49 protein-coding genes and 1 tRNA gene (2 of these 50 cut by a window edge) are annotated in these 56,131 nt (G+C 73.7%); 30 read left to right on the forward strand and 20 right to left on the reverse strand.

Annotated features, from left to right (window positions below; all coding sequences use genetic code 11):
- Positions 1-229, forward strand: the 3' portion of a protein-coding gene (locus ACIRSU_RS27155; protein WP_403797150.1) for a magnesium and cobalt transport protein CorA. The gene continues 764 nt to the left of window position 1, outside the view; only the last 229 of its 993 coding nucleotides appear in the window; its start codon lies beyond the left edge, outside the window; it ends in the stop codon at positions 227-229.
- Positions 230-266: 37 nt separating this feature from the next.
- On the opposite strand, the gene ACIRSU_RS27160 is transcribed toward ACIRSU_RS27155, so the two are convergent.
- On the reverse strand, positions 267-1,052 hold the full coding sequence (locus ACIRSU_RS27160; protein ID WP_403797153.1) for a ferritin-like domain-containing protein: 786 nt from the start codon (positions 1,050-1,052) through the stop codon (positions 267-269).
- Positions 1,053-1,287: 235 nt separating this feature from the next.
- Positions 1,288-2,337 (reverse strand): LLM class F420-dependent oxidoreductase, encoded by a 1,050-nt coding sequence (locus ACIRSU_RS27165; RefSeq protein WP_403797156.1) that lies wholly within the window; start codon positions 2,335-2,337, stop codon positions 1,288-1,290.
- Between the two features lie 140 nt (positions 2,338-2,477).
- Between ACIRSU_RS27165 and ACIRSU_RS27170 the strand changes: the two genes are divergently transcribed.
- Positions 2,478-3,455 (forward strand): aldo/keto reductase, encoded by a 978-nt coding sequence (locus ACIRSU_RS27170; protein ID WP_403797159.1) that lies wholly within the window; start codon positions 2,478-2,480, stop codon positions 3,453-3,455.
- Positions 3,452-5,758 (forward strand): helix-hairpin-helix domain-containing protein, encoded by a 2,307-nt coding sequence (locus ACIRSU_RS27175; RefSeq protein WP_403797162.1) that lies wholly within the window; start codon positions 3,452-3,454, stop codon positions 5,756-5,758. The genes ACIRSU_RS27170 and ACIRSU_RS27175 overlap by 4 nt, the downstream gene beginning before the upstream one ends.
- Positions 5,759-5,834: 76 nt before the next feature.
- Here ACIRSU_RS27175 and ACIRSU_RS27180 read toward each other — a convergent pair whose 3' ends face one another.
- Positions 5,835-6,524: a hypothetical protein gene (locus ACIRSU_RS27180; protein ID WP_403797165.1), complete on the reverse strand. Its 690-nt coding sequence runs from the start codon at positions 6,522-6,524 to the stop codon at positions 5,835-5,837.
- A 47-nt stretch (positions 6,525-6,571) separates the two neighbouring features.
- On the opposite strand from ACIRSU_RS27180, the gene ACIRSU_RS27185 reads away from it, so the two are divergent.
- On the forward strand, positions 6,572-6,760 hold the full coding sequence (locus ACIRSU_RS27185) for a DUF5703 family protein (RefSeq protein ID WP_403797167.1): 189 nt from the start codon (positions 6,572-6,574) through the stop codon (positions 6,758-6,760).
- A 68-nt stretch (positions 6,761-6,828) separates the two neighbouring features.
- Here ACIRSU_RS27185 and ACIRSU_RS27190 read toward each other — a convergent pair whose 3' ends face one another.
- The 3 genes from ACIRSU_RS27190 to ACIRSU_RS27200 all read right to left on the reverse strand — a co-directional run bounded on the left by ACIRSU_RS27190 (position 6,829) and on the right by ACIRSU_RS27200 (position 9,524).
- Positions 6,829-7,674, reverse strand: a complete 846-nt coding sequence (locus tag ACIRSU_RS27190) for a chaplin (RefSeq protein ID WP_403797169.1) — start codon at positions 7,672-7,674, stop codon at positions 6,829-6,831.
- Positions 7,675-7,804: 130 nt separating this feature from the next.
- Positions 7,805-8,041 carry a chaplin ChpH gene (gene chpH / locus ACIRSU_RS27195; RefSeq protein WP_403797172.1) on the reverse strand — a complete coding sequence of 79 codons (237 nt, stop codon included), beginning with the start codon at positions 8,039-8,041 and terminating at the stop codon, positions 7,805-7,807.
- Positions 8,042-8,198: 157 nt separating this feature from the next.
- On the reverse strand, positions 8,199-9,524 hold the full coding sequence (locus ACIRSU_RS27200; RefSeq protein ID WP_403797174.1) for a M20/M25/M40 family metallo-hydrolase: 1,326 nt from the start codon (positions 9,522-9,524) through the stop codon (positions 8,199-8,201).
- A 207-nt stretch (positions 9,525-9,731) separates the two neighbouring features.
- Between ACIRSU_RS27200 and ACIRSU_RS27205 the strand changes: the two genes are divergently transcribed.
- Positions 9,732-9,819: transfer RNA gene (locus ACIRSU_RS27205), tRNA-Leu, on the forward strand.
- Positions 9,820-9,873: 54 nt separating this feature from the next.
- Positions 9,874-10,821 carry a pseudouridine synthase gene (locus ACIRSU_RS27210; RefSeq protein WP_403797177.1) on the forward strand — a complete coding sequence of 316 codons (948 nt, stop codon included), beginning with the start codon at positions 9,874-9,876 and terminating at the stop codon, positions 10,819-10,821.
- On the opposite strand, the gene ACIRSU_RS27215 is transcribed toward ACIRSU_RS27210, so the two are convergent.
- Positions 10,818-11,438 (reverse strand): MBL fold metallo-hydrolase, encoded by a 621-nt coding sequence (locus ACIRSU_RS27215; RefSeq protein ID WP_403797180.1) that lies wholly within the window; start codon positions 11,436-11,438, stop codon positions 10,818-10,820. The two genes, ACIRSU_RS27210 and ACIRSU_RS27215, sit on opposite strands and share 4 nt — an antisense overlap.
- Positions 11,438-12,523, reverse strand: a complete 1,086-nt coding sequence (locus ACIRSU_RS27220; protein WP_403797183.1) for an S-(hydroxymethyl)mycothiol dehydrogenase — start codon at positions 12,521-12,523, stop codon at positions 11,438-11,440. The genes ACIRSU_RS27215 and ACIRSU_RS27220 overlap by 1 nt, the downstream gene beginning before the upstream one ends.
- Positions 12,524-12,670: 147 nt before the next feature.
- On the opposite strand from ACIRSU_RS27220, the gene phsA reads away from it, so the two are divergent.
- Entirely contained in the window at positions 12,671-14,578 is a 1,908-nt protein-coding gene (gene phsA / locus ACIRSU_RS27225) for an O-aminophenol oxidase PhsA (RefSeq protein ID WP_403797186.1), read from the forward strand.
- A 95-nt stretch (positions 14,579-14,673) separates the two neighbouring features.
- Here phsA and ACIRSU_RS27230 read toward each other — a convergent pair whose 3' ends face one another.
- Together ACIRSU_RS27230 and ACIRSU_RS27235 are read right to left on the reverse strand one after the other, a co-directional pair.
- A complete protein-coding gene (locus ACIRSU_RS27230) occupies positions 14,674-16,155 on the reverse strand; it encodes an amino acid permease (RefSeq protein WP_403797189.1) in 1,482 nt (493 codons plus the stop codon).
- 205 nt (positions 16,156-16,360) lie between these two features.
- The gene (locus tag ACIRSU_RS27235) at positions 16,361-17,065 is read right to left on the reverse strand and encodes a FadR/GntR family transcriptional regulator (RefSeq protein WP_403797192.1); all 705 of its coding nucleotides are present in this window, start codon (positions 17,063-17,065) and stop codon (positions 16,361-16,363) included.
- Between the two features lie 155 nt (positions 17,066-17,220).
- On the opposite strand from ACIRSU_RS27235, the gene ACIRSU_RS27240 reads away from it, so the two are divergent.
- Entirely contained in the window at positions 17,221-17,739 is a 519-nt protein-coding gene (locus ACIRSU_RS27240) for a gluconokinase (RefSeq protein WP_403797194.1), read from the forward strand.
- Between the two features lie 46 nt (positions 17,740-17,785).
- Positions 17,786-19,198, forward strand: coding sequence for a GntP family permease (locus tag ACIRSU_RS27245; RefSeq protein WP_403797197.1), 1,413 nt, complete (start codon positions 17,786-17,788; stop codon positions 19,196-19,198).
- Between the two features lie 133 nt (positions 19,199-19,331).
- On the opposite strand, the gene ACIRSU_RS27250 is transcribed toward ACIRSU_RS27245, so the two are convergent.
- On the reverse strand, positions 19,332-20,999 hold the full coding sequence (locus tag ACIRSU_RS27250) for an FAD-binding dehydrogenase (protein ID WP_403797199.1): 1,668 nt from the start codon (positions 20,997-20,999) through the stop codon (positions 19,332-19,334).
- A gap of 119 nt (positions 21,000-21,118) precedes the next feature.
- Here ACIRSU_RS27250 and ACIRSU_RS27255 point away from each other — a divergent pair, with 119 nt between their 5' ends.
- From ACIRSU_RS27255 to ACIRSU_RS27290, 8 genes are all read left to right on the forward strand, one after another.
- A complete protein-coding gene (locus tag ACIRSU_RS27255; protein WP_403797202.1) occupies positions 21,119-21,784 on the forward strand; it encodes a TetR/AcrR family transcriptional regulator in 666 nt (221 codons plus the stop codon).
- On the forward strand, positions 21,781-22,545 hold the full coding sequence (locus ACIRSU_RS27260) for a glucose 1-dehydrogenase (RefSeq protein WP_403797204.1): 765 nt from the start codon (positions 21,781-21,783) through the stop codon (positions 22,543-22,545). The genes ACIRSU_RS27255 and ACIRSU_RS27260 overlap by 4 nt, the downstream gene beginning before the upstream one ends.
- Before the next feature lie 31 nt (positions 22,546-22,576).
- Entirely contained in the window at positions 22,577-23,092 is a 516-nt protein-coding gene (locus tag ACIRSU_RS27265) for an NUDIX hydrolase (RefSeq protein ID WP_403797206.1), read from the forward strand.
- A 9-nt stretch (positions 23,093-23,101) separates the two neighbouring features.
- On the forward strand, positions 23,102-23,497 hold the full coding sequence (locus ACIRSU_RS27270) for a YidH family protein (RefSeq protein ID WP_403797209.1): 396 nt from the start codon (positions 23,102-23,104) through the stop codon (positions 23,495-23,497).
- Positions 23,494-23,820, forward strand: coding sequence for a DUF202 domain-containing protein (locus ACIRSU_RS27275; RefSeq protein ID WP_403797210.1), 327 nt, complete (start codon positions 23,494-23,496; stop codon positions 23,818-23,820). Before ACIRSU_RS27270 ends, ACIRSU_RS27275 begins: the two co-directional genes overlap by 4 nt.
- Before the next feature lie 197 nt (positions 23,821-24,017).
- Entirely contained in the window at positions 24,018-24,938 is a 921-nt protein-coding gene (locus ACIRSU_RS27280; protein WP_403797213.1) for an MBL fold metallo-hydrolase, read from the forward strand.
- A gap of 163 nt (positions 24,939-25,101) precedes the next feature.
- Complete coding sequence (locus tag ACIRSU_RS27285) at positions 25,102-26,136, forward strand: phosphotransferase family protein (RefSeq protein ID WP_403797216.1); 1,035 nt, start codon at positions 25,102-25,104, stop codon at positions 26,134-26,136.
- Between the two features lie 7 nt (positions 26,137-26,143).
- Positions 26,144-27,361, forward strand: a complete 1,218-nt coding sequence (locus ACIRSU_RS27290) for an acyl-CoA dehydrogenase family protein (RefSeq protein ID WP_403797218.1) — start codon at positions 26,144-26,146, stop codon at positions 27,359-27,361.
- A gap of 29 nt (positions 27,362-27,390) precedes the next feature.
- On the opposite strand, the gene ACIRSU_RS27295 is transcribed toward ACIRSU_RS27290, so the two are convergent.
- From ACIRSU_RS27295 to ACIRSU_RS27310, 4 genes are all read right to left on the reverse strand, one after another.
- The gene (locus tag ACIRSU_RS27295) at positions 27,391-27,990 is read right to left on the reverse strand and encodes a hypothetical protein (protein WP_403797221.1); all 600 of its coding nucleotides are present in this window, start codon (positions 27,988-27,990) and stop codon (positions 27,391-27,393) included.
- A 132-nt stretch (positions 27,991-28,122) separates the two neighbouring features.
- Positions 28,123-28,716 carry a TetR/AcrR family transcriptional regulator gene (locus ACIRSU_RS27300; RefSeq protein ID WP_403797223.1) on the reverse strand — a complete coding sequence of 198 codons (594 nt, stop codon included), beginning with the start codon at positions 28,714-28,716 and terminating at the stop codon, positions 28,123-28,125.
- A 39-nt stretch (positions 28,717-28,755) separates the two neighbouring features.
- On the reverse strand, positions 28,756-30,447 hold the full coding sequence (locus ACIRSU_RS27305; RefSeq protein ID WP_403797226.1) for an AMP-binding protein: 1,692 nt from the start codon (positions 30,445-30,447) through the stop codon (positions 28,756-28,758).
- Positions 30,444-31,211: an SDR family oxidoreductase gene (locus tag ACIRSU_RS27310; RefSeq protein WP_403797229.1), complete on the reverse strand. Its 768-nt coding sequence runs from the start codon at positions 31,209-31,211 to the stop codon at positions 30,444-30,446. The genes ACIRSU_RS27305 and ACIRSU_RS27310 overlap by 4 nt, the downstream gene beginning before the upstream one ends.
- Before the next feature lie 168 nt (positions 31,212-31,379).
- Between ACIRSU_RS27310 and ACIRSU_RS27315 the strand changes: the two genes are divergently transcribed.
- The 5 genes from ACIRSU_RS27315 to ACIRSU_RS27335 all read left to right on the forward strand — a co-directional run bounded on the left by ACIRSU_RS27315 (position 31,380) and on the right by ACIRSU_RS27335 (position 37,453).
- On the forward strand, positions 31,380-32,660 hold the full coding sequence (locus ACIRSU_RS27315; RefSeq protein ID WP_403797232.1) for an exo-beta-N-acetylmuramidase NamZ domain-containing protein: 1,281 nt from the start codon (positions 31,380-31,382) through the stop codon (positions 32,658-32,660).
- A gap of 125 nt (positions 32,661-32,785) precedes the next feature.
- Entirely contained in the window at positions 32,786-34,165 is a 1,380-nt protein-coding gene (locus tag ACIRSU_RS27320; RefSeq protein WP_403797234.1) for an erythromycin esterase family protein, read from the forward strand.
- Between the two features lie 79 nt (positions 34,166-34,244).
- Positions 34,245-35,435: a serine-threonine protein kinase gene (locus ACIRSU_RS27325; RefSeq protein WP_403797236.1), complete on the forward strand. Its 1,191-nt coding sequence runs from the start codon at positions 34,245-34,247 to the stop codon at positions 35,433-35,435.
- A gap of 167 nt (positions 35,436-35,602) precedes the next feature.
- Positions 35,603-36,214: a hypothetical protein gene (locus tag ACIRSU_RS27330; RefSeq protein WP_403797239.1), complete on the forward strand. Its 612-nt coding sequence runs from the start codon at positions 35,603-35,605 to the stop codon at positions 36,212-36,214.
- A gap of 165 nt (positions 36,215-36,379) precedes the next feature.
- Positions 36,380-37,453 (forward strand): RNA ligase (ATP), encoded by a 1,074-nt coding sequence (locus ACIRSU_RS27335; RefSeq protein ID WP_403797242.1) that lies wholly within the window; start codon positions 36,380-36,382, stop codon positions 37,451-37,453.
- A 63-nt stretch (positions 37,454-37,516) separates the two neighbouring features.
- Here the strand turns inward: ACIRSU_RS27335 and soxR are convergent, their stop codons facing one another.
- Positions 37,517-37,999 carry a redox-sensitive transcriptional activator SoxR gene (gene soxR, locus ACIRSU_RS27340; RefSeq protein WP_403797245.1) on the reverse strand — a complete coding sequence of 161 codons (483 nt, stop codon included), beginning with the start codon at positions 37,997-37,999 and terminating at the stop codon, positions 37,517-37,519.
- A gap of 105 nt (positions 38,000-38,104) precedes the next feature.
- Between soxR and ACIRSU_RS27345 the strand changes: the two genes are divergently transcribed.
- Positions 38,105-38,566: a MaoC family dehydratase gene (locus ACIRSU_RS27345; protein WP_403797248.1), complete on the forward strand. Its 462-nt coding sequence runs from the start codon at positions 38,105-38,107 to the stop codon at positions 38,564-38,566.
- Here ACIRSU_RS27345 and ACIRSU_RS27350 read toward each other — a convergent pair.
- Positions 38,557-39,186 (reverse strand): TetR/AcrR family transcriptional regulator, encoded by a 630-nt coding sequence (locus ACIRSU_RS27350; RefSeq protein WP_403797250.1) that lies wholly within the window; start codon positions 39,184-39,186, stop codon positions 38,557-38,559. The genes ACIRSU_RS27345 and ACIRSU_RS27350 overlap by 10 nt on opposite strands.
- 101 nt (positions 39,187-39,287) lie before the next feature.
- Positions 39,288-40,445, reverse strand: a complete 1,158-nt coding sequence (locus ACIRSU_RS27355; protein WP_403797253.1) for an acyl-CoA dehydrogenase family protein — start codon at positions 40,443-40,445, stop codon at positions 39,288-39,290.
- Positions 40,446-40,521: 76 nt separating this feature from the next.
- Here ACIRSU_RS27355 and ACIRSU_RS27360 point away from each other — a divergent pair, with 76 nt between their 5' ends.
- The 4 genes from ACIRSU_RS27360 to ACIRSU_RS27375 all read left to right on the forward strand — a co-directional run bounded on the left by ACIRSU_RS27360 (position 40,522) and on the right by ACIRSU_RS27375 (position 44,485).
- Positions 40,522-41,238, forward strand: a complete 717-nt coding sequence (locus tag ACIRSU_RS27360) for a TetR/AcrR family transcriptional regulator (RefSeq protein ID WP_403797256.1) — start codon at positions 40,522-40,524, stop codon at positions 41,236-41,238.
- Entirely contained in the window at positions 41,166-42,563 is a 1,398-nt protein-coding gene (locus ACIRSU_RS27365) for a HEAT repeat domain-containing protein (RefSeq protein ID WP_403797259.1), read from the forward strand. Before ACIRSU_RS27360 ends, ACIRSU_RS27365 begins: the two co-directional genes overlap by 73 nt.
- Before the next feature lie 18 nt (positions 42,564-42,581).
- Complete coding sequence (locus ACIRSU_RS27370) at positions 42,582-43,295, forward strand: ArsR/SmtB family transcription factor (protein ID WP_403797262.1); 714 nt, start codon at positions 42,582-42,584, stop codon at positions 43,293-43,295.
- Positions 43,296-43,573: 278 nt separating this feature from the next.
- A complete protein-coding gene (locus ACIRSU_RS27375) occupies positions 43,574-44,485 on the forward strand; it encodes a DMT family transporter (RefSeq protein ID WP_403797264.1) in 912 nt (303 codons plus the stop codon).
- Positions 44,486-44,495: 10 nt separating this feature from the next.
- Here ACIRSU_RS27375 and ACIRSU_RS27380 read toward each other — a convergent pair whose 3' ends face one another.
- Both ACIRSU_RS27380 and ACIRSU_RS27385 read right to left on the reverse strand, forming a co-directional pair.
- Positions 44,496-45,575: a Zn-dependent alcohol dehydrogenase gene (locus ACIRSU_RS27380; protein WP_403797267.1), complete on the reverse strand. Its 1,080-nt coding sequence runs from the start codon at positions 45,573-45,575 to the stop codon at positions 44,496-44,498.
- Positions 45,576-45,619: 44 nt separating this feature from the next.
- Positions 45,620-47,011 carry an aldehyde dehydrogenase family protein gene (locus tag ACIRSU_RS27385; protein WP_403797270.1) on the reverse strand — a complete coding sequence of 464 codons (1,392 nt, stop codon included), beginning with the start codon at positions 47,009-47,011 and terminating at the stop codon, positions 45,620-45,622.
- A 352-nt stretch (positions 47,012-47,363) separates the two neighbouring features.
- On the opposite strand from ACIRSU_RS27385, the gene ACIRSU_RS27390 reads away from it, so the two are divergent.
- The 3 genes in view from ACIRSU_RS27390 to ACIRSU_RS27400 are tightly spaced (at most 58 nt apart) and all read left to right on the forward strand, a layout consistent with a single transcriptional unit that may run on beyond the window.
- Positions 47,364-50,024 carry a S8 family serine peptidase gene (locus ACIRSU_RS27390; RefSeq protein WP_403797273.1) on the forward strand — a complete coding sequence of 887 codons (2,661 nt, stop codon included), beginning with the start codon at positions 47,364-47,366 and terminating at the stop codon, positions 50,022-50,024.
- Positions 50,024-52,906 (forward strand): FG-GAP-like repeat-containing protein, encoded by a 2,883-nt coding sequence (locus ACIRSU_RS27395; protein ID WP_403797276.1) that lies wholly within the window; start codon positions 50,024-50,026, stop codon positions 52,904-52,906. Before ACIRSU_RS27390 ends, ACIRSU_RS27395 begins: the two co-directional genes overlap by 1 nt.
- A 58-nt stretch (positions 52,907-52,964) precedes the next feature.
- A protein-coding gene (locus tag ACIRSU_RS27400; protein ID WP_403797279.1) for an AAA family ATPase crosses the window boundary here: on the forward strand, positions 52,965-56,131 show its 5' portion. It continues 574 nt past the right edge of the window; the window shows 3,167 of its 3,741 coding nt (coding positions 1-3,167); it begins with the start codon at positions 52,965-52,967; its stop codon lies beyond the right edge, outside the window.

Below are 56,131 nucleotides of genomic sequence, written 5' to 3' on the forward strand. Positions count from 1 at the left end.
GTCGGCGCATCTGGCACAGATGGGCGTGCGGCAGAACGACGACATGCGCAAGATCTCGGCCTGGGCGGCGATGGCCGCGGTCCCCACGATGGTCGCCGGGATCTACGGCATGAACTTCGCACACATGCCGGAGCTGCGCTGGGTGTGGTCCTACCCCGCGGTGCTCCTGCTGATGGCGGGGATCGTGGCGGCCCTGTACCGGTTGTTCAAGCGGCGCGGCTGGATGTGAGCCCGCGCCGGCTCCGGGTTTCGCGGACCCGGCGGGCTCAGAAGGCGTGGGCCGGGGTCGCCGGTCCTCCGAGGGCGTCGCGGCGCTCGGGCATCCGGAGGTCCACCATCTTGTGCCAGCCGGCGGCCCGCTCGTACGCGTACAGGGCGTGGATGCCGGCGGCGAGCGTGGCCGCCCTGGCCCTGGGCCAGTTCAGGATGCGGCCCATGTGGCTCATCACGGCGAGGCTGACGTCGCGGTAGACCTGGATCTCGGCGAGCGCGGACTCGCGCAGGGTGCGCTGGATGAGCCGGCCGTGGCCGGCGTAGTTGAGCCGGAGCAGTTCCTCGTGACAGTAGGCGAGGTGGTTGACCTCGTCGTTGTCGATCATGCTCACGGCCTTGCCGAGCTCGGGGTCGTCGCCGAAGTACTTGACCAGCATGTTCATCTGCTCGGCGGCCCGCTGCTCGGTGACCCGGCTGTGGCTGAGGTAGACGATGATGTCCCGCTCGCTCAGCGGCTCGTCACGGCGGAGCTTGTCGTGGGCGAGGCCGATGCCGCGCCGCTCCAGGAGCATCGTGTAGTCGGTGTCGGGCGGCACCGGGACGGGTTCGAGACCGCGCTTCCTGAGCAGCGCGTTGAAGATCCGCCCGTGTTTGTCCTCGTCGGCGCCGTGCCGCGCGATCTTGGGCGCGAGCTCGCGCATCCCGGGCGCGACGAGGGCCGCGATCCGGCCGTTCTCCCAACCGCCCTGGGACTCGCCGCTGGCGGCGATGGAGCAGAAGAGCTGGAAGGACTCGTCGTCGTCGATGATTTCCTGGAACAGGCTCTTGGCCGTGAGCATGGCTGCCACCTCCCGTGCGGTACGAGTCAAGTGCGCCGCGCCGGAGCGGGCAACACGAGGAGGCGGGAACTGGGCCGAAAGACGGACGGCGAGGGGGCGTAACCCGGGGCGCGGGTCGGGCGTTGTGCTGCGTGACGGCCGTGGCGGGGAAGACCCCCGAGCCCCCACCACGGCCGCAGGCTTGTCCGGGCCTTTCCGGGCCTGTCTGAGCCTTTCCGGGCCTGACCGAGGGCCGTTACGCGAGCCCGGCCCGCTCCAGGGCCTCGACGCCCGCCCGCAGCGCCGCGACGCGCTCGTCCAGGGTGAAGCCGGCCGGAGCCAGGGTCAGGGTGGTCACTCCGGCCGCCGCGTACGCCTTCATCCGGTCGGCGATCCGGTCGACGGAGCCGAGCAGCGTGGTCTGGTCGATGAGCTGGCGCGGCACGGCCGCGGCGGCGCCCTGCTTGTCGCCGGACAGGTACTTGTCCTGGATCTCGGCGGCGGCCTTCTCGTAGCCCATGCGCTGGGCGAGCTGGTTGTAGAAGTTCTGCTTGCGGCTGCCCATGCCGCCGACGTAGAGGGCGGTGTACGGGCGGAAGATGTCGGCCAGCGCGTCGATGTCGTCGCCGAGGGCGAGCGGCAGGGTCGGGTGGACGTCGAAGCCGTCCATCGTGAGCCCGGCCTTCTCGCGGCCCGCGCGCAGGTGGCGCAGCGCGGTCTCCTCCAGGTGCTCGGCGGCCGGGAAGATCAGCAGCGCGCCGTCGGCGATCTCGCCGGTCTGCTCCAGGTTCTTGGGGCCGATGGCGGCGATGTAGAGCGGGATGTGCGGGCGGGTCGGGTGGACCGTGAGCTTGATCGGCTTGCCCGGGCCGTCCGGCAGCGGCAGCGTCCAGTGCTCGCCCTCGTAGCTGAGGCGCTCGCGGGTCATGGCCTTGCGGACGATCTCGACGTACTCGCGGGTGCGGGCGAGCGGCTTGTCGAACTTGACGCCGTACCAGCCCTCGGAGACCTGCGGGCCGGAGACGCCGAGGCCGAGCCGGAAGCGGCCGCCGGAGAGCGAGTCGAGGGTGGCGGCGGTCATGGCGGTCATCGCGGGCTGGCGGGCCGGGATCTGCATGATGGCCGAGCCGATGTCGATGCGCTCGGTCTTCGCGGCGACGAAGGAGAGCACGGTTGGCGCGTCGGAGCCGTACGCCTCCGCCGCCCAGCAGACGTCGTAGCCGAGGCGGTCCGCCTCCTGGGCGACGGCGAGGTTGTCGCCGTCCATGCCCGCGCCCCAGTAGCCGAGGTTGATGCCGAGCCGCATGCCACGTACCCCTTACCCATCGGTAACGTCTCTGTGTGCGGGACTCTAGCGCGCGGCCGGGTCGTGCGACAGGAGCCGTCGGGAGCCGGGTTGTCCACAGGGTCTCTCCGCGTGGTGCCGTGGCCAGTAATCTCGCGGCCATGGAGCAGAGGCATCTCGGACGTACCGGCCTGCGCGTGTCCCGGCTCGGGCTCGGCACCCTCACCTGGGGCCGGGACACCGACGAGCATGACGCCGCCGAGCAGTTGAAGACGTTCTGGGACGCGGGCGGCACGCTCGTGGACACCGCTGACGTGTACGGGGGCGGCGAGGCGGAGTACCTGCTCGGGCGGCTCCTCGACGGCCTGGTGCCGCGCCGCGACCTGGTGATCACGACGAAGGCGGGCAACGTGCCCGACCCGGACCGGCGCACCGACGGCTCGCGCGGGCATCTGCTGGCGGCGCTCGACGCCTCGCTGGCCCGGCTCGGCACGGATTACGTGGACCTGTGGCTGCTGCACGCCTTCGACCCGTACACGCCCCTGGAGGAGTCCCTCCAGGCCCTGGACATCGCCGTCAGCACCGGCCGGGCCCGCTACGTCGGCGTCTCCAACTTCTGCGGCTGGCAGCTCGCCAAGGCCGGCACCTGGCAGCTGGGCGGCGAGCGGACCCGGCTGGCCGGGACGCAGATGGAGTACTCGCTGCTCCAGCGCGGCATCGAGCGCGAGGTGCTGCCGGCCGCGCTGGACCTGGGCATAGGCCTGCTGCCCTCGTCGCCGCTCGGGCGCGGCGTCCTCACCGGCAAGTACCGCGCCGGCACCCCGACCGGCTCCCGCGGCGGCTCCGAGGCCCTCGCCCCCTTCGTCGAGCCCTACCTCGACGACACCGCGAGCCGCATCGTCGACGCCGTCACCACGGCCGCCGACGGACTCGCGACCACGCCCCTCCAGGTCGCCCTCGCCTGGGTCCGCGACCGCCCGGGCGTCACCGCCCCGATCATCGGCGCGCGCAACGCGCAGCAGCTCGCGGCGGCGTTGTCAGTAGAGACCCTTAGTCTTCCTGACGAGATCTGCCGAGCCCTCGACGACGTCTCGGCGCCCGTACACCGCTACCCGGATCACGACTGGAGCACCTTGTGACCGAGCCTTCCCCGTCCACCCCCACCCCGCCGACCGAGCCCGACCAGGCGGGGGTGGCCGACGCAGCGGAGGCGGAGGGCAACCGCACGGGTCACCCCGACGTGTCGGCCGAGGCAGCGGCGGACGGCGGAGCGGAGTTGGCGCCGGCCGTGGCGGAGGGCGACCCGGCGGGCGACGAGGACGGCGCTGACCCGTCCGGCGTGGCGGCGGGCGACGAGGACGGCGCTGACCCGTCCGGCGTGGCGGAGGACGAGGGGCCGGCCCCGTCGGACGACGGCGCGTCGAGCGCCGAGCAGGGTGTCGCGGACCCGTCCGGCGCCGCCGAGGGCGAGCCCTCGGCGGAGGCGACGGGCAGCGAAGGCGACGCCGCCGGGCTCAGTGAGGCGCAGGCGGAGCTGGCCGCGCAGCGGGAGTTCCGGGCGCGGATCGAGCAGCGGAAGGCCGAGCGGGGCGGGCCCGTGGAGGCCGGGGCGAAGCTGAGCGGGACGGCGGCGGATCTGCTGGCGGCGGTGCGGGCCGTGGAGAGCGGCGCCAGGCCGGTCGCCGTGCCGCGCGTGGCGGAGCCCGCTCCCGCGGCCCGGCCCGCGCCGGAGGAGCGGACCGTGCGGCCGCCGGTGCCCGCGGCGCCGGTGGTGACCGAGGAGACGGCGGGCGCCGTCCGGCAGGTGCTGGCCCGCGGCGGGGCTCCGGAGGCGCTCGCCGGGCAGGTGGCCAGCGTGCTGGGTGAGGGCGCGGCGCGCGCCCTGGAGGACGACCCGTGGCAGCTTCTGGCGGTGCCCGGCGTGCGCGCCGAGCAGGCCGACGGCTTCGCGCGGGCGCTGCTCGGCCCGGAGTGCGGCCCCGACGACCCGCGCCGGGTCGTGGCGCTCACGGCCTGGCTCCTGGAGCAGGCGGCCCTGAAGGGGCACACGGCCCTGGAGATCGGGGCCGTGCGCGACGGGCTCGCCCGGCTCTCGGTGCCGGAGCCCGACAAGGCCGTCGACCTGGCCGTGTCCGAGGCGGCGGTCCTCGTCTTCCAGGAGGAGGACGAGGCAGAGGGAGAGGAAGAGGAAGAGGGGCAGGAAGGCGAGGAGCAGGGGACCCCGGGCGGGACGCCCGCGCCCGTGCTGCTCGGCCTGGAGCGGTACGCGCTCGCCGAGGAGAGCCTCGCCGACGGGCTCGCCCGGTTGATCCGTACCGTCGCGCCCGCCGAGTGGGACGGCCCCGACCTGGCCCGCGCCGCCGGGGCGAACGGTCTCGTGCTGCACACCGGCGGCGAGGCCGCCCGCGCCGAACCGGCCGGGCTGGCCGCCGCCGCCCGCGAGCGGGGCCTGCGGGTCGCGCTCGCGGCCCACACCGCCCGCGACGGCGCCCTGCCCCTGGCCGCGCTCCTCTCCGGCGCGGCGGGCCCCGGCCGGGACGCGGAGGGCGCCCTCGCCCTGGACCTGCTGGTCGTGCTCGACGCGCCGCAGCTCGACGTCGAGACGGCCGCCGCGCTCGTCGAGGCCCTGCCGGACGGCTGCCGGCTGGTCCTCAGCGGCGACCCGTACGTGCTGGGCGCGGCGGGCCCCGGCCGGGTCTTCGCCGATCTGCTGGCCGCCCGGATCGCCCCGCAGATCGCCTCCCGCACGCCCGACCCGGGCCCGATCGGCGAGCTGGTCTCCGGCATCGCCGTCGGCGAGCTGAACCAGGTGGCCGCCCCCGGCAAGGAGGTCGTGATCGTCCCGGTCCGGGACGCGGCCGAGGCGGTGCACCGCGCGGTGCAGCTCGTCGCGGACTCGATCCCGCGGGCGATCGGCGTGCCCGCCGAGCAGACCCAGGTGATCACGGTCGGGCACGGCGGCTCCGCCGGCACCCGCGCCCTGAACGCGGCGTTGAAGCAGCGGCTCAACCCGGGCCCCGGCCGCTTCGGCGGCTACGACCCCGGCGACCGCGTGGCCCACTCCCCCGCCCCGGGCCGTACGGTCACCGGCACGGTCGTCTCGGCCGACGCCGAGGGCCTGCACCTGGACTGCGGGGGCGCGCGGGTCGTCGTACCGAAGGAGCGGGTGGAGTCCACGCTGCGGCACGGCTGGGCGCTGACCGCGCACCAGGCGGCCGGGGCGCGCTGGCCTGCGGCGGTCGTGGTGCTGCCCGGCGACGCGGCCGGGGGCCTGAGCCGGCCCTGGGTCTACACGGCCTTCGGGCGGGCGGAGCGGCATCTGTCGGTCGTCCACGGCGTCGAGCAGGCGCTGCCGCGCGCGGTGGCCGAGGTGACGGCGCCGGAGCGCACGACCCGGCTGCGGCCGCTCCTCGAAGCGCTGCTCTCGGAGGACGAGGAGTGACGGAGGGGCCCTGCCCGCGCGGGCAGGGCCCCTCCGTCGTTCAAGCGGTCATCCAGGCGGTGCTTCGGGCGATCGTTCAGGCGCCCGCCGGCTCCTCGACCAGCTCGTCGCCTTCCTCTTCGCCTTCCTCTTCGCCTTCCTCTTCGCCTTCCTCTTCGTCCTCCTCCTCGCCGTCCTCCTCGTCGAAGACGGCGCTGATGTCGAAGCGGCAGACGATCCGTTCCGGATCGACGTGGCCGAAGGGGTCGCTCAGCCACTCCCCCGGTTCCTGCAGTTCCTCCGCCGCCTCGACCCAGAGCGTGGAGTCGCCCTCCTCCAGACCGAAGTCCTTGTGGCGGGAGGCGATCTCGTCCGGTTCGTACTCGCCGAAGAGGACGCCGAGCGCCGCGTGGGTCGTGGCCGGCTCGTCCTCCCGGTCGAGGTCGGTGACCCGCCGGGCCTGGGCGATGAGCCGCTGCGGCTCCACCACGGCGTAGTCCCGCCGGATCAGCACGCTGAGCGCGTGCGGCTCCTCGGGTCCCGCGTAGGGCGGCAGGGAGTCGTTGACGTCGGGGATCTCGAAGGGGGTGACCTCGTCGTGCCGGGCGTAGAGGAGTTCGTCGTACGCGTCCGCCGCGGCGGCGAGCTCGTTGAACGCCTCGTAGACGGCCGGGTCGTCCTCCCCGCTGCGGCGTTCGACCGCAGCGAGGTGACGGTCCAGTGCGGCTTTGACCGCCTCGGCGGCGGCGCGTACCTCGGCAGCGGTGGGCTGCGCAGCATCAGACATAGGAGAGACGCTATCCGTACCGGGCCCTTGGCCGCACAATAGATGCGATGCCGGAATACGAATTTGTCGACGTGTACGTGCCGCGCGGCGTCTCCCGCAAGGAGGCCACGCGGCTCCTGACCGACCATGCCGAGTACGGACACTGGGAGTTGGACCGCCTGAGCCTGCATCGCGACGGGAGCCGCAAGGTGCGGCTGAGGCGGCGCATCATCCGTCAGATCCGCGCCACCTGGTGACATGAGGAAGGGGCCCCGCGACGCGGGGCCCCTTCGGTTTTCGTACGGCTACGGGCTGCTGGGCCGTGCTACGCGCCGCGGCGGACCCGGCGGTAGATCACCGAGCCGGCGAGCAGCATGCCCGCGCCGACGGGGACGGCCAGCCCGAGCGGCGTCCCGGCACCGGTGTGCGCGAGCTCACCGCCGGGACGGCCCTGCGTGACCGGGTGCGTACCGGGCGTGTTCGGCCCGTGGGACTGACCGGGAGCGCCGGGGTGGCCCGGGTGCTGGCCGCCCTGGTCGCCGGGTGTGTCCGGGGTGCCGGGGTGGCCCGGGGTGCCGGGAGGAGTCCCCGGGGTGCCGGGCGTGCTCGGCGGCGTGCCCGGCGTTCCGGGCGGAGTCCCCGGCGGAGTCCCGGGCGGCGTCGGCGTGCCGGGCGGCGTCGGCTGGTCGCCGTAGCCGCCGGGGCTGTCGTCGCCGTAGCCCCCGGGGCCACTGCCGTTGCCGCAGTCGTTTCCGTAGGCGGCGTTGCCGAGCCCGACGCCGTTGACGCTGTTCCCGCAGACGTTCACGGGTGCGTCGATCGGCACCTGCACGGTGTTGCCGGACGCGACGCCCGGCGAGTGCGAGGCGTGGCCGTCGGCGGAGGAGCCGGAGCCGCCGCCGTGACCACCGCCCGAACCGCTCTTGTTGGCGCACGAGTTGCCGTACGCCGGGTTGAGCAGCGCGACACCGTTGACGGTGTTGCCGCAGACGTTGACCGGCGCGTGGACCGGGACCTGGACGGTGTTGCCGGAGGCGACGCCCGGCGAGTCGGACGCCGTGCCGCTCGCGCCCGCGCTCGCGTGCGCGTAGCCGCCGCCGAGGGCGATCATGCCGCCCGCCGCGGCGACGGTGATGATGCTCTTGCGGGTGATGCGTGTGACCTGTCGCATTGCTGTAGACCTGCTTCCCTGCCTGCTCCGGGCCTGGTCGGCCCGCGAGAAATGACCACCGGCCCCGGAGTGCATGGCACGCACTCCGGGGCCGGCCTTGGCTCAGCCCCTCAGGGGTCGAGGCACAACGTCAGTCAGCGTTGATGCAGGTGTTGCCGAAGGCGGGGTTCAGCAGCCCGATGATGGAGACCGTGTTGCCGCACACGTTGATCGGAATGTGTACCGGCACCTGGACCACGTTGCCCGAGAGGACACCGGGGGAACCGATGGCCGCACCCTGGGCACCCGCGTCGGCAACGGCCATGCCCGCACCCGCGAGAACGAGACCGCCGGTGGCAGCCGCAGCAGCGACGACCTTCTTGATCATTATTCCTCCTTGTTGGCAAATGCGGCCCCAGCCGCGGACCGCATCACCTGTAACGAGGGGGAACTCATGGGGCTACGAGGGCCCTTGGGCATTCACTCTTTCCGGTCAGCCCTGCACGGGTGGTCGATTTTCCGATGGTCAGCCCGGGTCGGCCCGGTCAGCTCGCGTCGATGAACCGGTCGAGAACCCGGACGCCGAACTTCAGGCCGTCGACCGGCACCCGCTCGTCGACGCCGTGGAACATGCCGGCGAAGTCGAGCTCCGGCGGCAGCTGGAGCGGCGCGAAGCCGAAGCAGCGGATGCCGAGGTCGTCGAAGGACTTGGCGTCGGTGCCGCCGGACAGCATGTACGGCACGGCGCGGGCGATCGGGTCCTCGGCGCGCAGGGCGAGCTGCATCGCGTCGACCAGGTCGCCGTCGAAGCTGGTCTCCAGGGCCTTGTCGCCGTGCACGTCCTCGCGCCTGACGCGCGGGCCGAGGATGCGGTCGAGGTCGGCCAGGAACTCGTCCTCGTAACCGGGCAGGAAGCGCCCGTCGACGTGCGCGGTGGCCTGGCCGGGGATGACGTTCACCTTGTAGCCGGCGCCGAGCATGGTGGGAGCGGCGGAGTTGCGCAGGGTGGCGCCGATCATCTTGGCGATCCCGCCGAGCTTGGCGAGCGTGGCCTCCATGTCCTCGGGGTCGAGCGGCGTGCCGAGCGCGTCCGACAGCTCGTCGAGGAAGCTGCGCACGGTCTTGGTCACCCGCACCGGCCACTGGTGCCGGCCGAGGCGGCCCACGGCCTCGCACAGCTCGGTGATGGCGTTGTCGTTGTTGGTCATCGAGCCGTGGCCCGCCGTGCCCTCGACGGTGAGCCGCATCCAGTGCATGCCCTTCTGGGCGGTCTCGACCAGGTAGAGCCGCAGGTTCTCGTTGACGGTGAAGGAGAATCCGCCGACCTCGCCGATCGCCTCCGTCACGCCGTCGAAGAGGTCGCGGTGCTTGTCGACCAGGTGGCGGGCGCCGTAGGTGCCGCCGGCCTCCTCGTCGGCGAGGAAGGCGAGCACGATGTCGCGCGGCGGCTTGCGGCCGCTGCGCAGCCGGTCGCGGACGACCGCGAGGGTCATCGCGTCCATGTCCTTCATGTCGACGGCGCCGCGGCCCCACACGCACCCGTCGGCGACCTCGCCGGAGAACGGGTGGTGGGTCCAGTCCTCGGCGTTCGCCGGGACGACGTCGGTGTGGCCGTGGATGAGCAGGGCCGGCCGCGACGGGTCCTCCCCCTCGATCCGGGCGACGGTGGAGGCCCGCCCCTTGTGCGACTCGATGATCTTCGGGTCGAGGCCGACCTCGGCGAGCTTCTCGGCGACGTACTCGGCGGCCGCCCGCTCGCCCGGCCCGGAGTGGTCGCCGTAGTTGCTGGTGTCGATACGGATCAGGTCCCGGCACAGGTCGACGACCTCGTCCTCGCCCGTGACGCCCCGGCCGGTGTTCGACTCGCTCACGCTGCTTCCTCCCACTACGTGCCCCATGTGCTGGCTGGTGATCTCCCCATCCTCCCGCGTGCCCCCTCGGGACCCAAGAGCGGCCGTCGGCCGACATGCGCCCGTCACACGGCCGGGGCCCGAAGGGGGTGGTGATCGGCCACCCCAGATGTTTGCTATGGTTTTCCTCGTCGGAAGGGCCCAGCGGCCAAGAAGACAAGATCACCTGTCCGGGTGGCGGAATGGCAGACGCGCTAGCTTGAGGTGCTAGTGCCCTTTATCGGGCGTGGGGGTTCAAGTCCCCCCTCGGACACCAGCGAAGGACCCCACATCATGTGGGGTCCTTCTTGTTAGTACGGCGGTAGGACCGGTGCGACGCAGATCCAAGGCCCCTTCCTCGCCCCTCCCCCAGCGGGACGGGATCGATCCGGTGCGGGTGCGGTTCCCGGATGATCCGGAAGGGGTCTGGGGAACCGTACGGGACCATCTCCTCGACCGGTACGCGGGGGCGATCGGGCCCGGGCGGGTCGAGGAGATGCTGCGGGACGGGCGTTTCGTGGGCACGGACGGCGCCGTCACCGGCGACGAGCCGTACGCCGCGGGGCGGTATCTGTGGTTCCACCGGGACTTTCCGGCCGAGACGCCGGTGCCGTTCGGGATCGACGTCGTGTACCGGGACGAGCGGATCGTGGTGGTCGACAAGCCGCACTTCCTGGCGACGATGCCGCGCGGGCGGCATGTGACGGAGACCGCCATGGCGCGGCTGCGGCGGGACCTCGGGCTGCCGGCGCTCCAGCCTGCGCACCGGCTGGACCGGCTGACGGCGGGCCTCGTGCTCTTCGTCGTACGGCCGGAGGACCGGGGGACGTATCAGACGCTGTTCGGGGACCGCCGGGTGCGCAAGGAGTACGAGGCGGTCGCCGCGTACGACCCGGGAGTGGCGCTGCCCGTGACGGTGCGGAGCCGGATCGAGAAGGAACGGGGCGTGATGGCCGCCCGGGAGGTGGCGGGCGAGCCCAACAGTGAGAGCCGGGTCGAGCTGGTGGAGCGGCGGGGGGCGCTCGCCCGGTACCGGCTGGTGCCGGAGACCGGGCGGACGCATCAGCTGCGGGTGCACATGAACGCGCTGGGCCTGCCGATCCTGCACGACCCGTTGTTTCCGGTGGTGCGAGAGGACGGGCCGGAGGACTTCGGGCGCCCGCTGCAGCTCCTCGCGCGGACGCTCGCGTTCACCGACCCGTTCGACGGCACCCCGAGGCACTTCGAGAGCCGGCTCGCGCTCAGTGGCCTCGTCCACGCGGCGGAGCCGCCTATCTAACGCAGCCATTCCTCCAGGTGCGGGGCCTCGGCTCCGATGGTGGTGCTGTCGCCGTGGCCGGTGCGGACCACCGTCTCGTGCGGCAGCGTGAGCAGCTTCGTACGGATGGAGTCGACGATCGTCGGGAAGTCCGAGAAGGACCGGCCCGTCGCGCCGGGGCCGCCCTGGAAGAGGGTGTCGCCGGTGAAGACGGTGCCCAGGTCGGGGGCGTACAGGCAGACCGCGCCCGGGGCGTGACCCGGTGTGTGCAGGACGTGCAGGTCGGTGCCGGCGATGGTGAGGACCTGGCCGTCGGCGAGGTCGCCGTCGGGGGTGTGGTCGGGGTGGGTGAGCTTCCACAGCGGCTGGTCGGCGGGGTGGAGCAGGATCCGGGCGCCGGTGGCGGCGGCGAGGGCCGGGGCCGCGTCGATGTGGTCGTCGTGGGCGTGGGTGCAGATGATCGCGCGCAGGGCGCGGCCGTCGAGCGCGGCCAGGACGGCGTCGGCGTCGTGGGCGGCGTCGATGACGACGGCCTCGGTGTCGTCGCCGACGATCCAGACGTTGTTGTCGACGTCCCAGGTGCCGCCGTCGAGGCTGAAGGTGCCGGAGGTGACCAGGTGGTCGATGCGGGCGCCCATCAGAGGATCACCACCGAGCGGAGCACGTCGCCCTCGTGCATGCGGGCGAAGGCCTTCTCGACGTCGCCGAGGCCGATGGTCTCGGTGACGAAGGCGCCGAGGTCGATGCGGCCCTGCTGGTGCAGGTCGACGAGCATCGGGAAGTCGCGGGACGGCAGGCAGTCGCCGTACCAGGAGGACTTGAGCGCGCCGCCGCGGCCGAAGACGTCGAGGAGCGGGAGTTCGAGCTTCATCTCGGGGGTGGGCACGCCGACGAGGACGACGGTGCCGGCGAGGTCGCGGGCGTAGAACGCCTGCTGGTAGGTCTCGGGGCGGCCGACGGCCTCGATGACGACGTCGGCGCCGAAGCCGCCGGTGAGTTCGCGGATGGCCTCGACCGGGTCGGTGGTGCGGGAGTTGACGGTGTGGGTGGCGCCCATCTCCTTCGCCTTGGCCAGCTTGCGGTCGTCGATGTCGACGGCGATGATCCGGGCGGCTCCGGCGAGGCGGGAGCCGACGACGGCCGCGTCGCCGACGCCGCCGCAGCCGATGACGGCGACGCTGTCGCCGCGGCCGACGTCGCCGGTGTTGATGGCGGCGCCGATGCCGGCCATCACGCCGCAGCCGAGCAGCCCCGCGACCTCGGGGGCGACGGCCGGGTCGACCTTGGTGCACTGGCCGGCGTGGACGAGGGTCTTCTCGGCGAAGGCGCCGATGCCGAGCGCGGGCGACAGCTCGGTGCCGTCCGGAAGGGTCATCTTCTGCCGGGCGTTGTGGGTGTCGAAGCAGTACTGGGGGCGGCCGCGCAGGCAGGCCCGGCACTGGCCGCACACCGCACGCCAGTTGAGAATGACGAAGTCGCCGGGGACGACGTCGGTGACGCCCGCGCCGACGGACTCGACGATTCCTGCGGCCTCGTGGCCGAGCAGGAAGGGGAACTCGTCGTTGATACCGCCCTGCTTGTAGTGCAGGTCGGTGTGGCAGACCCCGCACGCCTGGATCTTCACCACGGCCTCGCCAGGTCCCGGATCGGGGATCACGATCGTCTCGACCCGGACCGGCTCGTTCCTGCCGGGGGCGACGACCCCCTGGACCTGCTGCGCCATCGTGGCTTCCTTCCGACGAAACGGTAACCCGCGTTACGGATGTGACGATTACGTCAGGTTACGCGGAGACCGGAACCCGTGCCGCTGCGTTCGATGTCTCTGCCGGTACAGGCATGTACAGGCATGACACAGCCTCAGGGGGAACACATGACCAGTGAACTCGAGCCGTACGCGGACGCGTTACGCGTCCCGCCGGTGCTCCGTCCGGGGGACGGCGAGGAGGTCGGGATCGCGCTGCGGCCGACCTGGGTGCGGATGCACCGTCAGCTGCCGCCGACGCTGATGTGGGGGTACGAGGGGAGCGTCCCCGGCCCGACGATCGAGGTGCGGCGGGGGCAGCGGATCCGGGTGGCGTGGACCAACCGGATCCCGAAGGGCAGCGAGTACCCGGTCACCGCGGTCGAGGTGCCGCGCACCGACGGGCAGCCCGATCCGCACAACCGGCCGGGCCGCGAGGGCGCGGAGCCGATCCGCGAGGTGGCGGCGCTGCCGGCCTGGACGGTGACGCATCTGCACGGGGCGCAGACCGGAGCCGGCAACGACGGCTGGACCGACAACGGGATCGGCTTCGGCGACGCGCAGCTGTCCGAGTACCCGAACGAGCACCAGGCGGTGCAGTGGTGGTACCACGACCACGCCATGAACATCACCCGCTGGAACGTCTACGCGGGCCTGGTCGGCACGTATCTCGTCCGTGACGAGGAGGAGGACGCGCTCGGTCTGCCGTCCGGGGAGCGGGAGCTGCCGCTGATCCTGGCGGACCGGAACCTGGACACGGACGAGGACGGGCAGCTCAACGGGCGGCTGCTGCACAAGACGACCCGGCTGGTGGCGGCCCATCCGGAGACCGGCAAGCCGGTGGCGCTGCCGTTCTTCGGCCCGTACACGACGGTCAACGGCACGATCTGGCCGTATCTGGACGTCGAGGACGGCTGGTACCGGTTCCGGCTGGTGAACGCGTCCAACGCCCGGACGTACGACCTGGTGCTCGTCGACGAGGACGACCGGCCGGTGTCCGGTGTGGTGCACCAGATCGGCAGCGACGGCGGGCTGCTGCCGCGCCCCGCCCCGTTCGACTTCGAGGAGGGCCCGCAGGGGGCGGGCGACGTCGCGACACTGACGATCTCACCGGCCGAGCGCTTCGACCTGCTGATCGACTTCCGGGGGCTGGCGGGGCGCACCCTGCGCCTGGTGAACAAGGCTCCGGGGCGGGAGCCGGGCGTCGCGGACGCGGCGCTGAACGTGCCGTATCCGCAGGTCATGGAGTTCCGGGTGGGCGCGTGCGCGGAGCCCGACGGCTTCGAGCTGCCGGCGCTGCTCTCCGGGTCCTTCCGGCGCTACGACCACGCGAAGATCGAGCACGGGCACCGGCTCGTCGTGCTGACGCCGCCGACCACGGTCGGGGGCGGCGGGCACCCGGAGATCTGGGAGATGGAGGAGGTCCCGGAGCACGAGCAGCCCGCGGTGCGGGTGCCGACGAACGGGGTGATCCGGGTCCAGGCGGCGGACGGCAAGGTGCGCATGTACCGGCGGACCGCCCGGACGTTCAACGACGGGCTCGGCTTCACCATCGGCGAGGGCTCGTACGAGCAGTGGTCGTTCCTCAACCTGGGGCCGGCTCCGGTGCTGCACCCGATGCACATCCACCTGGCGGACTTCCAGGTGATGGCGCGGGAGGCGTATGTGGCGGACGGCTTCGACGCGACGGTGGGCGGGACGGTGGCGCCGGTGCGCTGCGACACGGCGCAGCCGATTCCGGTGCCGCCGAACGAGCAGGGCTGGAAGGACGTGTTCCGGGTGCCGGGCGGGCAGCTGGTGCGGGTGATGGGCCGGTTCGACGGGGCGTACGGCCGGTTCATGTACCACTGCCATCTGCTGGAGCACGAGGACATGGGCATGATGCGGCCGTTCGTCGTGATGCCGCCGGAGGTGCTGCCGCTGGGCCACGGGCACGCGGGCGGTCACGACGACGGCCACGGTGGCGGTCAGGGCCCGGGGCACGGTGGCGGTCAGGGCCCGGGCCATGGTGGCGGTCACGGGCACGGCGGCCACTGACCCCGCACCCGTAGGAACGGCCGAGGCCCCCGCGAGCGCGGTGCTCGCGGGGGCCTCGTTCTTCCCGTGGGGGGAAGCTCCGGGTCAGGACCGGGTCAGCCCTGGCGGGCGGCCGCGGTGGCGCGCACCCGGCCGCGGACCAGGAACCAGCCGCCGACCAGCGCCGCCGCGATGAGCGGCAGGCAGTTGACCGTGGTGCGGCCGACGCCGCCGTCCATCCACATCAGGACCAGGACGGCGCCGAGGAAGAGCAGGGTCACGATCTGCGTGTACGGGGCCCAGGGCAGCTGGTAGGAGGGGCGGACGAGCTTGCCCTCCTTGGCGCGGCGCACGAAGAGCAGCGAGCAGATCATGATCATCGCCCAGGTGCCGATGATGCCGATGGAGGCGAAGTTGAGGACGAGCTCGAAGGCCTCGCCCGGCATCACGTAGTTGAGGACGACACCGGCGACGCCGAAGCCCGCGGTGAGCAGGATGCCGCCGTACGGCACGCCGCCCTTGTTCATCACGCCGGTGAACTTGGGCGCGGAGCCGCTGAGCGACATCGAGCGCAGGATGCGGCCGGTGGAGTAGAGGCCCGAGTTCAGGCTGGAGAGCGCGGCGGTGAGGACGACGAGGTTCATCACGCCGGCGGCGCCGGGGATGCCGAGCTTGTCGAAGACGGTGACGAAGGGGCTCTGGTCGCCGGTGTACGCGGTGTACGGGAGGATCAGCGCGAGCAGCACGACCGAGCCGACGTAGAACAGGCCGACGCGCCACATGATCGAGTTGATCGCCTTCGGCATGATCTTCTCGGGGTTCTCGGTCTCACCGGCGGCGACGCCGCACAGCTCGACGGAGGCGTAGGCGAAGACGACGCCCTGGATCAGGAGCAGCATCGGCATGACGCCGTTCGGGAAGATGCCGCCGTTCTCGGTGATGTTGTGCAGGCCCGGGGTGTGGCCGCCGACGTCGTGCGAGGTCACGACCAGGACGATGCCGACGATCATGAAGGCCAGGAGCGCGGCGACCTTGATGATCGCGAACCAGAACTCCATCTCACCGAAGTACTTCACCGAGATGAGGTTGGCGGTGAGCACGATCGCGAGGGCGATCAGCGCGAGCACCCACTGCGGGATGCTGCTGAACATCGACCAGAAGTGGGCGTAGGTGGCGGCCGCCGTGATGTCGGCGACGGCGGTGGTCGACCAGTTGAGGAAGTACAGCCAGCCGGCCGTGAAGGCGCCCTTCTCGCCCATGAACTCACGGGCGTACGAGACGAAGGCACCGGAGGACGGGCGGTAGAGCACGAGCTCGCCCAGGGCCCGGACGACGAAGAAGGCGAACAGACCGCAGACCGCGTACGCGATGAAGAGCGACGGTCCGGCGTTGTGCATGCGGCCGCCGGCACCCAGGAAGAGACCCGTGCCGATGGCGCCGCCGATGGCGATCATGTTGATGTGCCGGGACTTGAGGTCCTTGCGGTATCCGGCGTCGCCGGCGTCGACGTGGGAGGACGCCGACTGGGCTGCGGGGGCTGCCGCGCCGGCCGCCGGGGTGGCGGACAGCGGGTCGGCCGCAGGGATGCGATCACTCATGGAGTTGTTCGCCTTCGTGAGGGGGAGGGTCTGTGCGGTACCCGGCCGTTCCCTCGCGAGGGTGCCCTTGTGAGGCTTCTTGGGACGGCCAGCGGACATCCTCACGGCAACCAGCGTTAACTGACTGTGAGCAAATTCACTGAACGCCCGGATTTGAGCTAGTTCAGAGGTTACGCGGCGGTATCCCGCGTCTGTACGCCATGTGTCACGGCGCGAGGACGTCCAGCTCCTTCAGCGCGCCGACGGCGATCTGGCGGGTCAGCTCCTCGGCGCGGGCCGCGTCCTTCTCCCGTACGGCCTCGGCGACCTGGACGTGCAGCGTGACGGCGGCCGGGTCCGGGTCCTCGAACATCACCTGGTGCTGGGTGCGGCCGGTGAGCACCTCGGCGACCACGTCGCCGAGCCGGGCGAACATCTCGTTGCCCGAGGCGTTGAGGATGACCCGGTGGAAGGCGATGTCGTGCACGAGGTACGCCTCCAGGCGCCGGCCGCGTGAGGTGGCGACCATGCCGAGGGCCTGCTCGGTGAGCTCACGGCACTGCTCGGGGTCAGCGTTCAGCGCGGCGAGACCGGCGGCGACGGGCTCGATCGCGGAGCGCAGGACGGTGAGCGAGCGCAGCTGGCGCGGGCGGTCGGCGCCGGCCAGTCGCCAGCGGATGACCTGGGGGTCGTACACGTTCCACCGCTCGGTCGGCAGCACGATCACGCCGACCCGGCGCCGGGACTCGACCAGGTGCATGGACTCCAGGACCCGCACGACCTCACGGACGACCGTCCGGGACACGTCGAAGCGCTCGGCGAGCTCGTCGGAGCGGAGCACGGTGCCGGGCGGGTACTCCCCCGCGGTGATGGCCAGGCCCAGGGAGGTCAGAACGTGCGGATGGAGCCCCTGAGCGGCCGGTGTCGTCATGTCGGCAAGCCTATGCGTCCGGACTTGGATGATCACGCGGGGAACATTAAGTACGACTTTTTTGTCACAGAGTCTTGAATACGTCGTACTCAATGGGTTTCATGAGCGCGACGGATCGACGAATCGATGTCGAAGAAGACAGCGAGGCACCCCCCATGAGCACCACCCCCCACCCCGTCCTCGTCGTGATGGGCGTCGCCGGCACCGGCAAGACCACGATCGGCCCGCTGGTGGCGCAGGCGCTCGGCCTCCCGTACGCGGAGGGCGACGACTTCCACCCGCCGGCCAACGTGGCCAAGATGTCCGCCGGCATCCCGCTCGACGACACGGACCGGGAGCCCTGGCTCGACGCCATCGGGGAGTGGGCGCACAGCCGGGCCGGGCTCGGCGGGGTGGTGTCCAGCTCCGCGCTGAAACGGAGCTACCGGGACCGGCTGCGCGCGGCCGCGCCCGGCGTGGTCTTCCTCCATCTGACCGGCGACCGGGAGCTCATCGAGCAGCGGATGGCGGCCCGCAAGGGCCACTTCATGCCGACCGCGCTCCTCGACTCCCAGTTCGCCACCCTGCAGCCGCTGCAGGCGGACGAGGCCGGCGTCGCCGTCGACGTCGCCGGCACCCCCGAGGAGATCACCGCCCGCGCCGTCGCCGCGCTGCGCCGGCTCACCACCGTCTGATCCCGCACCCCCGCCCCCTGTCCCCCTCACCCCCTAGGGACCCACCGTGACCAGTCTCAGCGTCGAGATGCTGGCAGCGGACGCCGCCGAACCGATCACCTCGGCCGGCCATGCCCAGCTCGGCATCGCCGTGCTCGCCGGCATCGCCGTCATCGTCCTGCTCATCACCAAGTTCAAGCTGCACGCCTTCCTCGCCCTGACCATCGGGTCGCTGGCGCTCGGCGCGTTCGCGGGCGCCCCGCTCGCGGACACCATCAAGTCGTTCAGCACCGGGCTCGGCAACACCGTGGCCGGTGTGGGCGTGCTCATCGCCCTGGGCGCGATCCTCGGCAAGCTGCTCGCCGACTCGGGCGGCGCCGACCAGATCGTCGACACCATCCTCGCCAAGGCGTCCGGCCGGGCCATGCCGTGGGCGATGGTCCTCATCGCCTCCGTGATCGGCCTGCCGCTCTTCTTCGAGGTCGGCATCGTGCTGCTGATCCCGGTGGTGCTGCTCGTCGCCAAGCGCGGCAACTACTCCCTGATGCGCATCGGCATCCCGGCCCTCGCCGGCCTGTCCGTGATGCACGGCCTCATCCCGCCGCATCCCGGACCGCTCGTCGCGATCGACGCCGTCGGCGCCAACCTGGGCATCACGCTCGCGCTCGGCCTGGTCGTCGCGATACCGACCGTGATCATCGCCGGTCCGCTCTTCTCGCGCGTCGCCGCCCGCTGGGTGGACGTCCCCGCCCCCGAGAAGATGCTGCAGAACTCCGGCGGGGCCGCGCGCCCCTCCGAGGACCTGGAGAAGCGCCCCGGCTTCGGCATCACCGTCGCGACCGTGCTGCTGCCCGTCGTGCTCATGCTGGTCAAGGCTCTCGTCGACATCGTCGTCGACGACCCGGACAACGGCGTGCAGAAGGTCACCGACGTCATCGGCTCCCCGCTGATCGCGCTGCTCGCGGCCGTCATCGTCGCGATGTTCACGCTGGGCCGCGCGGCCGGCTTCAGCAAGGAGCGGCTGTCCTCCACCGTCGAGAAGTCCCTCGCCCCGATCGCCGGCATCCTGCTGATCGTCGGCGCGGGCGGCGGCTTCAAGCAGACGCTCATCGACATCGGCGTGGGCCAGATGATCCTCGACTTCTCGAAGAGCTGGTCCATCCCGGCGCTGCTCCTCGCCTGGCTGATCGCGGTGGCGATCCGGCTGGCGACGGGCTCGGCGACGGTGGCGACGATCTCGGCGGCGGGCCTGGTGGCCCCGCTCGCGGCGGGCATGTCGACGGGTGAGGTGTCGCTGCTCGTGCTGGCGATCGGTGCCGGCTCGCTCTTCTTCAGCCACGTGAACGACGCCGGTTTCTGGCTGGTGAAGGAGTACTTCGGCCTGGACGTCGGCCAGACGATCAAGACCTGGTCGGTGATGGAGACGATCATCTCGGTGGTCGGCATCGGCTTCGTGCTGCTGCTGTCGCTGGTGGTGTAGCGCCGGCAGACAGCCATCTGCCAGGGCCCGGACGTCGGCCGAGACGTCCGGGCCCTTGTCGTACCCGGGCCGGGAAAGGCGGGGCCGCTGCCCCACCGCCCGCCCCCGGCCTATCCCGCCGCCTGTCCCTGGCCTATCCCACCGCCCTCGCCGCCGCCCGGCCCGCCGCCCGGCCCGAGAACAGGCAGCCGCCCAGGAAGGTGCCCTCCAGCGAGCGGTAGCCGTGCACGCCCCCGCCGCCGAAGCCCGCCGCCTCGCCCGCCGCGTACAGGCCCGGCAGTGGCTCGCCGTCGGCGGTCAGCACGCGCGAGGAGAGGTCGGTCTGCAGGCCGCCGAGCGACTTGCGGGTCAGGATGCTGAGGCGGACGGCGATCAGCGGGCCCGCGGCCGGGTCGAGGATGCGGTGCGGGGCGGCCGTGCGGGTGAGCTTGTCGCCGAGGTAGCGGCGGGCTCCCCGGATCGCCGTGACCTGGAGGTCCTTGGTGAAGGGGTTGGCGATCTCGCGGTCGCGGGCGGTGAGTTCGCGGCGCAGCGCGGCCTCGTCGATCAGGTCCTCGCCGGTGATCCGGTTCATGCCGCGGACGAGGGCGGCGAGGTCGCGCTCGACGACGAAGTCGGCGCCCTTGTCCATGAAGGCGCGCACGGGGCCGGGGACGTCGGCGCGGGCGCGGGCGAGGACGTCGCGGACGGACTTGCCGGTGAGGTCGGGGTTCTGTTCGGAGCCGGAGAGGGCGAACTCCTTGCCGATGATCTTCTGGTCGAGCACGAACCAGGTGTGGTCGTGGCCGGTCCGCATGATGTGTTCGAGGGTGCCGAGGGTGTCGAAGCCGGGGAAGAGCGGGACGGGCAGCCGTCTGCCGGTGGCGTCGAGCCAGAGGGAGGACGGGCCGGGCAGGATGCGGATGCCGTGGCGGGCCCAGATGGGGTTCCAGTTCTCGATGCCCTCGGTGTAGTGCCACATGCGGTCGCGGTTGACGTGGTGGGCGCCGGCGTTCTCGGCGATGCCGAGCATCAGGCCGTCGACGTGGGCGGGCACGCCGGAGAGCATGCGGGCGGGCGGGGTGCCGAGGCGGGCGGGCCACTGCTTGCGGACGAGTTCGTGGTTGCCGCCGATGCCGCCGGAGGTGACGATCACGGCCTGGGCGCGGTACGAGAACGCGCCGGTGACCTCGCGGCTGCTGGCGGTGCCGCGAGGGACGCCCGAAGGGGCCAGGACCTCGCCGGTGACGGTGTCGACGGCGCCGGCGGTGGTGCCGAGGCCGGTGACCCGGTGGCGGAAGCCGAAGCGGACCAGGCCGCGGGCGACGCCCTCGCGCACCCGGCGCTCGAAGGGGGCGACGAGGCCGGGTCCGGTGCCCCAGGTGATGTGGAAGCGGGGTACGGAGTTGCCGTGGCCGGTGGCGTCGTAGCCGCCGCGCTCGGCCCAGCCGACGACCGGGAAGAAGCGCACGCCGAGCTCGTGCAGCCAGGCCCGCTTCTCGCCGGCCGCGAAGTCGACGTACGCCTCGGCCCACTTCCGGGCCCAGGCGTCGTCCTCGGGGCGGTCGAAGCCGGCGGTGCCGAGCCAGTCCTGCAGGGCCAGGGCGTGGCTGTCGCGGATCCGCATCCGGCGCTGTTCGGGCGAGTCGACGAGGAAGAGGCCGCCGAAGGACCAGTGGGCCTGGCCGCCGATCGACTGCTCGGGTTCCTGGTCGAGCAGGAGGACGGAGCGGCCGGCGGCGGCCAGCTCGGCGGTGGCGACGAGACCGGCGAGGCCGGCCCCGATGACGATCGCATCGGCGTCGTACGGCTCATGAGGCATGGACCGCATCTTGGATACAGAAATGTATCGAGTCAACGGTCCGGCCCCTTCCGGCTGCGTTCCCCCGTGCCCCCATTCTTTTCGTGGCGCACCTAATGCCGAGCATTAATATGGTTGGCATGGCAAGGACATCAGGGCCCGAGACCCGGGACAAACTGATCCGCGCGGCCGAGGAGATCTTCGCGACGAGGGGCGTCGACGGCGCCCAGCTCCGCGACATCGTGGCCCTCGCCGGCCAGGGCAACCCCTCGGCCGTGCAGTACCACTTCGGCTCCCGCGCCGGACTCCTCGACGCGGTGATGGCCGGCCGCCAGGCCCGTACGGAACAGGTGCTCGCCCCGCTCCTGGACGCGGCCGGAAGCGATCTCCACGAGCTGATCGCGGCGCTCGTCACGGCCGAGGCGAGCGAGCTCGGCACCGACCGGGGCCGGCGCTGTCTGCGGATCTCCGCACAGCTCAGCCACGAGAGCGGGGTCCGCACCCGCACCCCGCACCCCACGCTCGCGGGCACCGGCTACTGGCGCCTGATCGAGCGGACCGCCGACCGGCTGGCCGCCGACGGACTGCCGGAGCCGCTGCTCCTGGAGCGCCTCGACCTGGCCCTGACCGTCGTGGGCGCGGCGATGGCGGACCGCGCCCGGCAGTACCTCGACGGCGTCGAACCGCTGACCGGCGAGCCGCTCTTCCTCGCCGACCTGGTCGAGACGACCACCGCGCTTCTGCGGGCCGCACAGCCCCGGAGCGTCCCCACCCCCTCCCCCGACCTCCGAAGGGACCATCCATGAACGACCTCACCGGCAAGACCGTCCTCATCACCGGCGGCGCCCGCGGCCTGGGCGCCGAGGCCGCCCGGCAGGCCGTGGCCGCCGGCGCCGACGTCGTCATCACCGACGTACTGGACGAGGACGGCAAGGCGACCGCGGCCGAGCTCGGCGAGCGCGCCCGTTTCCTCCACCACGACGTGACCTCGGAGGAGGAGTGGGCGGCGGCCGTCGCGTACACCGTCGCCGAGTTCGGCGGTCTGCACGGGCTGGTGAACAACGCCGGCATCTCCACCGGCGCCTTCCTGGAGAGCGAGTCCGTCGAGCACTTCCGCAGGGTCCTCGACATCAACCTGACCGGTGTCTTCATCGGCATGAAGGCCGCGATACCGGCGATGAAGGAGGCCGGCGGCGGCTCCATCGTCAACATCTCCTCCGCCGCGGGCCTGATGGGCCTGGCGCTCACCGCCGGCTACGGCGCCTCCAAGTGGGGCGTGCGCGGTCTGACGAAGATCGGCGCGGTCGAGCTCGGCACGGCGCGGATCCGCGTCAACTCGGTCCACCCGGGCATGACCTACACCCCGATGACCGCCTCCGTCGGCATCGAGAAGGGCGAGGGCAAGTACCCCAACACCCCGATGGGCCGGGTCGGCGAGGCGCACGAGATCGGCGGCGCGGTCGTGTTCCTGCTGTCGGACGCGGCCTCGTACGTGACGGGCGCGGAGCTGGCGGTGGACGGCGGCTGGACGACCGGCCCGACGGTCAAGTACGTCATGGGGCAGTAGGGCCGCGGCCGTTCGGTGATTTCATGGGCGCATGAGCGCTGCCGATGAGGTACTCGACGTCGTCGACGAGAACGACCAGGTGATCGGACAGGCCCCGCGCGGCGAGGTGTACGCGCGCGGCCTCATTCACCGCTGCACCTTCATCCACGTACGGGACGGCCAGGGGCGGATCTTCGTGCACCGCCGCACCCCGACCAAGCTGGTCTATCCGTCCCTCTACGACATGTTCGTGGGCGGGGTCGTCGGCGCCGGCGAGTCCTACGACGACGCCGCGCTGCGCGAGGCCGAGGAGGAGCTCGGCGTCTCCGGACTCCCCCGGCCGGTGCCGCTGTTCCGTTTCCTGTACGACTCCGGGGGCGTGGCCGGCAAGTGGTGGTCGGCCGTGTACGAGGTGCGCTGCGACCTGCCCGTCCACCCGCAGGCCGAGGAGGTGGCGTGGCACGCCTTCCTGCCGGAGGCCGAGCTGGCGCGGCGGCTCCCCGAATGGCGCTGGGTGCCGGACGGCCTGGCCGCGTACGAGCGGCTGCGCGCGCACCGCGTCACGTAGGGTGCCCCGGTGAGCGACTTCGTACAGAGCCTGCGGCTGTGGTTCGCGCCGCGGCGCCTCCGGGAGGAGGGCGAGACCCCCGACTACCGCTTCTCCCTGGCGAACGAGCGCACCTTCCTCGCCTGGATCCGGACCGCGCTCGCCCTGATCGGCGGCGGTTTCGCCGTGGACCAGTTCCTGCCGGACCTGCGCTGGGGGGTACGGGTCGGGCTCGCGCTCGCGCTGCTCGGCGCCGGTGTGCTGTGCGCGCTGCGCGCCGTGAACCACTGGGTGCGCTGCGAGCGGGCCATGCGGCGCGGCGAGGACCTGCCGGTGTCGCGCTTCCCGACCGTGCTGAGCCTCGCGGTCGCGGTGGTCGCGATGGCGATGGTGGTGGTCGTGGTCTTCGGCTGGGCCGGGCGGTGACGACGCCTTCGGCCGACGGGGCGGACGCCCGGGATCCGGGACTCCAGCCGGAGCGGACGCGGCTCGCGTGGCGGCGTACGACGCTGTCGGCCACGGTGGTCGCGGTGCTCGCCGGCAAGCAGGCCATCCACGGCGGCGTCACGGCGTCCGGAGTGGTCGCGGCCTGCCTGTCGGCCCTGGTCTGCATCGCCTTCCTGGCGGTGGCGCACCGCCGGATCCGGTCGCTCGACGCGGCCCGGCCACGGCAGTTGTCGCACCGGAGCGCACTGCTCGCGGCGGCGTGCGCGATCGCCTTCGCGGGCTTCGCGGTCGTGGTGCTCTGAGCCGTGCTGCGCTGAGCCGTGGCCCTCCGAGCCCCGGTCCTCTGAACCTTGGTCCCCGGAACCCCGGCCCTCCGGAGCCGTGGTCCTCCGAGCCGCCCGGGAAATCGGCGGACCGTCCGGTTCCGGCTTCCCTCTGACCTGGGGCAACTGGCACTCTTCCGCTGTCCGGTTGGACTCTCATCGTCCGGGGGAACCCTTTGTCTGCCACCGATCCCTATGTGGTCGCGCTCGCGCCGAACGTCCACGCCTTCGTCCAGCCCGACGGCGGCTGGTGCCTCAACAACGCCGGTTTCGTCGGCGACGGGCGGCCCGACGGCGAGACGCTGCTCGTCGACACCGCGGCCACCGAGCGCCGCGCCCGGCTGCTGCGCGCTGCCGTCCTCGACGCGGGGTGCGCGCTGCCCCGCACCATCGTCACCACGCACCACCACGGCGACCACACCTACGGCAACGGGGTGTTCCTGCCGGAGGCCCGGATCATCGGGCACGAGCTGTGCCGCTCCGAGCAGCTGGCCGCCGGGCGGCAGCTGCACCTGCTGTGGCCGCAGACCGACTGGGGCCACGTCGACATCGAGCCGCCGCACCTCACGTACTCGGACCGGCTGACGCTGTACGTCGGGGAGACCGAGGTTCGGGTGATCCACCCGGGCACGGCGCACACGGTGGGTGACTCGATCGTCCACCTCCCCGAGCAGGGCATCGTGTTCACCGGCGACCTGATCTTCAACGGCGGCACACCGTTCGTGCCGATGGGCTCGCTGGCCGGTTCGCTGCGGGCGCTCGACCTGCTGCGCGCGCTGGACGCGAGCACGGTGGTGCCGGGCCACGGCCGGATCACCGACCCGTCCGCATACGACGCGACCGAGCGCTATCTGCTGTACGTGCGGGAGCTCGCCGCCGACGGCCGGACCCGGGGGGACTCGCCGCTGGAGACGGCCCGGCGGGCCGATCCGGGCGAGTTCGCGGCCTGGCCGGAGAGCGAGCGGCTCGTCGCCAACCTGCACCGGGCGTACGCGGAACTGGACGGCCTGCCGGAGGGGCACCCGCTCGACGCGATGACCGTCTTCATGGACATGGCCGCGATGAACGGCGGGAAGCCGGTCGCCTGCCACGCCTGACGCCACCGGGCGGCGGGGCTCCGGGCGACGTGGTCACCCGGAGCGTCTCCCGGCTCCCCCCGGCTTTCTGCGGCTTCGCGCGGCTTCCCGCGGCCTCCTCTGGACGACATACCGACTGGTCGGTCATGATGGGCGCGACGCCGACCCCCGGAGGTACGCCCGCATGAGCTCCGCACCGCCCCCAGGCCCCGTTCCCGGTCTCGACCCGGAGCAGCTGCGCCGCTTCCTCGACCGCGAGCGGCCGGGCCTGGTCGCCGGCCCGCTCACGGCCCGGCTGATCCAGGGCGGCCGCTCGAACCTCACGTACGCCGTGACCGACGGCACCGGCCGCTGGGTCGTGCGGCGCCCGCCGCTCGGCCACGTGCTGGCCACCGCCCACGACATGAAGCGCGAGCACCGCGTGATCAGCGCCCTGCACGCCACCGCCGTGCCGGTGCCGGAGACGGTCGTGCTGTGCGAGGACGAGTCGGTGCTCGGGGCGCCGTTCTACGTCATGGACTTCGTCGAGGGCACCCCGTACCGCTCCGCCGCCGAGCTCGCCCCGCTCGGCCCGGAGCGCACCCGTGCCGCCGTCCTCGGCCTCGTCGACACCCTGGTCGACCTGCACGCCGTGGATCCGGCCGCCGTCGGGCTCGACGACTTCGGGCGGCCCGAGGGCTTCCTCGACCGGCAGCTGCGCCGCTGGGGCAAGCAGCTCGCCGCCTCCCGGGGCCGCGAACTGGCCGGCATCGACGAGCTGCACGCCGCCCTCGGCCGCGGCCTGCCCGCCTCCCCCGCGCCCACCGTCGTCCACGGCGACTACCGGCTCGACAACGTCCTCATCGGCGCCGACGACCGGATCAGGGCGGTGCTCGACTGGGAGATGTCGACGCTCGGCGACCCGCTCACCGACCTCGGCCTGCTCGTCATGTACAGCACGCCGCTCGACCTGCCGGACTCCCCGATCTCCACGACGGCGAGCGCGGCCGGGCACCCGACCGTCGCCGAGCTGGTCGAGCGCTACGCCGCCCGCTCCGGCCGCGACACGGGCGCCCTCTCCTGGTACACGGCCTTCGCCTGGTTCAAGCTCGCCGTGATCCTGGAGGGCATCCACTACCGCTACACCCTCGGTCAGACCGTCGGCGCCGGCTTCGACCGCATCGGCGAGCTCGTCCCCGTCTTCATCGAGCACGGCCTGACCACGCTGCAGAAGGGCTGAATCCGTCATGGACTTCGCGTTCGACGCCCGCACCGAGGAGCTGCGGGCGAAACTCCTCGCCTTCATGGACGAGCACGTCTACCCCGCCGAGGCCGTCGCCGAGGAGCAGCGCGCCGCGCTCGCCTCGCCGTGGGACGTGCCGCCGGTCGTCGAGGAGCTGAAGGCCGAGGCGCGCCGCCAGGGCCTGTGGAACCTCTTCCTTCCCGACGAGGAGTACGGGGCCGGGCTCACCAACCTCCAGTACGCGCCGCTCGCCGAGATCACCGGCCGCAGCCCGCAGCTCGCCCCCACCGCCCTCAACTGCGCCGCCCCGGACACCGGGAACATGGAGCTGCTCGCCCAGTTCGCCGACGAGGCGCAGAAGAAGCAGTGGCTGGAGCCCCTGCTCAGCGGCGAGATCCGGTCCGCGTTCGCGATGACCGAGCCCGAGGTGGCCTCGTCCGACGCGACGAACATCGAGACCCGGATCCGGCGGGACGGCGACGAGTACGTCGTCGACGGGCGCAAGTGGTACATCTCCGGGGCCCTGCACCCCGACTGCCGGATCTTCATCGTCATGGGCAAGACCGACCCGGACGGTCCCGACCCGCGCCGCCAGCAGTCGATGATCCTGGTCCCGCGCGACACGCCCGGCGTCGAGGTGCGGCGCGCGATGAAGGTGTACGGCTTCGAGGACCACTACCACGGCGGCCACGCCGAGGTGCTCTTCGAGAACGTCCGGGTCCCGGCGGCCAACCTGATCGGCGAGGAGGGCGGCGGCTTCGCCATCGCCCAGGCCCGCCTCGGTCCCGGCCGCATCCACCACTGCATGCGCCTGATCGGCATGGCCGAGCGGGCCGTGGAGCTGATGTGCCGGCGCGCGGTGTCCCGTACCGCCTTCGGCAAGGCGCTCGCCCAGCAGGGCGTCGTGCAGAACTGGATCGCGGACGCCCGGGTGACGATCGAACAGCTGCGGCTGCTCGTCCTCAAGACGGCCTGGCTGATGGACACGGTCGGCAACCGGGGCGCCCACACCGAGATCCAGGCGATCAAGATCGCCACCCCGCGCGCGGTCGTCGACATCATCGACCGGGCGGTGCAGCTGCACGGCGCCGGCGGCGTCTCGCAGGACACGCCGCTCGCAGAACTGTGGGCGGCGGCGCGGACGCTGCGGCTCGCGGACGGGCCGGACGAGGTGCACCAGCGCTCGCTGGCCCGCCGCGAGCTCAAGAAGTACCTGAGCTGAAGAAGTACCTGTAGGCACCCCGTACGGGGTCAGGCGTGCCGGTCGCCGAGGGTGTAGCCGCCCTCGATGACCGGCATGTCCGCTGCCGGGGCCATGCACGGCGTCAGGAGCGGCTGCCCCTTGGGAGCCGGCGCGCCGAGACCGACCCGGGCCGGGCCGTTGGCGTGGTTGCCGGGGACGAAGAAGCTGAGGCCCATCCGGGTGTGCGGGTCGAAGGCCTCGTTCCAGGGGTGGCCCGGGCTGGTGCGGACGAGGCGGCCGGTCACGGTGGCGGTGGGGCCGCCGGTGCGCAGGCAGTCGACCTCGAAGTCGCCCCAGTAGTCACGGCCGTCGATGACGTGCGAGATGCGGAAGGTGCCCCAGGAGCGGGTGGGGATCGAGCCGCGCTCGTAGGTGGAGTGGGCGTCGACGCTGACCCGTACCGTCTCCGTGCCCGCCTCGTAGCCGAGCCGCGCCGATCCCGTGAGGGCGGAGGTGGTCACGGCCGACCCGGTGGCGGGCGCCGTCACGACCGCGAGGGCCGGCTCCGGCACAGGGGCCGGCTCCGGCGCGGGGGCCGCGGCGGCGGGGGTCGCGACCGCGGCGACGAGGGCGAGGACGGCTGCGGCGCGCAGGAGGTTCTTGGACACGGCGGAGCTCCGTTCGGGGCGGGGGCTGATCGACACGCCGATCCTCGCCGCCGCGCCCCGGCCCGGGCGTCCCCCCACGGTCCCGTCCGCCTCCCCCGTACGGGCGAGCCCCCCTCCCCCGGAGTGCGGGCGCTACGGCCGCAGGGCGCGCAGCAGCAGGTCGGCCAGGTGGTCGGCGACCTGCTGCGGGGTGAGCGGGCCCTCGGGGCGGTACCAGGTGGACAGGTGGTGGACCGAGCCGAAGTGGTAGTCGACCACCAGGTCGGCGGGGGTGGCGTCGGAGAAGACGCCGGCCCGCTGCCCCTCCTCGATCAGGGCGCGGAAGCGCTCGTGGTAGCGCCGCCGCTCGGCCCGTACCTGCTTGTTCTTCTCCGGGCTGAGGTGGTGCATGGAGCGGAAGAAGATCGACGCGTCGTCGAGGTTCTCGATGGTGGTGACCACCACGTCGGCGGCCGCGTCCCGCAGCCGCTCCTCGACCGGCGCGTCGGCCTGCGCGAAGGCGTCGAGCCGCTCCTGCTGGAGCCGCAGCACGCGCGCGTAGACCTCCTGGAGCAGGTCCTCCTTGGAGCCGAAGTAGTGGTAGAGGGCGCCCTTGGTGACGCCCGCCGCCTCCACGATCTCCTGCACGGAGGTCCGGTCGTAGCCCCGCTCGGCGAAGAGCCGGGTGGCGGCGGCAAGGAGCCTCTGGGGGACGGGCAGCGCGCTCCCGTCCGTCGTCCTGGCCATGCCGTTCCGCCTTTCCTTCGTGCCGGTGATGCTTTTCGGTCATTCCCGGGAACGCAGTTCCCGCCTGAGGATCTTCCCACTTGTCGTCTTCGGCAGCTCCGGCAGGATCTCGACCTCGCGCGGGTACTTGTACGCGGCGAGCCGCCGCTCGCAGTAGGCGGACAGCTCGGCGGGGTCGGCCGCGGCGCCCGGACGCAGGCTCACGTACGCCCTAACGGTCTCGCCGCGGTAGGCGTCGGGGACGCCGACGACGGCGGCCTCGCGGACGGCGGGATGGGTGTACAGGACGTCCTCGACCTCGCGCGGCCAGACCTTGAAGCCGGACGCGTTGATCATGTCCTTCTTGCGGTCGACGACGTACAGCCAGCCGTCCTCGTCCATGAAGCCGATGTCGCCGGTGCGCAGCTCCCCGTCGGGGAAGGCGGCGGCCGTGGCCTCGGGCAGCCGCCAGTAGCCGGGGACGACCTGCGGGCCGCGGACGGCGATCTCGCCGTGCGTGCCGAACGGGACCTCGGCGCCGGTGTCGTCGAGGATCCGGACGACGGTGTCGGGCCCCGGCACGCCGACGGAGAGGGTGCCGGAGACCGGGTCGACGGGTGCCTCGTGCTCGGGCGGTACGGAGGCGCAGGGCGCGGTGCACTCGGTGAGGCCGTAGCCGTTGCGCAGGTACGGGCCGAAGCCGGCGCGGAACCTCTCGACGAGCGCGGGCGGCACGGGCGCGCCGCCGGACGACATCACCAGGAAGGAGGCGAAGTGGTCGGGTGTGGCGGCGGGGTGGGCGGCGAGCGCCATGTAGGCGGTGGAGGGGCCGACGGTGTAGGCGGGCCGGTGCTCCAGGAAGGCGTCGAGGACGACTCCGGGCTCGAAGCGGTAGGCGAGCACGAGGGTGCCGCCGTTGGCGAAGCAGACGCCCAGTTCGCAGACGAGTCCGGTGATGTGGAAGAGCGGGGCGAGGACGAAGTAGCCGGCGCCGGGCGGCACGGGGTGGCCGGTGCGCTGGCGTTCGGCGTTGTGGACGATGCCGCGGTGGAGGTTGAGGGCGCCCTTGGGGGTGCCGCTGGTGCCGGAGGTGTAGCTGATCAGCGCGATGTCGTCGGTGGCGAGCTCGCGGCCGGCGGGGGCCGGGTGTCCGGCGCGGGCGACGGCGAGGAGGTCGTCGACGTCGGTCGCGACGGGCTCGAAGCCGAGGACGCGCGGGTCGTCGCGGGTCTGGAGCCCGCGCTCGTCGGCGGTGAGCGCGACCGGGACGCCGGCCTCGGTGGCGGCGGCGCGGACGTGCCCGGCCCAGGCGCGGTCGGAGCAGATGACGGCCCGGGCGCCGGAGTCGCGCAGCGCGTGGCCGACCTCGGCCGACTTGTACATGGGGTTGAGCGGGACGACGACCGCGCCCGCCTTCCAGGCGCCGAGCAGGGCGAGCACGAAGTGCGGGCTGTTCTGCAGCATGACCGCGACCCGGTCGCCGCGCTCGACGCCGCGGGCGGCGAGGTGTCCGGCGACCGAGTCGGACAGGGCGTCGGCCTCGCGGTAGGAGATCCGGGTGTCGAAGTAGGCGAGCGCCGGGTGGTCGGGGGTGCGGGCGGCGGCGGCCCGGAAGGCGTGCAGGACGGTCGGCGGCGGGTCGATGGGCGCCCGCTGGGCGGCGGTGAGCCGCCCGAGCCACGGCTGGGCCGCGTAGATCGAACCCGTGGCGTCCGTGCCGCGCTCCGTACCGCTGATTCCCTCTCGGGTCATGCGCGCGTCCCTTCTTCCCACTTCTGCTGGATGTGGTTCATGTTGCCGAGCCACCGCTCGGGGTCGGTGGCCCGGGCCCGGTAGTAGTCGGCGACCTCGGGGTGCGGCAGGACCAGGAAGCGGTCGGCTGCCATGGCGTCGAAGAGGGCGTCGGCGACGTCCTCGGGCTCGATGGCGGTGGGCGCGAGGACGAGTTCGCCGGCTGATCCGGCGGCCGTGAGCATGTCCGTGCGGACACCCTGCGGGCAGATGGCGTGGACCTTGAGGCCGCGGTGGCGGTAGGTGAGCGAGAGCCATTCGGCGAAGGCGTACGCGCCGTGCTTGGAGACGCTGTACGGGGCGGCGCCGACCATGGTGAGCAGTCCGGCGGCCGAGACGGTGGAGACGAAGCGGCCGCTGCCGCGCTCCAGCCAGTCGGGCAGCAGCGCGCGGGCCGCCCGGACGTGGGCCATGACGTTGACGTCCCAGGCGGCGGCCCACACCGCCTCGTCGGCGAAGGCGTCGCCGGGCGAGGCGAGTCCGGCGTTGGCGCACCAGACGTCCACGCTGCCGCCGAGCGCCTCGCGGGCCTCGTCGACGACGGCGGAGGCGTCGCCGGGGACGGCGACGGCGCCGATCTCCTCGGCGACGGCCTTGGTGCGGCCGGGGTCGAGGTCGTTGACGACGACCCGGGCGCCCTCGGCCGCGAAGCGGCGGGCCAGGGCGGCGCCGATGCCGCCTCCCGCGCCCGTGACGACGACTCCCGCGCCCTGCACCGTACTCATCGGGACCCACTCTCCGTTGGCTCTCTCGGCGACGATCCGAGTCCGGGCAGACTAACCGGTCGGTATGGAAGCGGGGAAGACGTCGGCCGGTACGCCTCGTTCCGCGCGGCCCGCGTCGGCGCTAGCGTGCGTGGCCATGTCAGGGAAGGCGATCAAGGAGGTCTCCTCGTGAGTGTGTCGAACCTGCCCGGCCTGTCCAGACGCGGGCTGCTGGCCGCGAGCGGCGCGCTGGTGGCCGCTTCGGCCGCTCCCGCGGTCGCCGACGCGCCGCCGGGGCGGGCGGTCGACGGCGACCGCGGCCACCGGGTCCGTACCGGTTTCGACCGGCTCGCCGCCGACGGATACGCGCTGCTCGCCGGCGAACGCGTCGGCGTCGTCACCAACCCGACCGGCATCACCCCCGAGGCCCGGCACCTCGTGGACGTGATGCACGCCGACGAGCGGGTGGACCTGGTCGCCGTCTTCGGCCCCGAGCACGGCTTCCGGGGCACCGCGCAGGCGGGCGGCTCGGAGGGGCGCTACGACGACCCGGCGACCGGACTGCCCGTCTACGACACGTATCTGAAGAGCGGTCAGCCGCTCGCGGACGTCTTCACGGCCGCCGGCGTCGACACCGTCGTCTTCGACATCCAGGACGTGGGCGCCCGCTTCTACACGTACATCTGGACCCTGTACGACTGCATGGCCGCGGCCGCGCTCGCCGGGAAGCGCTTCGTGGTCCTCGACCGGCCGAACCCGGTGACCGGGCGGGCCGCGCTCGGGCCGGTGCTCGACCGGGCGTACGCGACCTTCGTGGGCCGCGAGCCGATCGCGCAGGCGCACGGGATGACCGTCGCGGAGCTGGCCCGGCTCTTCAACGGGGAGTTCCTCGCGAAACCGGTGGAGCTGGAGACGGTGACGGTGACCGGCTGGCGGCGCGCCGACTTCCTCGACGCGACCGGGCTGCCGTGGGTGCCGCCGAGCCCCAACATGCCGACGCCCGACACCGCGCTCGTCTACTCCGGCACCTGTCTCTTCGAGGGCACCAACCTCTCCGAGGGGCGCGGCACCACCCGCCCGTTCGAACTGCTCGGCGCGGAGGGGATCGACGGCCGGTGGGCGGAGGCGGCGAACGCGCTCGCCCTGCCCGGGGTGCGGCTGCGCGAGGCGTACTTCGCGCCGACCTTCTCGAAGTTCCAGGGGAAGACGGTGGGCGGGGTGCAGCTGATGGTGCACGACCGCGCGGTCTTCGACCCGGTGCGGACGGGCATCGCGCTGCTCGTCACCGCGCGGCGGGCGTGGAGCGGCTTCGCGTGGCGGCCGGACAACTGGATCGACAAGCTGACGGGGTCGGCGCGGGTGCGCACCATGATCGACGCGGGAGCGGGCGTGGACGAGGTCGTGGGGGCATGGGAGGCGGACCTGGCGGCGTTCCGGGCGCTGCGGAAGGAGTACCTGCTGTACCACTAGGGGGTGTCTCGCCGGGCCGGCCGGCGGCTCGGGGTCTGCCCTAGGGGCGCAGGGGGGACAGCCCCCGGGTGATCTCGGGTGGATCCCCGATGGTCCGGCCCGGCCGGCGGCGCGAGGCTGGGGGCATGGACATCCGCTTACGACGTCGCCGCCGCCCCGTCGCGGCGCTGCTGGCCGCGCTGTGCGTGGGCCTGCTGGCCCCGGCCACCGCCGTGGCCCGTACGCCCGTGCCCGGCGACGGCTCCGCCCCGGCCCCCGACCCGGCCCGTGACCTCGCCGCGACCGCCCGCCCGCTGACCGACCTCCGCACCCTGGAGCGGATCGTCGGCTCGGCGAAGGTGGTCGGCGTCGGCGAGGCCACGCACAGCTCCGGCGAGTTCTTCCGCGCCAAGCACCGCATCTTCGAGGAGCTGGTGGAGAAGCGCGGGTTCACCACCTTCGCCCTGGAGGCGCCCTGGAGCACGGGCCTGCTGGTCGACGCCTACGTGCGCGACGGCAAGGGCGACATACGCAAGATCATGCGGGACGAGTTCCAGGAGTCGTACGCCTTCTGGAACACGGACGAGTACCTGGACCTGTTCACCTGGATGCGGCAGTACAACCTGCGCCATCCCGGCCACCCGGTCCGCTTCATGGGCAACGACCTCGGCTACGCGGGCCCGAACCTCTTCGACCGGGTCACCGACTACGTCGGCCGGAACCGGCCGGAGCTGCTGCCCCGCTTCCGGGAGCTGTACGCGTCCTCGCGGCCGAGCGGTGACGACGTCGGCGCCTGGATCAGCGAGCACCTGGGCAGGCCGCTCGCCGAGCGCAGGGCGCGGGCGGCCGAGGTGAACGAGGCCCTGGCCCTGCTCGAACAGCAGAAGCCGGCCGGCAAGGACCGCAAGGCGCGCGAGGCGTACGCCTGGGCGGTGCAGCACGCCCGGGCCGTCGCCCAGGTCGGCACCGAGTACGCGTACGACATCGGCACCCAGCAGGGGCTGGCCGGGGCGATGCTCTACCGCGACCGGATCATGGCCGAGAACACCGTGTGGTGGCAGCGGCAGACCGGCGACCGGATGGTGCTGTCCGCGCACAACGGGCACGTCGGATACGAGACGACCAAGCCGGAGTTGTACCCGCGGACCCAGGGCGCCTTCCTGCGCGACGCGCTCGGCAAGGAGTACGTGACGATCGGAGCCTCCTTCGGACGCGGCTCGTTCAACGCGCACGACTCGCGGGAAGCCGGGGAGCCGGTGCGGGTCTTCACCGTCGGACCGCTCGGCCCGGACAGCAACGCCCATGCCCTGGACCGGGTCGCGGACCGGTTCGCGGACCGGCCGTTCCTGCTCGACCTGCGCACGGCCGTACCGGCGGCGCGGAAGTGGCTGGACGTGGCGCGGCCGACGCGGGCGATAGGCACCACGTATCCCTGGCCGGGCGATGTGGCGGACGTGCGGCTCGGCACGGCGTTCGACGCGATCGTGCACTTCCCGGAGATATCACCGGCGCACCTGCGGCACTGAGCCGCGGCGCGACGACTGCCCGTTCCTCCGCGCGGGAAGAATCCACCCGCATCTCCCGGCGCAGGCGGAGGGACGGGCCATGACGGTGACGAGTGTCGAGCCGTACCGCGAGATCGTCTTCGACAAGGACGGCGACGGCCCGGCGGGCCAGGCGGCCGCGCTCGCGGCGCTCGCCCGGCAGGGGTGCACGGACCTGGTGGTCTTCACGCACGGCTGGAACAGCTCGCCGTCCGTCGCGACCGGGCTCTTCGACCGCTTCTTCGCGCCGTTCCCGCGGGTGGCGGGGCCAGCGGCGCGGCTCGGGTACGCGGGGCTGATATGGCCGTCGATGATGTTCAGCGACGAGCCGGTCCCCGACTACCCGGCGCTGGCCGCGGCGGTCCCGGACCGCGCGCCGGTGGTGGCCCGGCTCGCGGTGCTCGCCGAGACCGAACCGGCCGACGAGGCGGCGTTCGACGAGTTCGCGGACCTGCTGCGGGCGTTGGCGGGCGTGGCCGGGGACGCGGGCGCGACCGAGATGCCGGGGTTCCTGGCCTCGGACCCGCGCCGGGTGTACGGGATGTTCGCGGACGCCCTCGACGAGGCGGCCGGCGCGGCCGGCGCGGAGTCGCTGTTCGGCGGCGATCCGCTGAAGCGGCTGTGGAAGGGCGCGAAGGAGGCGCTGCGGCAGGCCACGTACTTCACGATGAAGCACCGCGCGGGCGTCGTCGGCGAGCGCGGCCTCGGCCCCCTGCTCGGCGAACTCGGCCACCTGGCCCCGGCGTTGCGGGTCCATCTGGTCGGCCACAGCTTCGGCGCCCGGCTCGTCGCCCACGCGCTGCCCGCGCTCCCCGCCGGCACCCGGACCGTGAAGTCGGTGACGCTCCTCCAGGGCGCCTTCTCGCACTACGCGTTCGCCACCCGTCTTCCGCACTCGCCCGACCGTCCCGGGTCCCTGCCGGGCGCCCAGTCCCGTGTCGACGGCCCCGTCGTCGCCTGCCACTCCCGCCACGACACCGCCCTGCGCGTCTTCTACCCGCTCGCCTCCCGCGTCTCCCGCGACGACGAGTCGCTCCTCGGCGAGGACGACCCGCGCTGGCAGGCCGTCGGATTCGACGGCATCCAGGCCGTCCCGGGCAGCTCCGTCCGCAGCCTGGCCTCGGCCCTGCGCGACGGACTGCCCGGCTCGGGCTGTGTGAGCGTGGACGCGGCGGAGGTGGTGTCGGAGCACAGCGACATCTGCCACGAGCAGTTGGCGGCCGTGGTGGCGCGGGCGGGCCGCTTCGGCTGAGGGCGCGCGGCCCCCGCCGTCTGCGCCCCTCGCGCCCGTCTGCGCCCGCGGCGTCCACCTGCGGCGATGCGGCCGGACGCACGAAGGGTGCGTTTCGATGGAACACGAAGCGCGGCTCGTTCGTCCATCTCATATCGCCGAAGGACAAGCGACGGAGGTGGCGTCCGATGGCCGGGTTCCGGAGTCTCGCGAGACAGGTGCGCGATCCAGGCAGCGACACGGCGCTCAGACGCTATTCGCTGCGCAAGTGCCTGGAGCGGTTCGCGCCCTACGGTCATCGGGCGACCTGGGACCATCTGTGCCGGCGGCACGGGTTCGGGCCGGAGGACCGGGAGGTGGATCCGGGGCGGCTGGTGGCCGCGCTGGATGAGCTGGAGGAGGCGCGGGCGGTGTGGCTCGCGTACGAGCGGGAGTTCGCGGAGCGGCGCAGGCGGGAGAAACACGGGGGGCTGCGCAGGCCGGGGGCCCTTGACGAGTGGCACCGGCGGATCTGGGGCGGCAACGGGGTGGCCCGGTGCGACGATCCACGGCACCATCCGTCGGCGCCGCTGCCGGAGGTGGTGGGGCGCCTGGTGGCCGCGCTGAAGCGGGGGCCGGGCGAAGGCTGTCCGGTGTGTGCGGGTCAGCGGATCGAGTGGCGGTCCGGGCTGCGGGACGAGCCGTGGTTCGGGCCGGTGTGCGCGGAGTGCGGGGTGCTGCTACCGCGGGCGGTGCTGACGCCCCGGGCGCTGTCCCGGACGCGGGATGAGGGTGCGCCGAGGCTCGCCTCGGCGGCGTGACGCCGACGGCCCGTCTCAACGGGGGGGGCGGCGGGCCCGGGGTTCGGCGAGGATTCAGCGAGGGCGGCGGCCGGGAAATCCGGTCGCGGGGCGGCGGGCACGCCCGGCAGAGTGGGCGGCGATGACCACGTCACCGAAACCCACCGAGCATCCGGAGCGCTGAAGATGTCGACGCTGCGCGTCACCGCCGAGACCCTGACCGTCCACGACCACCCCAACGCCGACGCGCTCGAACTGGCGCAGGTCGGCCTCTACCGGGCGGTCGTCGCGAAGGGGCGGTACCGGACCGGTGACGTGGCGATCTACATCCCGGAGCAGGCCGTGCTGCCCGCCGCGCTCGTCGACGAGCTGGGGCTGACCGGGCGGCTGGCCGGGAAGGCGGGCGACCGGGTCAAGGCGGTGCGGCTGCGCGGGGAGTTGTCGCAGGGACTCGTGTGCCGGCCGCGGGCGCTCGACGGAGTGGACCTGAAGCAGGCGGCGCAGGACGGGACGGACTTCGCGGAGCTGCTCGGCATCGGCAAGTGGGCGCCGCCGGTCCCGCCGACGATGAGTGGGGACGTGGCGGCGGCGCCCGACCTGCTGCCGTGGGTGGAGATCGAGAACCTGCACCGTTTCCCGGACGTCTTCGCGCCCGGCGAGCCGGTCGTCCTGACCGAGAAGCTGCACGGCACGGCCTGCCTCGTGACGTACCTCGCCGGGGAGCGGCGGACGGTCGTCTCGTCGAAGGGCTTCGGCGCCAAGGGTCTGGCCCTCACGGAGGATCCGCGCAACCTGTACTGGCGTGCCGTCCGCGACCACGGTCTGACCGCCGTCGCCGCCCGGCTCGCCGAGCGTCTCGGCGCGACGCGCGTCGGCCTCTTCGGAGAGGTGTACGGGGACGGGGTGCAGGACCTGCCGTACGGGGCGAACGCCCGGGCCGAGGGCCAGGTCGGGTACGCGGTCTTCGACGTGGCCGCCGAGATCGACGGGCAGGTGCGCTGGCTGGACCCGGCCGAGGTCCTGGAGCCGGGCGAACTGCCGCTCGTACCGCGCCTGTACACCGGCCCGTACGACCTGGACACCGTCCTGGCGCTGGCGAGCGGCCGGGAGACGGTCTCCGGGCGTGAGCTGCATCTGCGCGAGGGGGTCGTGATCCGTCCGGTGACCGAGCGGTACAGCCCGGTCGTCGGCGGGCGGGCGATCGCGAAGGCGGTCAGCCCGGCGTATCTGACCCGTAAGGGCGGAACCGAGTACGAGTGACGCCGGCCGACCGGCCGCATGGACCGAGCGGGGCCCGTCCACGGGGGTGGCGGGCCCCGCTCGCTATCCCTCCTTGGGCTCCTTGGGCTCCTTGCGCGACGGCAGCAGCCGCGAGCCGGTGATCCGTTCGCCGAAGACGTCGTCGGGGTTGGAGAGGACGCAGCTCTCCAGGGAGAGGCAGCCGCAGCCGATGCAGTCGGTCAGATGGTCGCGCAGCCGGTCGAGCTGCCTGATCCGCTCGTCCAGCTCGGCCCGCCACGCCTCGGAGAGCCGCGCCCAGTCCTCGCGGGTCGGGGTGCGTTCCTCGGGCAGTCGGGCGAGTGCCTCGCGGACGGTGGCGAGCGGGATGCCGACGCGCTGGGCGGCCCGGACGAAGGCGACCCGGCGGAGCGTGTCGCGGCTGTAGCGGCGCTGGTTGCCGCTGGTGCGGCGGCTGCTGATCAGCCCCTTGGCCTCGTAGAAGTGCAGTGCCGAGACGGCGGCTCCGCTGCGCGCGGACAGCTGGCCGACGGTCAGTTCGTGGATCTTCTCGGGTATCCGGTGCACTCGTCCGAGCCTAGGGGGTGTTCTGTCCGTTGACAGGAGCGCACCCGCACCCACAACATGCTAAGCAGTCGCTTAGACACATACGTGAGTGAGAGGGAGCGGAACATGGCCGAGCCGAGGATCTTCACCTCCGCCGAGGAACTGCGCGCCGGGGTCGGCGAGCAACTGGGCCACAGCGACTGGCTGGAGATCGAACAGAAGCGGATCGACCAGTTCGCCGACGCCACCGGCGACCACCAGTGGATCCACGTCGACCCGGAGCGCGCCGCGAGCGGCCCGTTCGGCAAGACCATCGCCCACGGCTATCTGACCCTGTCGCTCCTGCCCACCCTGGTGCCGCAGATCATGCGCGTCGAGGGCATGAAGATGGGTCTCAACTACGGCACCAACAAGGTCCGTTTCCCCGCCCCGGTGCCGGTCGGCTCGCGGCTGCGCGCCACCGCCGTGCTCACCGAGGTGACGGAGGCCGGCGGCGGGGTGCAGGTGACGGCGACGGTGACCGTGGAGCGCGAGGGCGGCGACAAGCCGGTGTGCGTCGCGGAGTCGGTCTCCCGCTACTACTTCTGAGCGCCCACCATCCGCAGCACGAGGTCGGCGTAGAGCGCGCCGACCTCGTCGGCGGTGCGCCGGCCCTGGGTGTTGAACCAGCGCGAGACGTCGATGCAGAGCGAGAGCACGGCGACGGTGGTGCCGGCCACGTCCGGGACGTCGAACTCCCCGCTCGCCACGCCCTCGTCGATGATCCGCCGCACGGTGGCGTCCGACTCGCGGCGCAGCGCCACGATCTCGGCGCGGTGCTCGGGGCCGAGGGCGTCGAGCTCGTACTGCACGACCCGGGCGGTGGTGTGCCGCTCGGCGTGCCAGCGGACGAAGGACCGTACGGCGTCGGCGAGCCGCTCGGCGGCGGTGCCCGGGGCGTCGGCGGCCTCCCGCAGGATCTCCAGGGCCTTGTCGTGGCCGATCCGGCTGATCCGGTGGAGCAGCTCTTCCTTGGTCTTGTAGTGGATGTAGAGCGCGGCCGGGCTCATCCCGGCCCGGCCCGCGATGTCCCGGGTCGTGGTGGCGTGGTAACCGCGCTCGGCGAACGCCTCGACGGCCGCGACCAGCAGGCGCCGGGCGGCCTCGGGCGTGACCTCGCCCCAGGGCATGTCCGGCTCGCCGCCGGGCGTCTCCTCCGCCGCGCTCATCGCACACTCCTTCTCGGGCTGTCCAAGGACGAACACCATACAACGAAGGTGAGCAAGCGCTTAGGGTTCGCCCGGGTCCGCGGCCGCCGGCCGCCGGCCGCTCAGAATGCCGACACGCCCGTCAGGGCCCGGCCGATGATGAGCTTCTGGATCTGGCTGGTGCCCTCGTAGAGGGTCATCACGCGGGCGTCCCGCAACAGCTTGCCGACCGGGTACTCGTCGATGTAGCCGTAGCCGCCGAAGACCTGGAGGGCGTTGTTGGCGGCGCGGACGGCGGCCTCGGAGGCGTACAGCTTCGCCTTCGACGCGGCGGTGGCGAACTCCTCGCCGCGGTCGACCAGATCGGCGACCCGCCAGGTGAGCAGCCGGGCCGCGTCCACGTCGACCGCGATGTCACTGATCAGCTCCTGGACCAGTTGGTACGAGGCGATGGGCTTGCCGAACTGCTCGCGCTCCCCGGCGTACCGCACCGCCGCGTCGAGGGCGGCCTGGGCGATGCCGACGCAGCCGGCGGCGACCGACATGCGGCCCTTGGCGAGTGCGGACATGGCGACGGCGAAGCCCTTGCCCTCGGGGCCGAGCATGGCGCTCTCGGGGACGCGGACGTCCTGGAGGACCAGTTCGGCGGTGGCCTGGCCGCGCAGGCCGAGCTTGCCGTGGATGGTGCGACGGGTGAGGCCGGGGGTGTCGGTGGGGACGAGGAAGGCGGAGACGCCCTTGTGGCCGGGGGTGTCGTTGGTGCGGGCGAAGAGCAGCACCACGTCGGCCCAGGTGCCGTTGGTGATGAACATCTTGCCGCCGTTGACGACGTACGTGCCGGTGGCCGGGTCGTGGACCGCCCGGGTGGCGAGGTTCCCGGCGTCGGAGCCGGTGCCCGGCTCGGTGAGGCCGAAGCAGCCGAGGGCGTCGCCGGCGGTGAGCCGGGGCAGCCACTCCCGCTTCTGCTCCTCGCTGCCCCATGCGGCGATGGTCTTGGTGACCAGGCCGAGGGAGACGGAGACGATGCCGCGGACCGAGGAGTCGCCACGGCCGAGCTCCTCGGTGACGAGGCAGTACGAGAGGTGGTCGCCGCCCGAGCCGCCGTACTCCTCCGGAACGGTGAGGCCCAGGAAGCCGACGGCGCCGAGCTTCTTCACGATGGACCGGTCGACGTTCTCGGCGCGGTCCCACTCGACGACGTGCGGGGTGATCTCGCGGGCGACGAAGTCCTCGGCGAGTCTCCGGACCGCCTCCTGCTCCGCACTGAGCTCCAGGTTCATCGCGCCGCCCTCCGCCTTGCCGTCGGCCAGTTAATTACCACTGCTAGTTTTATGGCTCACGCCTACTATGTGCGCCATGGCCCGACCGCGCAAGCCCCTCCTCAGCCGTGACCTGATCGTCGAGACGGCCGGCGCGCTCGTGGACGCCGAGGGGCTCGCCGCCCTCTCCACCCGGCGCCTCGCGGCCGAGCTCGGGGTCAGCGGGCCCTCGCTCTACAACCACTTCCGCACCAAGGACGAGATCCTGGACGCCGTCGCGGACGCGGTGAGCGCCAAGGTCGACCTGTCGATGTTCGCGGCGGAGGACCCGCGGGACTGGCGCACGGCCCTGCACGACTGGGCGGTCTCCTACCGCGCCGCGCTCGCCGACCACCCGCACCTGGTCCCGCTGCTCGCCCAGGGTCCCGGGCGCCGTCCGGCCGGTCTGAAGGTCGCCGACGCCGTCTTCGGCGCGATGGTCCGCGCGGGCTGGCCGCCGGCCCAGGCCACGTACATCGGCGCGCTCATGCGCTACTTCGTCACCGGTTCCGCGCTCGGCTCCTTCGCCCGCGGTTTCGTCGACGACGAGACCGCGTACGACCCGGCGGACTACCCTCACCTGGGCCAGGCCCACCTGCTCGCGCAGCGGCGCGAGAAGGTCGACGAGGGGGCGTTCACGACGGGGCTGCGGGCGCTGCTCGACGGCTTGCAGACGCAGTACGACACGGGGGTGCGGGACGAGTGGGGGACACGACAGGGCGCGGAGCGGAGCTCGGGGCCGGACACGGAGCCGAGCTCGGGGCAGAGCTCGTAGCGGCGGTACGGGCGGGGGACGCGGACGGGGTGCGGCGGCTGCTCGACAACGGCGCCGATCCGAACACGCCGACGGACAACGGGCTGCCGGTGCTGTGCCTGGCGGTCGAGGCGTACGACGCGCCGGTCGCCGGAGCGCTGGTCGGCGCGGGCGCCGACCAGGACCGGGAGCTGCCGGACGGCACGACGCCGCTGCTGCGGGCGATCGAGGGCGGCTCGTACGCGGTCTTCTCGGCGGTCGAGGGCCGCGACCCGGGCCTGCGGCTGCGCGGGCCCGCCGCGGACCGGGCGCTGGCCACCGCGCGGAGCTGGTACGAGAAGTGCCGGGCGGCGCCGGGCGGGCGGGTCCGGGTGCCGGACGGCGAGTCGGGGTACACCGACGAACTCACCCTGGACGGGCGCACGGTACGGGACGGCCACGGGGCGATCCTGACCGAGCTGGAATGGGCGCTGCGGATCCTGACGCCGGTGGCGGACCTTGCGGCCCGGGGCGCGGCGCACGCGGACCCCGAGCACGTGGACTGGTGGCTCGCCGTGTTCGTGCTCGGCGCGCAGCGGCGCAGCAGGGAGACCTGGTCCGCGGTGGCCGCCCTGCGGTACCACCCGGACCCCGCGCACCGGCGGTTCGCCGCGGACGTCCTGCGCTGCACGACGCTGCTCCGGGGCAGCGGTATGCACGCGTACGACAAGGAGACGAACGCCCTCTTCGCGGCCTGGGCGACGGAGGAGACGGACGGGCAGGTCCTCGCGGACGTCCTGCGCGCGTGGGCGGGCGAGCACGAGCACCCGGACATGGCGGCGACCGGGCTGCGGTACGCGGACCACCCGCACCCGGCGGTCCGCGCGGCTGTGCCGGACTGCCTGGAGGCGGGTCCGCTGGAACCGGCCGGCCGGGCCGCGCTCCTCGTCCTGTCGCGGGACGAGGACGCGGAAGTGCGCCGTGGCGCGTGCGGCGTCCTCGGCCGGTCGCACGACGGTTCCGCCGCCGGCCGGGCGGCGCTGCTCGCCCTGGCCCGCGATCCCGACGCGGCGGTGCGCTGGGGGGCGGCAGTGGGTCTGGCGGACTCCGACGACCGGGCGCCGGAGGTCGCCGACGCGCTCGCGGCGCTGACCGGCGAGGAGAAGCAACTCGTACGGGTCGCCGCCGCCTACGGTCTGCTGCGGCGCGACGACCCGCGCACCGCCGACGCGTACGAGCGGGTCGGGCCGTACACGGCGGAGTTGGAGCACGACGACCGCTGGTCCCGGCTGTGGAACTGGAACCGGCAGCGCACCCAGGCCCCGGCCGCCGCCTCGGCCGACACTTCGGCCGCCGCCGAAGAGTGACTGCGGCATCCTGAGGCCATGGCACCCAAAGACCTCGCCGCCCTCGCCGCCCTCTTCGCCGACGAGACCCGCGCCGGCTTCCTGCTCGCCCTGCTCGACGGCCGGGCCTGGACGGCCGGGGAGCTGGCGCGGCAGGCCGGAGTGGCCGCGTCGACCGCCAGCGAGCACCTGGGCAAGCTGGTCGCGGGCGGGGTCCTCACGGAGGAACGGCAGGGCCGGCACCGGTACGTACGCCTCGCCGACCCCGGCATCGCGCACCTCGTCGAGGACCTGGCCACCCGCTCCCGGCCGGCCGTGCCCGAGCCGCCGCGGACCCTGCGGGCGGCGAGCGCCGGGCAGGCGATGGCGCGCGGGCGGACCTGCTACGACCATCTCGCCGGCCGGCTGGGCATCGCCATCACCGAGGCCATGACCGAGCGCGGACTGCTCCGCCAGGACACCGGGTTCGCGCTCACCGACGGCGGCCTGGCCTGGTTCGCGGACCTGGGCATCCCCCTCGTCACCGGCGCCGGCGGCGGCGGCAGGGGCCGGCGGCCGGTCGCGCGCGGCTGCCTGGACTGGACCGAGCGCAGGCCGCACCTGGCGGGCCTCGCGGGCGCGGCGCTGTGCCGGCACGCGATGGACGCCGGCTGGTGCGTACGGATCGGGTCCGAGCGTGCGGTGAAGGTGACCGCGGCCGGGGAGCGGGCGCTGGAGGCCGCGCTCGGCATCGCACCGGCGGCGCTGCGCTGAGCGGCACACGGCCGGGCGCCGCCCGCGCGGCAGCGCTGTGGCCCACGCCCCGCGCGGCGGCGCTGCGCTGAGCCCCCGACCGCCGGGCGCCGCCCGCGGCGGCGTGCCGCGCTCAGCCGCACACAGCGGGGCCACGCCCCGCGCGGCGGCGCTGCGCTGAGCCCCCGACCGCCGGGCGCCGCCCCAGGCGGCATGCCGCGCTCAGCCACCCACCGCCGAGCAACGCCCCGCGCGATATTGCGGTGACCGCCGAACGGTCCGCGCCCTACGGTCGTCCCATGCCGAACCGATCCTCCCGCCTCGCGCTCGCCGCCGCCGGTGTCACCGTCGTCCTGTGGGCCTCCGCCTTCGTCGCCATCCGCAGTGCCGGCGCCGCGTACTCCCCCGGCGCTCTCGCCCTCGGCCGGCTGCTCGCCGGTGCGCTCGTGCTCGGGCTCGTCCTCGTCATACGGCGGGAGGGACTGCCGCCGCGCGCCGCCTGGCGCGGGATCGTGCTGTCCGGACTGCTCTGGTTCGGCGCCTACATGGTGGTGCTGAACTGGGGTGAGCAGGAGGTCGACGCCGGGACGGCCGCGATGGTCGTCAACATCGGCCCGATCCTGATCGCGCTGCTCGGCGCGAAGGTGCTGGGCGAGGCCCTGCCGCCCCGGCTGCTCGCCGGGATGGCGGTCTCGTTCGCGGGCGCCGTCGCGGTCGGACTGTCGATGTCCGGCGAGGGCCACGCCTCAGTGCTCGGCGTGGTCCTCTGTCTGCTCGCCGCGATCGCGTACGCGGGCGGGGTCGTCGCCCAGAAGCCGGCGCTCGCGCACGGCAGCGCGCTGCAGGTGACGACGTTCGGGTGCCTGGTCGGCGCGGTGGCCTGTCTGCCGTTCGCCGGGCGGCTGGTCGAGGAGGTGGGCCGGGCCCCGCTGTCGGCGACCCTGAACATGGTCTACCTCGGCGTCTTCCCGACCGCGCTCGCCTTCACCACCTGGGCCTACGCCCTGGCCCGGACGACCGCCGGGCGGATGGGCGCGACGACGTACGCCGTGCCGGCCCTGGTGGTGCTGATGGCCTGGCTGTTCCTCGGCGAGCTGCCGGGGCTGCTCACGCTGGGCGGCGGGGCGCTGTGCCTGGCGGGCGTGGCGGTGTCGCGGTCCCGGCCGAAGGCCACCGTGGTGGTGCCCACGCCCGGGACCGTACAGCGATAGAGGAACAGCTCTAGAAGACGACCAGCGCGCGGCCGCCCTTGCCCGCCAGCATGTTCTCGAAGGCGCCCGGGATGCCGTCCAGGGTGATGCGTTCGGTGACCATGGCGCCGAGGTCGAGGCGGCCCGCGCGGATGTGCCCGGCGAGCACGGGCAGGTCCTCGGCCGGGTTGGAGTTGCCGTAGACGCAGCCGGACAGGGTGCGGCCCCAGTGGAAGATCTCCAGGGCGTTGAAGGTGACCTGCTGGTCCTTGCCGCCGATGCCGACGACCGTGGTGCGGCCGCCGCGCCGGGTGGCGTCCCAGGCGGTACGGATGGTGGCGGCGCGGCCGACGCACTCGACGGCCACGTCGGCGCCGTGGCCGCCGGTCAGCTTCCGGATGTCCTTGGCGGTGGTGTCGGAGGCGACGACGTACTCGGTGGCGCCGGCGGCCCGGGCCAGCGCCTCCTTCTCGGGCGACACGTCGACGGCGACGATCGTCGACGCCCCGGCGATCCGGGCGGCCTGGAGGGTCGCCAGGCCGACACCGCCGACGCCGAACACGGCGACGGTCTCGCCCGCGCGGACCCGGGCGGAGTGGTGCACGGCGCCCCAGCCGGTGAGCACGGCGCAGCCGAGCAGCGCGGCCTCGGTGAGCGGCACGCCGTCGGGCACGGGCAGCACGCAGTTCGCGGCGACCACGGTCTCCTCGGCGAAGGCGGCGACGTTGAGCCCCGGGTGGAGCTCGGTGCCGTCCTCGGTGCGGGCGTGGACGTTCGCGGAGCCGGTGAGGGCGTTGGCGCAGAGCCACACCTCGCCGAGCGAGCAGGGGTGGCAGGCGCCGCAGGACGGCGCCCAGTTGAGGACGACGCCGTCGCCGGGGGCGACGTGCGTGACGCCCTCGCCGACGGAGACGACCGTGCCCGCGCCCTCGTGGCCGAGGACGGCGGGGACGGGCACCCGCATGGTGCCGTTGGACAGCGAGAGGTCGGAGTGGCAGACCCCGGCGGCGGCGAGGCGCACCCGGACCTGGCCGGGGCCGGGCTCGGGCAGTTCGATGCCGGTGATCTCCAGCGGAGAGCCGACGGCGGGCAGGACGGCGGCGCGGATCACGCGTGGGGCTCCTTCGGGTGGGTGCGGCCGGGACGGTACGACGCTCAGAACTGCAGGGACTTGGTCTGGAGGTACTCGGCCAGGCCGTGCGCGCCGAGCTCGCGGCCGACGCCGGACTGCTTCCAGCCGCCGAACGGGGCCAGCGGGTTGAACCGGCCGCCGTTGATGTCGACCTGGCCGGTCTCCATGCGGCGGGCGAAGGCGACGGCCTCCGCCTCCTCGCCCCAGACGGCGCCGGCGAGCCCGTACACGGTGCCGTTGGCGATGGCCAGGGCGTCCGCCTCGTCCTCGTACCGGATGATCGAGACGACCGGGCCGAAGATCTCCTCCTGGGCGATCGTCATCCCGGGCGTGACGTCGGCGAAGACGGTCGGGGCCACGTAGTAGCCGGTCTCGCGCGGGGCCTCGGGGCCGCCGGCGACCAGCCGCGCGCCCTCGGCGAGGCCCTGCTCGATGTAGCCGCGGACCCGGTCGCGCTGCCTGGCGTTCACGAGCGGACCGACGCGCTCGCCCGGCACGTACTTGGCGACGGCGGCCGCGGCGAGGGCGACGGCCTCCTCGTACTGGTCGGTGTGGACCAGCATCCGGGTCCAGGCGCTGCAGGTCTGGCCCGAGTTGGACATGACGTTGGCGACGCCGACGGCGACGGCCTTGCCGAGGTCGGCGCTGGGCAGGATGACGTTGGCGGACTTGCCGCCGAGTTCCAGGGCGACCCGCTTGACCGCACCGCCCGCGAGGGCGCCGATCTTCCGGCCGACGGCCGTGGAGCCGGTGAAGGAGACGAGGTCCACGTCCGGGTGCTCGGCGAGCGCCTGGCCCGCGACCGTGCCGAGGCCGGTGACCAGGTTGAAGACGCCGGCCGGGAGGCCGGCCTCGTGCACCGCCTCGGCGAACAGCTGGGCGGTCAGCGGGGTGTCCTCGGCGGGCTTGAGCACGACGGTGCAGCCGGCGGCGAGCGCCGGGGCGGCCTTGGCGACGATCTGGTGCAGCGGGTAGTTCCAGGGCGTGATGGCGGCGACCACGCCGACCGGCTCGGAGTAGACGGTCGAGTTGCCGACCTTCTCCTCGAAGGGGTGGCTCGCGGCGAGCTCGGCGTACGAACCGGCGACGGCGATCGGCAGCCCGGCGTGCACGGCGGCGGCGAGCTGCGGGGGCGCGCCGAGCTCCGTGGTGACGGTGGCGGCGATCTCCTCGGCGCGGGCGGCGAGCGCGTCCCGGAGCGCGGTGAGGCGGCCGGCCCGCTCGGCGGGCGCCGTCGCGGCCCAGCCGGGCAGCGCGGCCCGGGCGGCGCGCACGGCGGCGTCGACGTCCTCGGCGTTGCCGGCCGGGACGTGGGCGACGACCTCTTCGGTGGCGGGATCGATCACGGCGATCGTCTCGGCGGAGGCGGCGGGCCGCCACGCGCCACCGATGTACATGCCGTCGTGGGCCTTCATCAGCGGTGTCTCCTCTGGGGTCGGGGGTGTGCTGCCGGCGCCGGCCAGGCCTTGCCGCTGACACCGGCCACCCAAACTAGCGCTGTTAGTTTTTCGGCGCCAGGTCCCACCTGCCTGCTCTCCCTGGTACGGACCGATCCTCGCCCGCGCCCGCGCGCCCTGTCCACGGCCCGGCCGGACAGCCGTGCCGGACGCGAACTGGCGGGTTCCGCCTTGCCCGGCGTGCCCGAGCCGGTAATTCCCCAGTAACGGCGCGCCCCTAGCGTCCGGGCCCGAGCCCGTCCCGCCCGCTCGGCCGCACGAGGGCGGGGCGCCGGCTTCCCCCCGTACCAGCGTTGGAGGAGCCACCCACATGCACCTGCCCCGCTCACCGCTCAGGCGCGGAGTCACGGCCTGGGCCGCGACCGCCGTCACCACCGCCACCGCCGCCGCCCTGCTCACGGCGCCCGCCGCGGCCGCCGCCCCCTCCCCCGTACCGGCCGCCTCGCCGTCCGCTGCGCCGTCCGCCAAGGTCGACGCGGGAGTCCGGGAGACCGTCGCGGCCGGCCGGGAGGCGACCTTCTTCGTCGTGCTCGCGGACCGCGCGGATCTCGCCACGGCCCGTGCGCGGCGCGGCCACGCGCACAAGGCGCGGGCCGCCTACGACGCGCTGCGGGCCGAGGCCGTCCGGAGCCAGCGTTCGCTGACGCGCTGGCTGGACGAGGCGAAGGTCGGTTACGAGTCGTACTGGATCGCGAACGCCGTGAAGGTCACCGGCGGCAAGGAGCTCGTCGAGCGGCTCGCCGCCCGGACGGACGTGGCCGCCCTGCGGCAGGAGCGGCACTACGCCCTCGGCACCGTCGCCGAGGGGCCGGTCGCCGGGGAGGCGGACGTCTCGAAGGCGGTCGCGTCGAAGGCGGTCGCCCCGGAGGCGGCGGCGACCCCGGAGTGGGGCGTCAAGGACATCGGCGCGGACCAGGTCTGGGGACAGTACGACGACCGCGGCGAGGGCATCGTCGTGGCGAACGTCGACTCGGGCGTGCAGTACGACCATCCGGCGCTGAAGGGCAACTACCGGGGCAACCTCGGCGACGGCACCTTCAGCCACGACTACAACTGGTACGACCCGACGGGCCAGTGCGCGGGCGGCGTGCCCTGCGACAACAACGGGCACGGCACCCACACGATGGGCACGATCGCGGGCGCGGGCGGCATCGGTGTCGCACCGGGTACGAAGTGGATCGCCGCCAAGGGGTGCGAGGCGCGCAGCTGCTCCGACTCCTCGCTGCTGAAGTCCGGACAGTGGATCCTGGCGCCGACCGACCACAACGGGCAGAACCCGCGGCCCGATCTCGCCCCCGACGTCGTCAACAACTCCTGGGGCGGCGGCGAGACCACCTTCTACCGGGACATCATCCAGTCCTGGAACGCCGCCGGCATCTTCGAGGCGTTCGCCGCCGGCAACGCGGGCGACGGCACCACGTGTTCCACCACGGAGGCGCCGGGCGCGCAGGCCCCGGCGTACGGCGTCGGCGCCTACGACGCGACCGGGAGGATCGCCTCGTTCTCCGGCTTCGGGCCGTCCCCGGTCGACGGCTCCATGAAGCCGAACATCTCCGCGCCGGGCGTCGACGTCCGCTCCGCCTGGCCGGGCGGCCTCTACCGGGCCCTCTCGGGCACGTCCATGGCGACCCCGCACGTCGCGGGCGCCGTCGCCCTGCTGTGGTCCGCCGCGCCCTCGCTGATCGGGGACATCGACGGCACCCGGGCCGTCCTGAACGCGTCTGCGCGGGACGTCGACGACACCCACTGCGGTGGCACGGGCGCCGCCAACAACGTGTGGGGCGAGGGAAAGCTGGACGTCCTCGGCGCCGTCGACCGGGCCCCGCACACGGCGGCCACCGTGACCGGCACGGTCACCGACCGGGGCACCGGCGCCGCGCTCGCCGGGATCACCGTCACGGCCGCCGCGGCCGACGGCTCCGGGCGCCGCTCGGTGACCACCGACGCCGCCGGCACCTACCGGCTGCACCTGACCGCGGGTACGTACACCCTCGGCGCGAGCGGCTACGGCTACCGCGCCCTGACGCAGGACGGCCTGACGGTCACCGGCGGCGAGGCCCTCGCCCGGGACCTCGCGCTCGACGCCGTACCCGCGCACCCGGTCTCCGGCACCGTCCTCGACGTCACCGGCAAGCCGCTGCAGGGCGCCACCGTCCGCTTCACCGACGCGCCCCTGGCCCCGGTCGTCACCGACGCCGCCGGCGCCTTCCGCTTCCCGGCGGTCGCCGAGGGCGCCTTCACCCTCACCGCGACCCCCGGCGCGCCCGTCCTGTGCAACGGCGGCTACAGCTCCGTCCTCACCGTGGACGGCGCGGAGACCGTCACGGCCGCGCTGCCCGCCCGTACCGACGCCTCCGGCAACAGCTGCCGCCCCGCCGCCTACTCCTGGATCACCGGCACCACCAAGGTCCGGCTGTCCGGCGACGAGAACGCCACCACGCTCGCCCTGCCCTTCCCCGTCACCTTCTACGGCGTCCCCTACACCCAGGCCCACGTCACCACCAACGGCCTGGTGAACTTCCTCGCCCCGCGCCTCGGCGACTACGTCAACACCACGCTGCCGGACGCCAACCAGCCCAACGGCATCGTCGCCGCCCACTGGGACGACCTCATCCTGGACGCCAAGTCGGCGGTGCGGACGGCCGTCACCGGCGCCGCCGGGCAGCGCCGCTTCGCGATCGTCTGGGAGAACGCGGCCTTCGCCGCCGACACCAGCCGACGGATCACGTTCGAGGCGGTCTTCGAGGAGGCGACCGGCGCGATCGTCCTCCAGTACCAGTCGCTCAGCACCGGCCCGTACGCGGCGGGCGGCCGGGCCACCGTCGGCATCGAGAACCAGGCCGGTACGGACGCCCTGGAGTACTCCGCCGACCAGCCGGTCCTCACCGACCGCTCCGCGATCCGCTTCGCCCCGAGCTCCCCGGTCTCCCTGAACTCCTCGAACTCCCCGAACTCCCCGAAGGGGGCCTGATGTCCCACCGATCCCCGCGCGGCGTCCGCCTCGCCTCGCTGCTCGCGGCGGCCGGCCTCGCCCTCACGGCCGCCCTGCCCGCCACCACCGCCCACGCCGACGACGAACCCCTCGGCCGCGTCCTCACCGACGCCCAGGCCGACGCCCTGGAGCGGCGCGCCGAACCGGCCGCGCCCGAAGACGTCACCCCGCAGAACGAGGACCGCCCGCCGGCCTCGCTCCAGGGCGCGACCGAGCCCGTGGCGGCCGGCGGGCTCGCGCTGAAGCGGGCCTCCGCCCTTGAGACGTACCAGGGCCAGGCCGACACCGCCCAGCTCGGCGGCGGCCGGGGCGACTTCCTCGCCGTGCACAGCGCGGGCACGGTCACCCGGCTCGCCGCAGACGGCCGCACGGTCTGGAAGCGCGACAACGCCTCCCTCTACACCGACTGGCAGGTGAAGAACATCCGCCCGTGGGAGACCGAGCCCTACCCGGCCCGGATCACCATCGGCTTCAACGCCAACAGCCCGTTCCTGGACGCCTCCGACCGGGGCTGGACCCAGGGCGACCTGACCGGCGACGGCATCGCGGACGTCGTCTTCACCGCCGACGTCGGCAACAACCCGTACCGCCCGTTCACCTCCCCCGGCTCGCCGCTCACCACCGGCACCTTCGTCACCGTCCTCGACGGGGCCACCGGCCGCACGCTGTGGTCGAAGCTGTACGCCGACATCCAGCAGGTCACGCTGGTCGGCGACACCCTGGTCCTCGGCGACCAGCCGTCCACCAACCCCAACGCCCCCAAGGACGCCACCTCCTCCCTCCAGACCCTGCGCTTCACCCGCTCCGCCGACGGCGCGCAGCTGACCGCCGCCACCGCCTGGACCTACGAGACGCGGGAGCGGAACGGACGCTGGGGCTCCACCCTGCCGCTCGGCGACGGGCTGCTCGCCGTCTCCTGGTACGTGAAGAAGACCGCGACCGCCCCCGCCACCGGGCACACCCTGGTCCTCGACACCGCCGACGGCACGGTGAAGTGGCGCACCGACGGCGGTCTTTACGGGCGACAGCTCGCCCAGGACACGGCGCGTGGCCGGCTCGTCGCCCTGGAGCAGGCCGACTACCGGGACGGCGTCCGCTACGAGATCGCCGCCTACGACCCCGCGACCGGCGCCCGCACCACCCTCGACACCCGCGTCAACGCCCTCGGCATCGGCCTTCGGATCGGCGAACTGCGCGGCGAGGCCGGCCCCGAGTACGTGGTGAGCGAGTCCACGCTCGACGCCTACCTCTACGTCAACACGGCGACCGTGCGGGCCCTGGACGGCGCCGACGCCACCCAGCTGTGGTCGTACACGGTCAAGCGGGACGAGTCCAACAGCAAGGACGGCGACTCCGCGCTCGGCCTGCGCATCGTCGACGGCCGGGTCCTCGCCTCGTACTTCACCACCGCCGACAAGGAGACGGCCGCCAACCCGGGCGGCTCCCGCTACGGCACCCTGGTCGCCCTCGCCGGCCGGGACGGCTCGGTGCGCTGGCAGCACAAGGGCCCCGACGTCTCCCCCCTCTACGCCCAGCCGTATCGGACGGAGGACGGCGAGTGGCGGGTGCGGACCGTCGACAACGAGCAGAACATCCGCTCCTTCCGGCTCGGCAACGGCGGCCAGTCCTCCCTGACCCCGCTCCAGGGCAACCTGCACGCCGGGCTCGCGGCCGACGTCAACGGCGACGGCCGCAAGGACCTGGTCGTCGGCGGCCAGTCGCAGGGCCTGTGGGCCTACGACGGCCCCTCGCTGGCCGCCGGGAAGCCGAGGCTCCTGTGGCAGACCACCCTGCCCGGCTCGGTCCAGGGTGACCTGCGCATCGGCGACACCGACGGCGACGGCCACGCCGACGACCTGGTGGTGGCCGCCGACAAGGCCGCCGTGGTCGTCGACGCCCGCACCGGACGGATCCGCGCACGGATCGACGGCCGGGGCCGGTTCGTCCGCTCGGTCACCGTCGCCGACCTGGACGGGGACGGCGCCGACGACATCCTCGTCCCCACGGACGCGGTCCGCGCCTACGCCGGCTCCGGCCGCGAGTTGTGGGAGTACGCCCCCGGCGGCGGCGCGCAGGGCAGCGAGCTCGCCTTCTCCGACCTGGCGGTCGCCGACGGCAAGGTCCTCGGCTCGTACCAGACCCGTGGCGTGCTCGACGTATCGGGCACGGTGGGCGGCATGGCCCTCGACGCGGCCACCGGCGCCCTCGCCTGGCGGGCCGCCCCGGCCTGGACCGGCGACCCGGACACCAAGGTCTACGCCGCTCAGCTCTACCACGGCGTGTACGCCTCCCCCGGCATCCCCTACGCCGACGGCCACGCGGTCGTCCACTCCTGGATCGTCCGTGAGGGCGCCTACTGGACCACCTACCTCGAGTTCCGTGACGTCCGCACCGGCAAGGTCGTGCACACCGCGACCGGCGGCGGGGCGTGGACGGTGGGCAACTGGTTCACCGGCGACGAGGGCCTGGTCCTCGCCGGCACCGCCAGCCTGCGCACCTTCCACCGGGACGGCGCCGAGTACGAGATCTTCACCCTGCCGACCCTGCACCGCGCCGAGTTCGCCACCGGCCCCGGCGGCCGCCGGCTGATCGTCGGCGGCACCGAGGGCGCCGCCTACGTATGGGACCCGGCCGTCCTCACCGCCGGCCACAACTACCCCGACCACCTCACCCGGCTGAACGGCTACGCGACGCAGAACCTCGTCGTCGCCGACCTCACCGGGGACGGCGTGGACGAGGTCGTCGGCCTCGGCAAGGACGACACCGGCTTCGACCGCACGATCGAACTCTCCGGCGGGCGCTATCTGCTGTCGGACTACGGGCTCCGCGGCCTGCTGACCGGCGTGCTGTCCGCTTCATAAATTCCGTCCCTTCCCACAAGATCCTTTCTCGGGGGCGCCCACTAAAGTGGGCGCCCTCATGAGCACTGACACGGACGCTGCTGACGCTCCGACGCTCCGGATCCACCTCTTCGGGGGCTTCCGGGTCGAGCGGGACGGCGGCGCGCCGCTCGCCGAGCGGTGGCCCCGGCCCAGTGCCCGCACGCTCGTGAAACTGCTCGCGGTGTCCCCCGGGCACAGCCTCCACCGCGAGCAGGCCATGGAGTTCTGCTGGCCGGACGCCGACCCGCAGGCGGCGCTCGGCAGTCTGCGGGTGGCGCTGCACGCCGCCCGCCGGGCGATCGAGCCGGAACTCGCCCCGCGTGCCGCCTCCTCCTATCTGACCGGCGACGGCTCCCTGCTCCGGCTCGATCCGCGCACCGTACGGATCGACGCCGACGAGGCCGAGGCCGGCGCCGAGGCGGCCCTGGTGCACGGCGGCCGGGCCGGACTCGCCGCCGCCCTGGACGCGTTCACCGGCGAACTGCTGCCGGAGGACCGCTACGCCCCCTGGGCCGAGGCCCGCCGCGCGCACCTCGCCGCCCTGCGCGAGCGCACCCTGCTCGCGCTGGCCGCCGCCCATCTGGCCGCGGGCGCGCCGGAGGAGGCGGTGCCGACCGCCGAGCGGGTCCTGGCGGCGGCGCCGGCGGAGGAGGGCGCGCATCGGATTCTCATCGAGGCGTATCTCCGCCAGGGGCTGCGGCGGCGGGCGGTGCGCCAGTACCACCTGTGCCGGGAGGCGCTGGACACCGAGCTGGGCGTGCGGCCGGGACCGGAGACGGAGGCGCTGCACCAGGAGGCCCTGGCCGCGCCCCGGCCGGCGCGCCGCGCGGCCCGGCGCACGACCCGGCCCACGCCGCCGCCCGCACTGCGACTGCCGCCGGGCCCGCCGCTGCGCGGCCGCGACGAGGTGCTGGCCCGGCTGCTGTCCGAGGAGGCGCCGCCGGTCCTCCTGGTGACCGGCGAGGCGGGTCTCGGCAAGACCCGGCTCGTCGGCGAGGCCGCCCGGCTGGCTGCCGGGAGCGGCACGGCGGTGTTGTGGGGCGCGGGCCATGACGCGGAGGGGCACACGCCCTACGGCCCCTTCGCCGAGGCTCTGGACGGCTGGCTGGCGGACCGGCCGGCCGCGGAGCGGGCCCGTGCGGGAGCGGAGTATCCCGAACTGGCCGCCCTGCTGCCGTCCTTGGGGCGGGTGCGCCCGGCGGCGGGGCGCAGTCCCGAGGAGGAGCGGGACCGGCTTTTCCGGGCGACGGCGGGGCTGCTCGGCGAACTGGCGGCGGAGCGGCCCGTGATGCTGGTGCTGGACGATCTCCACGCGGCGGACGCGGGTACCTTCCAGCTCCTCAGCCATCTTGCGCGCCGGGCCCGGGAGCGCGGAAGCGGTTGGCAAGTTCTCGCCACCGTGCGCGGCGAGGAACTACCCGCCGCCGATCCCCGCCGCCAGGCCCTGGAGGCCCTGCGCCGCCAGTCGCTGGCCGACTGGGTGGAGTTGCCACGGCTCTCACGGGAGGCGTGCCTGGCGGTGGCGGCGGACGCGCTGACGGAGGGCGCGGGTCTCGGGGGCGGCGCGGCCCCCGCGGGCGGCGTGACCCTCGCCGGTGGCGTGGCGTTCGGCGACGGTGCGGTCCCCCGGGCGGGTGGCGCGGGGATCGCGGACGGCACGGCCCCCGGGGGCGGGGCCTTCACGGGCGGCCCGGCCCCCGCGGACGGCCCGGACCCCGCGGGTGGCGCGACCCTCGCCGATGGCGCGGCATTCGGCGACGGTGCGGTCCCCCGGGCGGGTGGCGCGGGGATCGCGGACGGCCCGGCCCCCGGGGGCAGGGCCTTCACAGGCGGCCCGGACCCCGCGGACGGCCCGGACCCCGCGGGTGGCGCGGCCCTCGCCGACGGCGCGGCCGGATCCGTACCGCGGGCCGTACCGGAGCCCGTACCGCGGGCCGTACCCCTCTCCGTACCCGAACGGGTGTGGGAACTGTCCCTCGGCAACCCGCTGTTCGCCCTCGAACTGGCCCGGGCCCTCAAGGACGGGACGAACCCCGCTGATTCCGGTGCGCCGGAGGGCGTGCGGCAGCTCGTCGCGGAACGGCTCGGGCGGCTGGATCCGGCGGCCCGCCGGGTGGTGGACGTGGTCGCGGTGGCCGGCCAGGACGCGGCGCTCGCGGAGGTCCTGGACGTGGCCCGGCGCGGCGGCCGGCCGCGGCTCTCGACGGCCGGGGTCACCGAGGCCGTGGAGGCGGCGGTGGCCGCGTCGGTCCTCGAGGAGCGGCAGGTGGTCATGGCCGGCCGGCCGGTGGCCGGGCTCGCCTTCCGTCACCCGCTGGTACGTCTGACCTGCTACGACGGCCTGTCGGCGGCCCGGCGCCGACTGCTGCACTCGGCGTACGCGGAGGCGGTGCTGAGCCGCCGCCCCGAGGCCGTGGACACCCTCGCCGCCCATCTGGCGCGGGCGGACGACCCGCGCGCCACCGGCTATCTGCGGCAGGCCGCCGAACGGGCCGCCGCCCTCTACGCCAACGACACCGCCGACCGCTACTACGCCGAACTCACCGGCCGGCTCGACGCCCTGGCCGCCGAGTCCGCCCGCGCCCGGATCGACCGCAGCGCGGTGCTGCGCCGGATGGGCCGCTTCGAGGAGGCGGCGCGGCTGCTGGGCGAGGCGCTCGCAGAGCTGGAGCGGCGCGGCGACACGGACGGCCGGGTGCTCGCGGCGGCGCGCCTCGCCGAGCTGATGCCGAAGACGCGCGGTACGGACGAGGGTTTCCGGCTCCTTGACGCGACCCCGCCGGGACCGGACACGCCCGCCGCGGTGGCGAGCGCGCACCATCTCGCGCGCGGGGTGCTGTGCTTCGTCGCCGGCCGCTACGAGGAGAGCGTGACGGCCTCGCGGGCGGCCGAGGAGGCGGCGCAGGCCGTGCCCGGCCCCGAGCGGCGCGGCCTGCTGGCCCGCGCGCTCGCGGCGCGGGCGACCTCGCTCGGCCTCGCCGGCCGTTTCGGAGAGGCGGGGCCGGCCGCGGAGGCGGCCCTTCCGCACGCCGAGGCGTACGGGGATCCGCAGTTGCTCGCCGCCGTTCTGTCCGTGCTCCGCGAGACGGCCCGGCGGGCGGGCCGGTTGCGGGAGGCCATCGCCACGGGGCGCCGGGCGCTGAACCTGGCGGAACGTTCCGGCGATCCGACCGCCTCCGTCTTCGAGCGCGCCAACCTGGCCGA

The organism is Streptomyces sp. NPDC101160, assembly GCF_044768205.1.
In the GTDB taxonomy this organism is placed as follows: Bacteria; Actinomycetota; Actinomycetes; order Streptomycetales; family Streptomycetaceae; genus Streptomyces.

Coding starts and splice junctions, on each gene's coding strand:
- ACIRSU_RS27370 (WP_403797262.1), top strand. CDS start 42,582: ATGGCACCCAAAGACCTCGCCGCCCTCGCCGCCCTCTTCGCCGACGAG.
- ACIRSU_RS27330 (WP_403797239.1), top strand. CDS start 35,603: ATGGCCGGGTTCCGGAGTCTCGCGAGACAGGTGCGCGATCCAGGCAGC.
- ACIRSU_RS27355 (WP_403797253.1), bottom strand. CDS start 40,445: ATGAACCTGGAGCTCAGTGCGGAGCAGGAGGCGGTCCGGAGACTCGCC.
- ACIRSU_RS27265 (WP_403797206.1), top strand. CDS start 22,577: ATGAGCGCTGCCGATGAGGTACTCGACGTCGTCGACGAGAACGACCAG.
- ACIRSU_RS27170 (WP_403797159.1), top strand. CDS start 2,478: ATGGAGCAGAGGCATCTCGGACGTACCGGCCTGCGCGTGTCCCGGCTC.
- ACIRSU_RS27240 (WP_403797194.1), top strand. CDS start 17,221: ATGAGCACCACCCCCCACCCCGTCCTCGTCGTGATGGGCGTCGCCGGC.
- ACIRSU_RS27185 (WP_403797167.1), top strand. CDS start 6,572: ATGCCGGAATACGAATTTGTCGACGTGTACGTGCCGCGCGGCGTCTCC.
- ACIRSU_RS27180 (WP_403797165.1), bottom strand. CDS start 6,524: ATGTCTGATGCTGCGCAGCCCACCGCTGCCGAGGTACGCGCCGCCGCC.
- ACIRSU_RS27290 (WP_403797218.1), top strand. CDS start 26,144: ATGGACTTCGCGTTCGACGCCCGCACCGAGGAGCTGCGGGCGAAACTC.
- ACIRSU_RS27160 (WP_403797153.1), bottom strand. CDS start 1,052: ATGCTCACGGCCAAGAGCCTGTTCCAGGAAATCATCGACGACGACGAG.
- ACIRSU_RS27395 (WP_403797276.1), top strand. CDS start 50,024: ATGTCCCACCGATCCCCGCGCGGCGTCCGCCTCGCCTCGCTGCTCGCG.
- ACIRSU_RS27385 (WP_403797270.1), bottom strand. CDS start 47,011: ATGAAGGCCCACGACGGCATGTACATCGGTGGCGCGTGGCGGCCCGCC.
- ACIRSU_RS27360 (WP_403797256.1), top strand. CDS start 40,522: ATGGCCCGACCGCGCAAGCCCCTCCTCAGCCGTGACCTGATCGTCGAG.
- ACIRSU_RS27220 (WP_403797183.1), bottom strand. CDS start 12,523: ATGGCGCAGCAGGTCCAGGGGGTCGTCGCCCCCGGCAGGAACGAGCCG.
- ACIRSU_RS27215 (WP_403797180.1), bottom strand. CDS start 11,438: ATGGGCGCCCGCATCGACCACCTGGTCACCTCCGGCACCTTCAGCCTC.
- ACIRSU_RS27230 (WP_403797189.1), bottom strand. CDS start 16,155: ATGAGTGATCGCATCCCTGCGGCCGACCCGCTGTCCGCCACCCCGGCG.
- ACIRSU_RS27165 (WP_403797156.1), bottom strand. CDS start 2,337: ATGCGGCTCGGCATCAACCTCGGCTACTGGGGCGCGGGCATGGACGGC.
- ACIRSU_RS27390 (WP_403797273.1), top strand. CDS start 47,364: ATGCACCTGCCCCGCTCACCGCTCAGGCGCGGAGTCACGGCCTGGGCC.
- ACIRSU_RS27300 (WP_403797223.1), bottom strand. CDS start 28,716: ATGGCCAGGACGACGGACGGGAGCGCGCTGCCCGTCCCCCAGAGGCTC.
- ACIRSU_RS27285 (WP_403797216.1), top strand. CDS start 25,102: ATGAGCTCCGCACCGCCCCCAGGCCCCGTTCCCGGTCTCGACCCGGAG.
- ACIRSU_RS27255 (WP_403797202.1), top strand. CDS start 21,119: ATGGCAAGGACATCAGGGCCCGAGACCCGGGACAAACTGATCCGCGCG.
- ACIRSU_RS27320 (WP_403797234.1), top strand. CDS start 32,786: ATGGACATCCGCTTACGACGTCGCCGCCGCCCCGTCGCGGCGCTGCTG.
- phsA (WP_403797186.1), top strand. CDS start 12,671: ATGACCAGTGAACTCGAGCCGTACGCGGACGCGTTACGCGTCCCGCCG.
- ACIRSU_RS27260 (WP_403797204.1), top strand. CDS start 21,781: ATGAACGACCTCACCGGCAAGACCGTCCTCATCACCGGCGGCGCCCGC.
- ACIRSU_RS27375 (WP_403797264.1), top strand. CDS start 43,574: ATGCCGAACCGATCCTCCCGCCTCGCGCTCGCCGCCGCCGGTGTCACC.
- ACIRSU_RS27325 (WP_403797236.1), top strand. CDS start 34,245: ATGACGGTGACGAGTGTCGAGCCGTACCGCGAGATCGTCTTCGACAAG.
- ACIRSU_RS27250 (WP_403797199.1), bottom strand. CDS start 20,999: ATGCCTCATGAGCCGTACGACGCCGATGCGATCGTCATCGGGGCCGGC.
- ACIRSU_RS27305 (WP_403797226.1), bottom strand. CDS start 30,447: ATGACCCGAGAGGGAATCAGCGGTACGGAGCGCGGCACGGACGCCACG.
- ACIRSU_RS27235 (WP_403797192.1), bottom strand. CDS start 17,065: ATGACGACACCGGCCGCTCAGGGGCTCCATCCGCACGTTCTGACCTCC.
- ACIRSU_RS27335 (WP_403797242.1), top strand. CDS start 36,380: ATGTCGACGCTGCGCGTCACCGCCGAGACCCTGACCGTCCACGACCAC.
- ACIRSU_RS27350 (WP_403797250.1), bottom strand. CDS start 39,186: ATGAGCGCGGCGGAGGAGACGCCCGGCGGCGAGCCGGACATGCCCTGG.
- ACIRSU_RS27310 (WP_403797229.1), bottom strand. CDS start 31,211: ATGAGTACGGTGCAGGGCGCGGGAGTCGTCGTCACGGGCGCGGGAGGC.
- chpH (WP_403797172.1), bottom strand. CDS start 8,041: ATGATCAAGAAGGTCGTCGCTGCTGCGGCTGCCACCGGCGGTCTCGTT.
- ACIRSU_RS27345 (WP_403797248.1), top strand. CDS start 38,105: ATGGCCGAGCCGAGGATCTTCACCTCCGCCGAGGAACTGCGCGCCGGG.
- ACIRSU_RS27190 (WP_403797169.1), bottom strand. CDS start 7,674: ATGCGACAGGTCACACGCATCACCCGCAAGAGCATCATCACCGTCGCC.